Source organism: Escherichia sp. E4736 (assembly GCF_005781225.1).
Taxonomy (GTDB): domain Bacteria; phylum Pseudomonadota; class Gammaproteobacteria; order Enterobacterales; family Enterobacteriaceae; genus Escherichia.
In genome coordinates this window covers 1-50,963 of sequence record NZ_VATT01000033.1, presented here as the reverse complement: position 1 = coordinate 50,963, position 50,963 = coordinate 1, and the positions used below count along the sequence as shown (strand labels likewise).

Below are 50,963 nucleotides of genomic sequence, written 5' to 3'. Positions count from 1 at the left end.
AACCAGTGAAATTCCCGCAGGGCCGTATACCCCACCGGAATTGCCCGTCATCCCGGAACCCGATCCTGAGCCACCTGTAACACCTGAGCCCCCTGTAACACCAGAACCGCCTGTGACACCGGAGCCGCCTGTTACGCCATCTGTTCCACAACCAGAACGAAAACATCTGTATCGCCCGGAAATTGGTAGCTATCTGGCCAATATTCAGGCGGCAAATACGCTGTTTAATACCCGACTACATGACCGTCTGGGGGAAACACAATACACCGACCTGCTCACCGGCGAGCAGAAAGCGACCAGTTTGTGGATGCGTAACATTGGCGGGCATAACCGCTTTAAAGACCGTTCGGATGAACTGAATACCCAGAGCAACCGTTATGTTCTGCAACTTGGCGGCGATCTTGCACAATGGAGCAGTAACGCACTCGATCGCTGGCATCTCGGCCTGATGGCTGGCTATGCCAACAGCAAGAGTCACACGCATTCCAGCCTGACCGGGTACAACTCGCGTGGGCAAATCCACGGCTACAGCGTGGGTATGTATGGCACCTGGTACGCTAACGAAGCAGACAAAACCGGAACTTATGTTGACAGCTGGTTGCTCTATAACTGGTTTGATAACACCGTCTCCGGCGAGTATCTGCCCAGTGAAAAGTATCACTCTGACGGCATCACCGCCGCCATTGAAGCAGGTTATACCTTCCGTCTTGGTGAAAGCGCAGATGCGCGTACCAGCTACTGGTTGCAGCCAAAAATGCAACTGACGTGGATGGATGTGAAGGCAGACAACCATACGGAAGACAATGGCACGCTGGTTGAGGACAGCACCGAAGGCAACCTGCAAACGCGTCTGGGGGTGAAAGCGTATCTGCAAGGCCATAACCACATCGATGATAATAAAGACCGTTCCTTCCAGCCTTTCGTGGAAGCCAACTGGATTTATAACTCACGCAATTACAGCGTGAAGATGGATGGCATCAGCGATGCAATTACTGGCACGCGTAATATTGGCGAGTTAAAAATGGGGGTAGAAGGTCAGCTTACCCCGCGTCTGCAACTGTGGGGCAATGTCGCCCAGCAGTTGGGCGACAATGGTTACAGTGATACCCAGGGAATGCTGGGCATGAAATATCTCTTTTAATGCCACTTTGCCACCTGTCACGTACAGGTGGCACTCTTTTTCGAACCCTGGTCTTTATGATTCGCTCGCATTCAGTCATTTTTACTATAAATATGATGAAGTTAATTCAGCTTATTTATGGGTGAAATCACTATAGTTCCTTTACACACCGTGTATGAACACCTGCGTTGTGCAAGTTATTTTTCATCTGTGTAACGGAAGTTAGTTGCATTCATATATCCGACCTCTCTTACGCTACCGTCGTACCCGGCCATGATGTGTGATTAGGCTAATACCCTGAAGCTAATAGCCATCATTCTGGGTTGATTAATAAGTGGTTCAGCGTTCAGGAAAAAACCACAGGAAAAGAGAATATATTTGTATTTTTCTTAATGCGCGCTAAACTCGCCCTGCGGTTTAATAACTCTTGCCACAATTATCGATAGCGCTTATTAAATATTTTTCACAAAAATCTGAAATATCCAATCCACCCACAACTCAATGCAAAACTCACACAAACCCTGCTATTTTTCCGAACAAAAGAAAAGCTAAAACATATAAATATGATTTCTATAGATTTTCTTTATTTCATTTACGGAAACCTTCAGATAATTCATTATTATTTTATTTAAGGACAATAAGAAAATGCATTGACATCACTTACAAACCACAAACGCATAAAAAAACAATGAACACCAAGCACTTGAAAAAGATTCTAACTGGCGACATTACAGATATTATCATATAACTTGTATACATATACCTTACAAGGCTTCAGGAAGAAAATAGTGCAATAAAACACATCTCGCTATTTATATTTAAGGATGAAAGTGAGTGATATGAAGTTAACAAAACATGCTTTATCAGCCCTGGCTATAGCCATTTCAACAATATTATACACACCAGTATCTCTGGCCGTTAACCTTCCCGAAAATCATAATACCAGAGTTGTCGTCAATAATAATGAAGAATTAAAACTCATTGCCTCAGAGGGTTACAATCCCAAATGGGGGCAATTTGGTTTTTTGATTGTTGGCGAAAACTCTAATGGCTACACTCTCCTTGATAATATGCCAATTATTACCAGATACTCTACCATAGGTAATAATGCTGAAGGTTCCATCACTTTATTAAACCATACCAACTGGCAGCTTAATGTCATGATGGAGCTGGGTGTAAGGGATGGTTCCGGTACCGTATATGTGTTAGAAGGCAGTAAGATAAGTGGCCTGCAGGAACTAAGGATTGGTGATGCCAAAGGGATGATGTTTATTGATGGCGAAAACTCGTCAGTTACATCTAAAAATACTACTGTTGGCAATCTGGGGACAGGTAGCCTACATATTACGAATGGCGGAACACTCACATCCTTAGCTCAACTCAATATAGGATATGCTTATCCAGCCAATGGGATATCAGAAAATTTCACTAGTTATGGAGATGTTCTGGTTGACGGTAAAAATTCAATCTTGAATGCCCAATCTATTTCTCTTGGCGGATTTAGCCCTGATGTTCCGGTTACGACTACCGGCATCCTCACTGTTAGCAACAATGCAACCATTAATTCAAATTCGTCTATCCTGGTGACCGTTGCCCCTGGCGCAACAGGCATTATAAATATTGGTGGTGCGCAAGGTGAGGCTGAACAGCCTGCTGGTTCGATTAATACGCCATTTATTCATTTGGGAGCCGTAGATCCTTCCTCCACGTCGATAGTAAACTTTAATCACTCCAGTACCGATTTTCTGCTGGCCTCCGATATTCAGGGGAACGGCCAGATTAATCAAGTTGGCTCAGGAACGACAACATTATCTGGTTCCAATAGCTATGCTGGTGATACCAATATAACCAAAGGCAGTCTACGCGCAGGTAAAGAAAATACCTTCAGCTCCAACTCCGATTATATTGTCGACAGTGAAGGCCATCTCGATTTAAACACTTATTCGCAAACATTAAATACTCTGGCGCTGGCTGGAACAACAACGTTGTCTTCGTATGAACAGGGTCACGAGTTCACGCCGACCACACTGACCATTAACGGCAACTACACCGCCGATGATGGCCTGTTAGTCATGCATACTGTATTAGGCGATGATAATTCCGTAACGGATAAACTCATCATAAAAGGTGATACTTCCGGTAGCACCCGCATTATGGTCAACAATGCGGGCGGCCTGGGCGCGGAAACCCTGGAAGGGATAAAAATTGTCGAGGTTGACGGCCTGTCAGAGGGCGTTTTCAGTAAAGAGGGACGTATTGTTGCCGGTCCTTATGATTACAACGTGACAAAAAGCGACAACCAGAACTGGTTTTTAACCAGTGAAATTCCCGCAGGGCCGTATATCCCTCCGGTACTGCCCGTCATCCCGGAACCCGATCCAGAGCCACCTGTAACACCTGAGCCCCCTGTAACACCAGAACCGCCTGTGACACCGGAGCCACCTGTTACGCCATCTGTTCCACAACCAGAACGAAAACATCAGTATCGCCCGGAAATTGGTAGCTATCTGGCCAATATTCAGGCGGCAAATACGCTGTTTAATACCCGGCTGCATGACCGTCTGGGGGAAACACAATACACCGACCTGCTCACTGGCGAGCAGAAAGTAACCAGTTTGTGGATGCGTAACATTGGCGGGCATAACCGCTTTAAAGATCGTTCGGATGAACTGAATACCCAGAGCAACCGTTATGTTCTGCAACTGGGCGGCGATCTTGCGCAATGGAGCAGTAACGCACTCGATCGCTGGCATCTCGGCCTGATGGCTGGCTATGCCAACAGCAAGAGTCACACGCATTCCAGCCTGACCGGGTACAGCTCACGTGGGCAAATCCACGGCTACAGTGTGGGCGTGTATGGCACCTGGTACGCTAACGAAGCAGACAAAACAGGGATTTATGTTGACAGCTGGTTGCTCTATAACTGGTTTGATAACAGCGTCTCCGGCGAGTATCTGCCCAGTGAGAAATATCACTCTGACGGTATCACTGCTGCCGTTGAAGCGGGTTACACCTTCCGTCTCGGTGAAAGCGCTGATGCCCGCACCAGCTACTGGTTGCAGCCCAAAATGCAACTGACGTGGATGGATGTGAAGGCAGACAATCATACGGAAGACAATGGCACGCTGGTTGAGGACAGCACCGAAGGCAACCTGCAAACACGTCTGGGGGTGAAAGCGTATCTGCAAGGTCATCATGCTATTGATGATCATAAAGAGCGTTCTTTCCAGCCTTTCGTGGAAGCCAACTGGATTTATAACTCACGCAATTACAGCGTGAAAATGGATGGCATCAGCGATGCAATTACTGGCACGCGTAATATTGGCGAGTTAAAAATGGGGGTAGAAGGTCAGCTTACCCCGCGTCTGCAACTGTGGGGCAACGTCGCCCAGCAGTTGGGTGACAATGGTTACAGCGATACCCAGGGAATGCTGGGCATGAAATATCTCTTCTGATACCCCTTTGCCACCTGTCACAGTACGGGTGGCACTCTCTTAGATCGACAACCTTTGTGATCGCGCTCGCATTCAGTCATTTTTACTATAAATATGATGAAGTTAATTCAGCTTATTTATGGGTGAAATCACTATGGACCCTTTGCACGCCGTTTACCTGACCGTCGGATTGTTCGTCATCACCTTTTTTAATCCGGGGGCAAATCTCTTTGTCGTGGTACAAACCAGCCTGGCCTCAGGCCGTCGTGCAGGTGTACTCACCGGGCTTGGCGTGGCGCTTGGCGATGCCATCTATTCCGGGTTGGGATTGTTTGGGATGGCGACGCTCATTACCCAGTGTGAAGAGATTTTCTCACTCATTAAAATCGTCGGCGGCGCTTATCTTTTATGGTTTGCCTGGAACAGTATGCGCCGACAATCAACACCACAGATGAGCGCATTACAGCAGCCGCTTAATGCTCCCTGGTATGTATTTTTCCGCCGTGGACTCATTACCGATCTCTCTAATCCACAAACAGTTTTATTTTTTATCAGTATCTTCTCAGTGACGTTAAGCGCAGAAACGCCGACCTGGGCGCGGTTTATGGCCTGGGCGGGGATTGTGCTCGCATCTATTATCTGGCGTGTATTTCTTAGTCAGGCGTTTTCTTTACCCGCCGTGCGTCGTGCATACGGGCGTATGCAGCGCGTTGCCAGTCGGGTTATTGGTGCGATTATTGGTGTCTTTGCGCTACGGCTGATTTATGAAGGAGTGACACATCGGTGAGCTGATAATTGTAACCAACCCAATTGAGAAATTGGACCGCCATCGAGGCCTCGAACCCCGTACCATACAACAATCCTGGTTGTCGTCTGCTCTTCCTGATGAGCTAATGGCGGTTTTTTGATACGAACCTTACAGCATATTTCCTGTCAGGCCCTAGTGCGATGCATAAGATACAGAAACTGCCCTACGCGAACATGACGGAATTATGATTTTTTTCATATGAATGTCAACTCGTACATTCACAAAATATCTTTGTTGTTCATTAATAAAGCAATAGCAAATCCCTGTCGATTTACTCGCCCATGGCATTCCCTACGCCAGGGGAGTACCCGCCAGCACTGCTTCAAAATCTGCGGCGGTCAGATCGGTTGCCCCTTTGAGCATATCTCTCGCCAATGCCCGGCGTCGGTTCAGTAATTCATCCAGCGTTTCTTCAAAAGTCATTAACTGAGTATCACGCACCGTCGGATAATAGACGTAAACATCTTTCTGCTGCCCGATACGGTATGCCCGATCGGTCGCCTGATCTTCCTTCGCCGGATTCCAGCAACGGGTAAAGTGGATGACATGATTTGCTTTCTGGACATTGACGCCAAACCCAACCGCGATGGTGGATAAAATAATGATGTTAAAACCGGGCGTTGATTGAAATGCATCGATCAGACTCTGACGATTTTGATCGCTGCCAGATTTGGTGCTGGTATCACCATTAATAATAAAAGGCTTAAAGCCAAAATGCTGCACAATCAGATGTTGCAGTTCTCGTTGAATATCGCGCAGTTCCGTAAAAATAATCACTTTGTCATCAGATGACTGGCGAATGGCGTTTAATGTCTCCAGCAGCCATTTTACTTTCGGAGCATCGTTCCGTAAGCGCAAATCTGCACTTACGGAATAAGGCCATGCGCAAATAAGTTTCAGGCGATGCAGTAACCCCAGCATACCTGAGCCTCGTTGATCCAGCCCTTCGCTGATCTCCTGTTGGTTTCGCCAGCTTGCAACCGAGTGGGTATAGAGCTCCCGTTGCAATGGCAGCATATTCAACTGTTTACAGCGTTGATCTTCAATCTTTTCCGGCAGGTCTTTCGCCACTTCTTCTTTGGTGCGGCGCAGCGTCTGCGGTTCAATTAATTTACGTAGCGATTCGAGGACAGCATTATCATTCTGTTGCTCAATTGGGCGTAAATAATCTTTACCAAAATTGTTTAAAGCCCCCAACAACCCCGGTTGAACGAAGTCAAATAAACACCACAGATCAACAAGGGTATTTTCGACCGGAGTTCCGGTACATGCGACTTTAAATTGTGCCTGAATGGCTTTTGCCGATTGGGTAATTAATGCCGCCGGATTTTTAATTTTCTGCGCTTCGTCGCACACCATTATGGACCAGGGCTGGCGAGCCAGGGAAAATTCCTGATCGCGTAACGTCTCATAGGTGGTAAGAACAATATGCGCGTCCCCCACCCAGTCACTTTGTAGTAAGTTCTTAATCCCCTTACTTTTAAGCGCCTGGGGGATGCTCTCTTTCGCGCATTTCTTAGCCTTAAGTTCATTACCGTAGAGTTTTAAAATCGACACCTGCTCGCGCAGGAAGAAATTCCCAACCTCGCGCTCCCAGTTATCGAGTAGCGACACCGGAGCAACAATCAGCGAAGGAGGCGCATCCGGGAAACGTTCACGATGCCAGATGAGAAAAGTTAGAATCTGTAAGGTTTTACCCAGCCCCATATCGTCTGCGAGTAAACATCCCGCCGTCTCTATTGGCGACTTTAGATACAACTGCTGGAGCCACGCTACCCCTTTACGCTGGTGTTCACGTAGCTGAATGGACGTTTTGAGGATCATCGGCAGTTCGACTTCTGCCTGATGTGCGCCGAGCAAGGAATCCCGCCGTTGTTTAACATACAGCGCCTGCTCGATATTTTGTTCTATCAGCAGAACGGCACGACTGACCGGTTCACTACTTACGCCATCATTTATTTCACCGTCGATTTTCTTTTTCCATTTATCGTGGAAAATTTCTGCTTCTTCACGGGGCAAAAGGTTGTCGTTCCAGGGCATGGCGACTTCCGGCGCATCCGTGGCTTTTGCCTCTTCCAGCCGCTCTTCCAGTTCCTGAAAATGTTGATGATTATCGAGATCCCAGCCAGAGAACATGGCCTCGCACATCTCTTGCGCAAGGTTCTCCGGAAGCCATTTTTCACTTTCACTTTTGACCAGATAAGGCGAACTTATTTTTTCAAATTCACCGATCCCGATAACCCGGTCGCTGTATTTGTTCAGATCGAGGACGTGGGTAAAATTCATTCCCGCCGCCTGGTGCTGCCAGTTTTCAAGCAACGCCTGATAACCTTGCAGTTCTTCCTGGCTGAATCTGGAAAGCTCCAGATCGTAACCCTGCCAGACTCCGGCGGGCAGTTGTGCCGCTAACTTTTGCTCCAATTCAGAGAGCAACGCCGCCAGTTCACCTGGACGTTTAAAGATATAGGTTTCATCCGCCACAGATTGCTCAGTTCTGGGGCTGAGAAGAAGCGTTACCGCCGCAATTTGCCTGTTTTCATCAATCTGCGGCTCCAGACGGAAATCATAAAAGTAGATCCCGGCGTCCTGCAAATTCTGCTCATAAACGTCAGGATCGAGCACCTGGCTCGCCTCTTCACCAATCCAGGTGTAGGGGTTGCGAACAAATGAGAGCGCATCATCCCCCGCCACGCGACGTCCCGTAATAGCGTGCACGGAGGTCAAGACGTCTTTGACTTCAGGGGAAAGAATGACATGGTTTAAGACACCGTCGTCCCCTAAAACACGGTAACGATCCTGTACCTGTTGCGTACGGTCAAAACTCTGTAACCAGTTGGCAGGCTGCTCATCAAAAACAGGTTCAATTTCCAGTACCGGAGTATCCACCACCAGCGATTTTCGCAGTTTTAACTGCAACGATTCCGGCCTGATGACGATCGTTTTCGCGAGATAGTCATCCAGTTTTGCCCCTGCTTTTTTGGCCTGCCGCCGTATTTTGGCCCAACGGGTTTGGTTGACCGTTTCGCCCGGCGTCTGTCGCTGCTGCAATCTGAGTTGGTGTAGTGCGTCCAGAAGCTGCCAGTTCTCTTCACTTAACACAAAGGTGCCTTCCGCAGAGGAAAAGCTGGCTCCTGTGCTGGTTATCTCAACGGGGCGATAGTCATCAGGTAGGGTCCATTTATCAATGAAAACGCGAAAAGTGTCATCGCTAATGCTTCCTGTTGCAGCAAGATGAGCCGTCAGATTGCGCTGTGGGGGGAAAGCAAAAATCGCCAGACTGCTGGCATAGTCGTCATTTTTCCGGATGTGATAAAAATCATCCCAGCTAAGAAACCAGCAATCAGACCAGTGTGAAACATAATCTTCCTCATGAAGCTGTTCCAGGCATGAGGCGACAGGCCAGTTATCTTCGCTATCGGCAAGACTAAAGGGGAAAGCAAACCCCTCTTCTTTCATTACATACAGCGGCACAAATGAAGCAGGTAGTGAAGTATTCTCTTTAATAAATTTACCCAACAATTTTTTAAACACTATTTGCTCCAGTAAGTAAATTTACCCAGCACAGGTTTAAACCCAAGGCTGAGTAATTTTTGCGCCGCTTCATGGTCTGGTTCATTGAAATGAATATGGATTGCGCCCCCAAGCCCTCGTTTATCCATCACTTTGCAATCGACCGAACGAATAATCTCCCGGATTTGTTGTTCCCGGTCGGGGAGACCTTTTTTGGCTTTTAACGAGGAGGCGATGATTTTGATTTGCTCTTCCCGGTCTGACTTTACATCACTGACTTCACGTTCAGGTAACGATGCAGGCACTGACCGACTCATGGTCTTTGAGGCATTGAAACGGGAGATATCCAAAGTGACAGAAGACTGATTTATATCTTCCGCAACGTAATCAATACCCAGCTTACGAAGTTCTTCGTCATATCGGCTCATCCACCCCTCAATTCGGTTGAGTGAGTAGAGAAATACCGGCGATAAATGCGGTAAACGCAACCGGACTTTACGGCGGTTATTCCGCTTATCTTTCAGATCATAATCAATATCAAGAATGCCGGTTTCCGGATTAAAGGGCGCATTCCCCATATGGTAGGCATACATTGCCCCCACTTTCGAAAATTCGACAAACAGATAATCACCAATGCGCATAATCATGGCGTTGTTATCGCGTGAACCAGAACCTTGCAGGCGGCTTAATCGCCCTGCGTTTTTCGCCCTGAATTCAACATAATCGACATCTTTGGATCGCAGCGCATCTTCGCCCAGCACAATGCGCGTATAGCTCATTTGGTTGGCAAAACGTAGCCAGTAGAACAGGCGCGCATGGTCAACATCCCGATTACCTTTCAGCAATTCAAAGAACAGTTTCAGATCGTCTTTGGCGAACCAGCCTTGCACCATCAGTAATACGGGATTTTCAACGTGAACCTGCCAGCTTTTATTACGACTGGTTAACTGCGGATTTCCCCAATATTCCAGGGCCAATTGCTTGAGTTCGAAATGTGTTTGATGTTTAAAAGCCGACTGATAATAACGGGTCAGAGTGGCTGCCAGAATATTATCTTTAAACCACGTAAGCTGGCGGCTCAAGGCGATAATAGAATGAATTTTCTGCTGAAAATCATCGTCAGTCAGGCAAAAAATCTCATTGACCAGGTGGTTAACAATTTTGCGCCATAACCAGCTGGTTTGCGGAATTTGTGCGACTTTCTCCAGCACCGAAATATCCGTGATATCTCCACGCCCAAGCTGTTGTCCGAGAAGAAAACCTGCATTATCGGTAAAAATATCGCTATAGGTGTCAATGACCGACATCCAGGACATCTGACGCGGCGCACTCTCTTTTAGCTGTTGAAACCCGCGAGCAATCTGCGTGCGTAGCTGAAGCCACTGCGGATTCTTTTCCGGTGTATCGCTGGAATGACCAAAGTAGCTGGTACATAACGCCAGCCATTCGCGGCGTGTTAACCGCTGCTGCGCAATTTTTTGTTCAATTTCAGCGATAATCCTCGCGAAGTTTTTTGCATCATCAATCAATGCAATTTCAAACAGATCGCCTTCAGCCACGTCATTAAGACCAAAAAAAATCATCTTCCACTCGAAGGGCTTTGGCGTATCCCCCGCACGCAGCCGGGCAATGGCCTGTCGGCGTTTCTCCAGAGGGGGAACCATCTGCACCGCGCGAGCATCTACCTTCCTCTCTAGTTGCGCGATAACGCGCTGAAGATAGTGAAAAGCATGACTTACCGTCGGCTGCAAGTTCTGCTCCCGATAGGGCAGCAAACGGGTTTTCAGTTTTTCAATAGCGCAAGTCATTGCATGGCTCCCAACTGACAGGTTTCCTGACTAATGCCAGGAACAACATCCATGCTTTCGTCGTGCTTTTTGTCTTTCAGACCAAAGAATTGCATCCGCAGTTCTACGCGACGGCTGGCTTCTTTGCTCTCTTTCGCATTGTTAAACGAAACCCCACCCGCCAGAAATAATTTGCGGATCTGAACCTGTTGTTCCGAGGTTATTTTTTGCTGTAGCGCGCTTCTACTATCCAGCAGACTGCACATCACCCATTCCGAGCGTTGCAACGAAAGGTGCAGGTTATAGAGATAAGAACCGTCAGTATCCGTAAAACCTTCTATAACAATTTGCTTAAACCATTTTTTGCCTTCATCGCTATTTGCCGCTTCCAGCACTAACGGCACCACATCCTGTAGCGCCTGTAATCCTTCGGCGTTAAGCGCAAAGCGATTGTGCTCAAAACGCCCTGCTTCACCAAAGCTGATACGGTTGTCATGGCAGTCAACCTGAATCGTCTTGTTGAGATTCTTTGCCTGAAGCTCAAGTTTTTCACACAGGCGAGCAATATCATGCCCGCGCGATTTCTCCCCCGCTTCCGCCTGCTGGATCCGCTGCGTAACAGAGCTAAGTGACGCCACCATCACCACCAGAAACAGCACCATCATGGCGGTCATCAGGTCTGCATAGGAGATCCAGAAGGGTTTTTCCGCTTCATCGCTGCGCCGTTGCCTGCCATTAAATACCCGGTTAAACATCAGCCTGTTCCTTACGCGCGACGATGACGGAGTACTGTTTCCAGCGTATCCACGCTTTCACCAATAATCTCAACCGAAGAACTTAAGGCTCCCGCGGCTTTAGTCAGCTGCGTATCCATCTCCTGCAGTGAACGATTCAGGCCGTTTTCCACCCCGGTCGTAAAGGATTCAAAACTGGTTCCCATCACCTCGGCAATGTTATGCAGGAACTCCTGAGCCTCACGGTTATATTGTTGCAGGCGTTCCGAATACGCTTTCAGATCATCAACAAAACGGCTGCGGGATGATTGTTCATCATGGCTACGGTTAATCAGCGTTTCGAGTGCCGTTATGGCATTCGCCACGACTTCACGGGTATTACGATAATCGGCAATCAATGCCCCCAACTCCGCGCTGGCACTGGAAAGCGTGCGTCCCGCCTGTTGCGTGCCATTGAGCACCTCAGCAGTTAACTGATTAGCCTCAGCAACACGATCGCCCGCAGCTTCAAAGCGGTCGGCAGCCACGCGCATTTTATCGGCTCCTGTTTGTATCTCTTCCAGATGGCGCGTGGTGTTTTGCGCCATCTGTTGCAGCAGATCGCCAGAAGCAGATTGCTGTTCACGCAGCATCTGCATCAGCGACTCAACCTGACTTTCAAGCTGACCAATGATTCGCTGCGCTTCCTGTTGTAACGCACTCTGCGCCGATTGCTGTTGCTGACTGAGCGACTTCTGACCTTCTTCCAGTTGCCCAAACAGGTTGCCAAGTTGGCTACCCAGGTGATCGATACCGCTGGTCATTTTCTCTCGCAGGGCATCCTGACCGGAATGCATGGTTTGCTGTAACGACGCCATAAACTGTTGTTGTTGCTCAGCCGCCGCCTGCTCACGCGCTTCGCTACGTGCCAGAAGCTGCTGAGTTTCTTCATGCAGCACGCGTTGCCCCTGTTCCTGAGTCTGGCTCATCTGTTTTTGCCCAGACTCCAGTTGGCTGAATACACCCGCCAGGTTTTGCGTCAGCGTTTCGACACCTTTGCTCATATTGCCTATCAGCAAATTTTGCGCCTGGTTTTGCTGCTGATTAAGTTGCTGCTGACCATTTTCCAGTTGTGCAAAGAGCGTCGCCATATGGCTGCCAAGCGTATCCACGGAAGCCGCCATTTTCTCCATGGTTTCATTTTGCCCGTGCTGAACACTGGACTGGATAGCCTCAATAAACGCGCGCATCTGTTCCGCCATCGCTTTTTCACGCGCTTCGCTGTCGGCAAAGATTTTTTCCAGTTGTTGCGCCATCCGTTCGCCCGCGCCCTCACCTTCTGCGCCAATACGGGCAACGGATTCCTGCAAGCTGCGCAGCATCTCATTCATCCCAGCCTGCATCTCCTGCTGACCGCTTTTCATTTCGCTTAACAGTTGAGAGATCAGTTGCGCGCTGCCCTGACGTGAGTCATCCCCGGCCTGACGCATATCCTGCAACAACGTTGAGAAGCCGCTTTGCATAGACTGAATGGCTTCCACAGAACGCCCCATCATCTCCTGCATGGTGGTGAATTGCTGACCAAAGGTGTTATCCATTTTGCTCATAAAGGCGGTCAGGACGTTCTCCAGCATCGACTGCACACGATGGCTCTGATCGCCGGAGGCGGTTTGCACCACACCAGCAATTTTATCCAGCGGATTTTTCAGACTGGTTTCGATAGCACCACTGACCTGTTCAGCAAACTGTTGGCCTGACTCGCGGTATGTTGTTGATAATGTCTCTGCCAGCTTTTGATTTTCCCGCACATGGCTATCCACCAGGTTTTGCAGCATTTCACGCAGGTCAGTGACCAGACCATCCTTAAGTTGCCGCGCATGGGTGGTGTTTTCTTTAGTACTGGAAAGAAGTTGCGAAAGGTAATCTTCACCGACGCCGCCCTCAAAAAGCTGGTCAATGCTGGCGGTAAGAAGTTCCAGGTTTTTATAGCATTGCGCCAGTCGCCACTTTTCAAACATGGTGACCAGAATGGAGAACGTAATAGCAAACGCCGAACCTAAGAACGCATACAGAACGTCGCGTAAAAGGTTAGCGACGCTGGCGCTGACCTGCTCTGGCGTGCTGGGGTCAAAATGGTGCAAACCAATCATCAGTCCCGAAAAGGTGCCGATGATCCCAATTCCGGTCAGGATGCCAGGGAGATGTTTAAACGCTTCCGTATAGAGAGGAATTTCGACTAATAACGGTTCCGTAAACCATGCTGACGACGGAGCCGTTGAGCGGATGGCGCTAACTTTTTTTTGCCCGCTGTTTTCGTCAAACTCAAACTGACGATGTAGAGACTCTTTAAATTCGCGCCAGGGATGCGCAAAAAATTTATCAGAGAATAACGCGTCTAATTTTTCGAGTTGTTGTGCCGGTTTTTCATTGCCAAGTTGCCGAATTGCTTTCGCTTTTTGTTTAAAGCGCGCTGAAACCCTAAATGAAGGAATAGCGTAACGGACAATGAAACCCAACAACAAAACCCCAACCACAATAGCGACATAAATCGGCACATTTTCTGGATTAACAGAGGTTAACGTGTCGAGGAACGAAGTCAGCGAAAACATCTAAATACCTTGAGTGAAGGAAAAGAAATTTGCAGGGCAGAACATCACCAGCAAGGAAAAAAAAATCGCCCGCTCATTATAGGAAAAGTCTCGATTTTTACATCAATAAAACGTTATATATCTCACAAAAACATTGATCACACGCATACGTAAGAAATTTAAACTGCTTGGTGAAAATAATTCACAGAATTTATGCTTTATGGCACAAAGATTGGGGATTTTATTTTTTTCACCGCCAGACTTACGTATGAAACTTTTTCGTAGGGCGCGCTGCTTCTAATAACGTCCAGTCACTATTCAACGAGACAATTAAATGAGTGAGATTGACATTAAGGGCGACGAAACGCTGGTTGCTCTGCTACTGAACGCCGACAAAAACGATATCGATCTGCTGATTGATTACATTACCCCAGACGGAAAATTTAATTTTTCCCAGTCTGACCGCGTTAAAAAGGCCTTGCGCGATGGTAAAAATAGCGAAGCTGTTGATGAGGAAACATTGCGTTTGCTGATTCGCGAACTGCAACATTTTGGCGGTAACACCGTAATGAATCTGTTCCGACGCAATGGCGTTAGCTATAGCGAAATTGTTGACGATGTCGCCAGCCATCTGAAAATTAAAGTCGCGAAAAATGCCCCGGTAAAAGAAAAAGAATCACTGATTATCGATGCCGTTTTCGCGTCATCCTGGAACAAAATGTCAGATGACGATCGCCGTCAGCTTCTCCGTGATATGGGAATTAACACCAGTATTAGCCTGGATAAGTTGTCACGTATGGAGCTGCCACTTTTGCAACGTGCGGCAATGGTAGCAAGCGGTCTGGCGCAGATCGCCACGGGGAAGGCACTCCCGCTAATTGCGGGTCTGGGGATAGGTCGCGTGTTGGGCGTTCTCACCGGTCCTGTCGGGTTAGCCCTCACCGGTTTATATACCGCTTATGATATTTCCAACCCGGCGTTCCGAATCACCTTGCCCTGTGTAGTGCAAATTGCCTGGATTCGCTTAAAAAATTCCCGCCATCACCGTCTGAGCGAATCGGTATCATCAACGGCAATGTCAACCGCAAACTATGACAATCGCTGGGTGTTTGAAAATGAAAAGTCGCAGCACGTTTTAACTGTATCGTCTATCGCTTTAAATGAAATTACCCACCCCGACACTCTGGTACGGCATGACATTACTGAAATTTCACGGTTAGGCCCACTCTTACAGACGCTTCCTTCGCTCGCCACCGCCGCCCATATCGCCAGTCATCACTATATGGAAGTCATTATTGATGGCGCACTGGCGAAAGTGAAAGATAGCTCGGGATATCGTGGCTTCAGTCTCGGGGAAAAAGGAATTAAAGCGCACGCAGTTTTGCTGAACCCTGACAAACTGAATCAATTAGTCAACGCCAGCATATTACTGAATGTCGCTTCGGCGATACTGGCACAAAAACATCTGGCAGATATCAGCAATAAACTGACGCAGATAATTGAAAGTATTCGGGAGATTTCTGCGTTCCAGAACAATGCCCGCAAATCTGAAATTGTCGGCGCTATTCAGTATTTACAGCAAATCACGCCTGTCGTCATTGAGGGGCAATCTTCGCCAGAAATACGGCAAATACTTGAAGCTATCGAAAAGGATTTTTCAACACTCCAGGATCATCTGCTGACGGATATTGCCTTTGCTGGCGAGAAGGTAGCCTCTATAAATGACGGCAGTTTTTTCAGTAGCGCAACCATCACCAGTAAAATTCAGGCGCAACAAAAAATTATTGAAGAACGGACGATGGAGTGGGATTTAGCGATGAGAGTACGCGGGCAAGCATTACATCTGGTCAGCCATAGTGAGGGTCAGACGATGCTGGTAGAACGCCGTCAGCAGGCTATAGAACATCATTATGCGCAGTTCGATACGGTTATCAGCAAGGTAGAAAAACAATTACAGTCACGAATTGATAGCATCGGCGCCGTAGCGGAACAGGCGAATACCACCAGCGCCAATAAAGTCATTTTGCGAAAATGGAGCAGTAACCGCTTAATGCCGCAAAAAGTCGCAATTAAGGAAGCCCGCATGGCGTTCGACCAATTCCAGCAAAATATGCTGGACAAGCCGTTGCAGACCAGCCGCATGTTGGTGGAAATGAAAGACGGTAAACCGGTGAAGTGTTATGCGTTGCCGGATGCTTAAGGCAGCTCGTAAGGTTTACTGTGTGGTTAGCGGTGCCACACACAATGTCTCCGGCTCAGGAGAATCAAGGCCAACAACCCCATATCCAAGCAGCCCCACTCCCTGGGGCTTAAATCTCTTACTATTCACCGTTGCAGACATATCAAATGCGTATCAACCTGCCACACTCCCCCACACCAGTTGTCCTTTATGGAACGTTGCCGTTCTCGGCGAAATACGCGCCACCGCCTCGGCGGAACAGGAGGCGTCCACCAGCACAAAGCTGGCGTCATCCTGCGCTTTTGGCCACACACGCTCGCCTTTTTCATTCAGCGGCAATACGTCTCCAGTGGCTAAAAACAGCGAACGGGAGAGGTTCTGTTCGTTAGGACGAATATAGAGCTGCGCGTAGAGATTGGCTTTTTCCAGCATGTCGCCCAGGCCGTAAGGCGACCAGTGGTCGATAACACTGTCGGTGCCGGTCATCACTTTTACACCTTTGTCGTGTAGCTGTTTGAGCGGCATATGCAACGTGCCAATCGGCACCGTCGAGGCGATAGAAATTTGCTGCGCCACCATCCGGTTCGCCAGTTCATCTACCTGCTGCTCGTTGAGCGTTGCCAGCGCAAAGGCATGGCTGATGGTCAGTTTGCCTTTCAGCTGTGGCGTTTTCTCCACCGTTTCAACCATATAATTGATGGCTGCCACGCCTGCCGGAGTGGTTTCGTGCAGGTGAATATCGACGCCTTTGTCGTAGTCCAGCGCAATCTGGAACATGGTGTCGAGAGATTTTTCCATCGCGCCATCAACACTGGTTGGGTCCAGCCCACCGACGTAATGCGCCCCTGCCTGCATCGCTTCGCGCATTAAGGGTTCCGATTTTGACAGCAGCAAACCGTGCTGCGGGAAGGCGACAATTTCACACTCGAAGCCCGCCTGACGTCGCGCCAGCACCGCCTGCAAATTTTGCAGATTTTTCAGGCCGGAAACCGGTTCGATATTGCAGTGGCTGCGGGCAATGGTAGTGCCTTTCGACTGCAATAAATCGATCAGTTTTTCCGCCCGTTCCTGAGTGTACGGTTGCAGCTCCGGCAGCATTTTCTGCTCGAGTTTGATCATGTCCTGGATGGTGGTGCCTGCCGGGCGATTAAGCGAGCGCCACGGCCCGCCGTAAAAGGTTTTGTCGAGATGAATATGCATGTCGCGGGTGGTGGGCAGCATCAGCTTACCGCCAGCGTCATAGTGCGGCAGCGTGGCGTCCGGATGCTGCTTGTTCTCGCGCAGGGCAACAATTTTGCCGTCCTGAATCTCTACGGTCTGGCGTGCCGTGCGGGTCTGCACCGCCACACCGTTTTCGTAGTCAAAACCGGTTTCCAGCAGCACGTTGTCGAGATAGTAGTGCGGGTCAGTGATTTTCATGGTGTTGTTCGCTTCGCAGTTTGTAGTGCCAGGAACCGCCGCATGGGCGAGCGGCACAGACGTACCAAACAGCGCAGCGGCGGTGACCATCTTACCGCTCTGGCTCAGAAACTCACGGCGGCTATTGCTTTCTTTCATCTTACGTCCTTACGTTTTAATAATATGGGTGCCCGTTTCGCCACGCAGCGCCGCAGGCAGGCATTCCGGCGTGGTGATAATCACTTCTTTGCCGCCCTGTTCCAGGAATGTCAGGCTGGCGATGATTTTTGGCAACATGCTGCCGGGCGGGAAATGCCCTTCCTGCATATAGCGGGTCATGGTGGCAATATCTACGCGATCCAGCGCCTGCTGCTGCGGCTTGCCAAAGTGAATACACACTTTTTCCACGCCGGTGGTGATCACCAGAATGTCGGCGTGAATTTCGCGAGCCAGTAGCGCGGTAGAGAGATCTTTGTCGATAACCGCGTCCACGCTTTGGTAATCCCCTGCTTCGCTGCGCACCACCGGAATTCCGCCGCCGCCCGCGCCAATTACCACAAAGCCTTGTTGGATCAGCGCCTTAATGGCAGGTGCTTCGACAATACGTTTCGGTTCCGGCGAGGCGACAACGCGGCGATAGCCGCGTCCGGCATCTTCAACAAAACGCCAGTCAGGGTTTGCCTTTTGTAGTTCGTCACGCTGGCTTTCACTGAAGAATGCACCGATGGGCTTGGTGGGATGAGCAAAACCCGGATCGTTTTTATCCACTTCCACCTGAGTCACCACGGTGACGGCTTTTTTCTCGCCGTGACGCGCCAGTCGGTTGTTCAGCGCCTGTTGGATCAGATAGCCAATGCCGCCTTGCGTATCCGCCACACAGTTCGCCAGCGGCGTTAAGGGCAGCCCTTCGCGCTCGTGGGCAATCTCCGCACGGCGTAAATCCAGCCCGACCTGCGGCCCGTTACCGTGGGTCAGCACAATGTCGTAATCGGAAGCCAGCATTTCCAGCACCGTATCGGCGACGGCTTTCACCGCCTCCGCCTGATGCTCAATCGACTGGCTGGCGTTATCTTTGATAATGCTGTTGCCACCAATGGCAACGACCACAAGTTCTTTCATGTTGTTATGTCCGCTACAGAGGGTGATGAGGTTATGACCAACGCCAGACTGCCTGATGCGCTACGCTTATCAGGCCTACAAATTCTCGTGCCATCCGTAGGCTGGATAAGGCGTTCACGCCGCATCCGGCAGTGGTGACAAATGCCTGATGCGCTACGCTTATCAGGCCTACAAATTCTCGTGCCATCCGTAGGCCGGATAAGGCGTTCACGCCGCATCCGGCAGTGGTGACAAATGCCTGATGCGACGCTCACGCGTCTTATCAGGCCTACAATTCTTGTGCCATCCGTAGGCCGGATAAGGCGTTCACGCCGCATCCGGCAGAAGCAACGCGCACTTTACAGTTCAGACGCCGTAACGTTCGCACCAGCCAAGAATGGCTTTCTCGAAGCAGGCGAATGGTGGATGCACAATGCCCGCGCCAATCATGCCGACGCCCGCATCTTTATGGGCGATGGCGGTGTTGATCACCGGCAGAATGCCACTGCTACCCACGCGGGTGATGTCGATTGCCGACGGCACGCCCATAAAACCGAGCAGCGGAATGGTGACGTTGGGGTTTTCGCCAAGGGTGATTTCGCGCATCTGACGGGAGAAATCGATAGCCTCTTCCACCGTACCGCCCACCAGCGCGACGATTGCGGGCGCGGTCGCCATAGCAAATCCGCCAATGCCGTAGGTTTCAGTGATGGCGCTGTCGCCGATATCCAGCCCCGAATCTTCCGGCTTATAACCGGCAAACATCGGGCCGATCACCTGCTGCGCTGGGCCGGTAAACCATTGCCCCGGTAATCCGCTGACCCGCAGGCCAAACTCGACGCCGTTACGCGCCATGGTGGTCACCACGGTGCTGTATTCGATGCCGTGCGCCGCATCCATCGCCGCTTTACACATCGCCATCCACGTCGGGCCGGAGAAGTAGTCGCTGCTGGCAACAAACTCAAACACTTCACGCTGTTGTTCCACGGAATAACCTGCCTGAATAATCCCCGGCGTCAGCGCCTGAATCAGTAGCGTCGTCCCGGCGTTATTGCGGTTATGACACTCATCGCCCATATGCAGCGCTTGCGCCAACATTAAGCGCAGATCGATCTCGCCGATAATTTTCATGGCGTCGCGCAGCATTGGCCCCTGCACATCGCGCATCCAGTTGAGGCGGTCAATCACGCTCTGGTCGTTAGCGCCCATGCGCAATATCTTCGCCATCTGCTCGCTCATGTTGGTGTAAGCGATGTTGCCGTAGGTTTTGTTTTTTACGATGTGCATAAACATCGAGGCCGAGGTGACGCCCGCCATCGATCCCACGCAGTCATGCTCGTGGCACGGCGAGAAGGTGATCTCCCCGGAAGCCGCCAGTTCAGCCGCCTCGTCGAGATCTTTCGCCAGCCCTTCGAACACCAGCGCTCCGGTGACCGCGCCTTTCATCGCGCCGCACATTTTTTCCCAGGTAACCGGCGGCCCGGCGTGAAGAATGGTTTTCGGCGTCATGCCCGGTACCACGTTAATCGCCTGATCAAAACCTATCAGCACCGGATGCGACTGGATAATGCGCTCCAGCGCCTGCTGGTTAGCGGCGGCGATTTTGTCCGCCAGCGGTGAATCGGCAATGTTGTCCAGCGCCTGCACCACCTGCATATTGCCCTGCCCCGGCGGCGTCCAGTCGAGTTGGGTCACTTCTACATGCTGCTTTTTCAGGTCATCGCTAAACATGGCGATACCGACGTTAATAACGTTCAACGGTTGGCTAAACAGTGACTGGCTCATCAGGCTTCCTCCCCTTTGCAGATAAATTCACGCGCCAGCAATCCGGTATTGGTGCTGCTGCTGGCCAGAATCACTCCGGCATCAAGCAGCATCTGGCTTTGTTGTTCTAATGATGGCGTATCGAGATCGGTGCCCAGCACATAAGCGAGAATGATCAACTCACGGCCTTCGGCAGCGGCGATCGCTTTCGCTTCTTTGATCGCCTCGATGGTGGAGCCAACCGGATCTTCATGCGATCCAAATCCGAGCACAAAATCCATCACGATCACCGCCACTTCTGGATCGCGCGCTTCTTCGATCAAGCGGCTGATGCGGTTGGTGGGGTCAATCATTGGATGCGGCTTGCCGTTGGTGAAGTCGTCATCGCCAAAGTCGAGGAAGGTGTGTTTGATGCTGCGGTTGATATCTTTCAGGCGGAATTCAGGATCTGGCTGAATGTTGCTGTAGACATCGCCGTGTTTTTCCATCACCGCGAACATGGTTTCGTCACACAGCGTGCCGCCGCAGAACAGGCCACGAATGTATTTCTGCTGCGGTTGCAGACGCGCACGCACATCCGCAATCAACGGCTGGTTCAGGGTATGCAGGTCGAGATGTTCCTGTTTCACGCCGGAGAGCATCACTGCTTTCAGCGCCGCTTCTTTGCTGCCGCGGGCAAACTGGAGTCCCTGCTCGTCAACCGGCGTTTCGCCACGACCGAGGAAGCAGACCACTACCGACTTGCGGCAGGCGCGCGCACGTTCCAGCACTTTGCGGGCCACCGCAGGCGCTGGCGGTTTGGAGATAAGCACAATGATTTCAGTTTGCGGATCGTTTTCCAGCATCCCGATAGCGTCGAGCATCATCAGGCCGCCGATTTTCTCGCTCAGGTCGCGCCCGCCAGTGCCAATCAGTTGCGAAACGCCGCCGCCAAATTCATGGATACGGACGCTCAGTTCCTGGCTGCCGGTGCCGGATGCGCCAACAATACCGATGTTGCCGCGACGCACGGCGTTACCAAAACAGAGAGCCGCGCCGTTGATAATCGCCGTGCCGCAGTCTGGCCCCATCATCAGCAGCCCTTTTTCGTGGGCCAGCTGCTTGAGTGCCAGTTCATCTTCAACCGAGACATTATCGGAAAACAGCATCACGTTAAGGTCGTTTTGCAGCGCCTGACGCGCTTCGCGCGCAGCAAACAGGCCGTTGACCGAAATCACTGCCAGGTTACTTTCCGGGATATGCTTTTTGGCGCTGGCAATCGTGGCGTAACGCGCCTCGTGCGAGCCACTTTGCGCTTTGGTGTTGAACAGCTCTTCAATCTCCACCAGCAACTGCTCGTTGTCCGCGCCCGCTTTGCCGTTGATGACAATCATCAGGTCGCCGTTTTTCGCCTGTTCCAGCTCCGGCGTCAGCAGCCCTAAATTTTTCAGTACGCCTTTGTTCATTTCGGTCGCCATCGCCACAAATGCCTGCTCGACGCCGTCGAGTTTATTTGCACGCGTGGAGATAGACATCAGCGAGACAGAATCAAAATAGGTATTCGGTTTAATGACTATTTTAACTGACATAATTCCCTCCGTAGGTTTGGCTCAGCGCACAACCATCGGCCATGCCATACAGCATGTCGCAGCCGGAACTGGAGCCAATATGTTTAATTTTTTCTATTGCCTGAGTTGCGTTCCCAGGGATGTCATAAATAATGTCGTGTATAAAACGATGAATATTTTCCCGGCAGCGTTGTTGTAATGCGGCTTCCAGCGTTATGGCACTTAATAACGTGGTATTATTTTTGCCGCGTTGCAGACCGAGATAAAATTCCTCTTTGTATTTTTCCGCCGGATGCCCGGATATAAATAAAATAAGCGCCAGCCCTGTTAAATAATCGTCGGCTGATGGCGTAAGGCCAATCCCTAAGCCCATCATACTGGCGACCGCTGAGGCGATATTTTGTTTATCGTTTACTGCCTGAATAACTGCCCGTCGTTTAATATGTAATTCTTTATTTAATGCCTGATAAAACGGATTATCGCCGTGATAATTAAACAGGGTTTCATTTTCCCCCAGGTGCTGATGAATAATGTCGTGCCACTGTTGCCAGGCGATAAGGTGAAAATTCAGAGCGGTCATTTGCAAGGTTGGGGACAGCCAACGCTGACATCGACTCATCTCTATATGAAGATGTTGACCAACCGTAATGCCTTGATCGTCAAACTGAACCTTATCACCATGCCGGAACAGACCATCAAAGTGAGTGAGTGCCAACCGACAACTGTTTGGCGCATTGTCGTACTCTTCACAAAGCAGCGTCAGCAACTGCTGGCGAGCCGGGAGTGCGATATTTACCGCTCTGGCAAAGACCTGTTCAACCTGTCCTTGCCCCCGCTGCGCCAGAAAATCCGCATCCGCAGTTAGCGCCCACACACACCGTCTTTCTGGTGTGTCGATAGCCAGCCTCCTGGTTTATGCGCCTGCGGCAATCAGCAACTGCGCAATCTCTTCAAAACCCCGTTCCCGCGCCAGTTCCAGCGGCGTTTTGCCGTATTTATCCGTCATGTGCGGGCTGGCACCGTGTTCCAGCAATAGCTGGACAATCGCCTGCTGTTTAATCCCGCCATCGTTAAGCACAATCGCTTCCAGTAGCGGCGTCCAGCCAACATGGTTGGTCTGGTTAACGTTAATCTCCGTATGCGCCAAAAGTTCTTTCACAATACTTAAATGGCCTTTTTCACAGGCAGGCGTCAGGCCGACACCACCGAAACGGGTGACGCAATTAAGGTCTGGTTTAGCCGGTAAAATAATTCGTAGCAGCGTTAAATCACCGTTCAGGCAGCTCATTAAAAAAGGATTTAAACATGTCAGGTCTTGTTTATTAATATCCGCCCCGGCATCAATTAATGCCTGAACGCAAGCATATTGCTGATATAAACTTGCCAGCGTAATTGCCGTTTTCCCCTGGCGATCGCAGGTATTAATATCGACACCCAGCGCAAGACAGGTTTTTACTTTATCGATATCGCCCTGTTGTGCAGCCAATAAATAGTCGGCAGGTAGATTTTTTATAGTCATTCACATTCCCCTGGTTTTTGTGGCTGTTTTCGATGAATTGAGAATAGCAACGATAATCTGATAAAAGAACCCGCTTAAATTTAATTCGCCGTATTTCGCCTTTTTGTTGAATGATGTTCAACAATCTTTTCGCAGTGTGCGGTAGTGCAATATTTGTTTCTTTGACCCGATACCCTTTCACTCAATCAGGTTTTATTTCTCTATAGTCTGCACATGTAAGCGCAGCTTTCGTCCATGTCTAACCAGAGGGGAACAAGATGAACGGACTCACTGCAACGGGTATAACCGTCGGTGTTTGTGCAGGGCTTTGGCAGTTAGTGTCTTCACATGTTGGGCTTTCTCAGGGATGGGAATTATTAGGTACGATAGGGTTCGTCGCCTTTTGCAGTTTTTATGCCGCAGGCGGCGGTAAATCGGGGTTTATCAGAAGTCTGGCGGTTAATTATTCCGGGATGGTGTGGGCGTTTTTCGCCGCGCTGGCTGCCGGTTGGCTGGCCTCGGTGAGTGGGCTGTCCGCGTTCTGGGCGAGCGTGATTACGACTGTACCCTTCTCGGCGGTGGTGGTCTGGCAAGGGCGTTTCTGGTTACTGTCATTTATTCCCGGTGGCTTTCTCGGCATGACGCTGTTTTTTGCCTGCGGGATGAACTGGACGGTAACGTTACTGGGTTTTCTGGCGGGTAACTGCGTGGGGATAATTTCAGAATATGGCGGACAAAAATTAAGCGAAGCGACGACTAAACGCGACGGGTATTAAAAGTTATTCAAAAATGATTATCTATCTTTAACCGATACCTCTACAGTCATAGCTGGAGAAATTCATAGTAGATAATGGCGGGAATGGTTTAATGAACTCAATTTTTACCGAAGAGAATCTGTTGGCATTTACTACCGCTGCGCGTTTTGGCAGCTTCAGTAAAGCGGCAGAAGAGTTGGGTTTAACCACTTCCGCCATTAGCTACACCATCAAGCGTATGGAGGCGGGGCTGGATGTGGTGCTGTTCACTCGTAACACCCGCAGCATTGAGTTAACCGAGTCCGGGCGTTATTTTTTCCGCAAAGCTACCGACCTGCTGAATGATTTTCACGCCATCAAACGCAGTATCGATACTATTTCTCAGGGCATAGAAGCGCGCGTGCGCATTTGTATTAATCAGCTACTTTATACGCCAAAACACACCGCACGCTTATTACAGGTGCTGAAAAAGCAGTTTCCTACCTGCCAGATTACCGTGACGACCGAAGTGTATAACGGCGTCTGGGATGCGATTATCAATAATCAGGCGAATATCGCCATCGGCGCGCCCGACACGCTGCTGGACGGTGGCGGTATTGATTACACTGAAATTGGCGCGATTCGCTGGGCTTTTGCCATTGCCCCGGATCACCCACTGGCCTTTATGCCAGAACCGATCGCTGAAAGTCAGTTGCGTCTTTACCCTAATATTATGGTGGAGGACACCGCGCATACGATTAATAAAAAAGTAGGTTGGTTGCTGCATGGGCAGGAGTCGATTCTGGTGCCAGATTTCAATACCAAATGTCAGTGCCAGATTTTAGGTGAAGGGATTGGTTTTTTGCCGGATTACATGGTCCGTGAGGCGATGACGCAATCCCTGCTGGTTACCCGACAAATCCATAATCCGCGCCAGGATTCGCGCATGTTACTGGCGACTCAGCATTCTGCTACGGGTCAGGTGACGCAGTGGATTAAAAAACAATTTGCGCCAAATGGCATATTAACGGGGATCTATCAGGATTTACTGCATCGGGAGAATTGATACCACTCAACCTCCCGATGCGTTGTGAATAGCGGTTTAGATCAACCACCGACTTTCATTACCCATTCAGAGATAAATTTATTACCAGGAACTGGCGGGGAGTACAAATAGCCCTGCAAAAAGTGAACGCCTTTACCGATCATTAAGTCCGCCTGTTCCTGAGTTTCCACCCCTTCAGCCACGATACTCAGACCAGGTTTACGCGCCAGTTCGACAATGTTGTCGACAATATGACCGGAGATTTCGTCCACGCTCGCCATTTGCACAAATGACTTATCGATCTTAATAAAATCGACCGGGAACGCCTGCAAGTAACGATAGGTCGCATAACCCGTACCAAAATCATCCAGCGCAAAGGTAATGTTGTGCTGATGAAGGCTATCAAATATCGCTCTGGCTTCTGGCGTTACCGGAATAGGGTTACGTTCCGTCAGCTCAAGAACCAGCTTGATTTTATCGTTACCTAATTTCTTAACCAGGTTCAGACACTCTTTTTCAAATCCCGCAGCCAAGAAACAGCCCGCCGAGACGTTGATACCAATATGGAAATTGTCCGGCAGCAAATGTTTTACCGGCATCAGAATATCCGCAGTCTGTTTCATCAACTGGCGGGTCATTATAACGATAAGACCAGATGACTCCGCCAGAGGAATAAATTGATCCGGCGGGATGATTCCCGTTTGCGGATGTTCCCAACGAACAAGCACTTCACAACCTGTCAGTACCCCTGTCTGAGCACAAAATACCGGTTGGATCCACGGTTTGAATTCATGGTTTTCCAGCGCCAGACTGATGGCTTCAGGTGTGACAATATGGTGACAACGGTTGTCAGGAAGATAAATTTTATTTTTATTTCCCGTAGCAGTGGTTACCTGCGGGTGATACTGAAAAAAGATATCCCGCCAGAAGGTAATATCACTCTGGATGCCTAATTTCTCATACAACTGCTTCTTTTGATGTGAAATTGTCTTTGCACTGCGATTTCTGTACTGTGAGATTTCTGTAACCGACATCCCCTCCATTAGCAGCTTGAGTAAAAGCCGTTCTTTTTCGGACACAATACCAGGCAACGTCAAATTAACCGTTGCGCCGAACTCTTCCAAAAAAACACTCAAATCATGCGAAGCCATTGAACACACCTTGATTAAATCTTGTGCGCCAGCTTAATCTGCTTGTCTTCACTCTGGCAGGAAAAGCTGACTGCAAGAAAATGACACAGAGAGCCGAATTGGTACCCATTCGGCTCTCTCCTTTTACTTATTATTCAGATCAGAATTGCCACTTAACGCCAATCATTGCAGAGGTGTCATTATATCCCTTATCAGCAACCTGAACGCCCACATTTCCCCAGACATTCAGGTTGGCATTTAGCTGTCCTTCAACACCCGTCTTTATCTCGGCAATATTTCGGGCGCCATCCTGAGTGACTGACACGCCATCCATGCTGGTGCTGAAATCCTTACTGTTATGCAACCAGTTCACTTCCACAAATGGCTGGAACTCGCGGGATTTACCGTCGTCCATTTTATGATGACTCTTCAGCCAGGTTTTTACACCAAGTCGAGTCTGAATGTTGCCGTCACCGCTGCTATCAACGAGAGTCCCATTGCTTTCGCGGTGCTTATCGGCTTTGACTCCCATCCAGGTAACCTGTGCTTGCGGCTGAACATACCATTCATTACGCGTTCCCTGACTGCCATTAAATTCAGCTAATTTGTGTTTGTATCCAGCTTCCAGTGAAGCGGTAAATCCTTTTGATTTATAGGATTCACTTTGTAAATCATCACCTTTCACTGTGTTATCAAACCAGCTGTACTGCGCCCAACTGTCGAGATACGCGCCATTATGCGATTCGTCATCAGCATACCAGGTGGCATACAGGCCAGTGCTATATCCATTCACACTCGCTTTTGAACGATAACCGGTTCGCGAGGAAATGGTTTTGCTGTCGCTGTTGCCATATCCCGCCATGACCCCAACATGCCAGCGGTCGCTGCCGTTTTGGCTCCACTGCGCGATATCGCCTCCCAGTTGCAGAACATAGCGATTGCTTTGGGTTTTCAGCTGGCCGCTGCCATCGCGCCATTTATTATGACCACCTTCATGGCGCATCCACATAGTGGTTTGTTTCTGCTCACCCGTCACCATGTCGGTATAGTACGTATTACCCAGACGCTCATGCAGACGCGTAGTGAACATGGTATTCGCTGCTGCAAGGTTCGCGATGTAGCTACCCGCCTCCGGTCGCAGGTCATTATCCACATTCAGATCCGGACCCGGCGTAGGTGTCGGGTTAGGGGTCGGCTCTGGATTCGGGTTTGGCTCTGGATTCGGCATCGGCTCTGGCTCCGGCTGCGGTTCAGCTGAATCACCACCACTGGTCAGATACCAGTTACCGCTGTTTGCCCCCTTACCACGCGCGAGAGTGTAGTCATATGCGCCCGCAACGATACGTCCCGCCTGAACAAATTCCCCCTCAGACTTACCATCAACATGGATAAGTTCAATACCGTTAAGCGTTTTAGCGCCTGTACCGCCAGCGTTATTCACCGTAACGGAAGTCGTGCCGCTGGTATCGCCCTCAACAACCAGTTTATCCGTCACTGAATCATCGCCATTCAGTGCCGTATTCATCACCAGTCGGCCGTTATCACTATGGTAGTTCCCCTTCACCACTAACGCGTTGCCCGCTTGCTGTCCAGACTCTCCGGTCATCAACGTACCGTTGTTGGTCAGGTTGCCGCCCAGGGTGTAATTCACAGGCACAGCCGCTCTTTTTTCAGCGCTATTATTCAATACCAGGGTGCCGTTGTTCTCAACATTTGCGCTACCCAATCCCTGTGCATGACTTACCAGAACATTAGCCGAGCTAGCAATATTCATATTAGCCGTCAGGTTGCTGTTATCGCCCGCAAGGTCCAGCGTGCCGTCCTGAATATTCAGCTCCCCGTTACCCGTTAACGAACCGGCTGAAGTCCCCCCGTTGGCAAGAGTCAGGCTCCCGCCGTTTAAGTTCAGCAGCGAATCGGCGCTCCCATTGAGCGTATCCACGGTCTGGCTGTGACCATTCATATCCAGTTCAGTCTCTGCCGCCAGACGCAGTTCACGGGTATTACCCAACACGTTATCGTTATTCAACAAGAGCGTCCCGCAGCGCAGATCGGTAATACCGGTATAGTCGTTGTCTTTGTTAGAAAGCGATACGGTCTGACCTTTCTGGCTGCTGAATGCCAGGTCACCACTGCCGGTAATCTTTGCGCTGAGATCGGCGGCATTGTCACTTTTACCGTTAGCGCTCAGCACCAGGGCATCGCTGTCGGTCGCCTGCAAATCAAGCTGCGTCAGGCCATAGCCGATATACAGGCCATCATTGTTTACCCCACTCGTCAGACGATAGTCGTAAGTGCCGACGGCCGCTGTTTGTCCATTCTGCTGAATATCACGTTGGGCGCTGCTGGAGAGAATTTGCCCATTTTTATCCTGCAATTGCAGGTTGCCCGCATCCCCCAGAACTTCCGCACCTTGCGCATCAACCAGCTTAATGGCGCTGTTACCATCATCAACTTCAGTAAGCGATAACGCGGAGTCAATATCACGAGATACTGAGCGGACAACGTCACTGTCAGAAACCTGAATCACACCCTCGCCGCGCAGATCCAGCGTTTTACTAACGTTGACCGTCCCTTCTGTCATCTGTGCACCTGCTGTCAGGGCACCAAAATCAACGGTTCCGCCGGAGAATCCCAAAGTGCTAATGGAGTGAGCGCCCTTACCCACTGTTACCAGGCTTCCCTGACCCGCAGTGATCCCGCCTTTCTGCAGAAACTCAGCATTCTTTTCCAGGTTAAATGTCGTGTTCTGGAACGCCAGTGAACCCTGGAACCAGTCTGTATAAGCAAACTCATCGAAGGAGAATTCGTGATTCCCCATGTTTATTTCAACAATGCCTCTACCTTCAAGATCGTTATCAAATACCCAATCTTTGTTGGCATTAATTTGCAATTTGCCATCAACATCCAGCTCTGCACGGCCGATGTTCTTGTCTTCAGAAATAACCGCGACAGCACCAGAAGCAACATCAATATATCCGTAGAATGTATTGTTATTGCCGGTCAACTCCACCGTCCCGCCGTCGATACTTATTGTACCGTTGCCATAGATCTTATTGGCAAAGGTCATGCTATCGTCAGCCTTCAGGTGTAATTTCCCGCGGTTGGTGATTTCTGCAGTGCCTATATTTTGGGTAATCCCCAAAGCCCCGTTTTTCTCAATCGTTACTTTGCCGCTAAAGGCGGAATTATCACCGGTTAAGTAAGTCGTACCATTGAGTGCATTGATATAGCCCAGGCCCTCGCTGCCACTGACAATATCCGCGGAAATAGTCGCGTTTTTATCCGTGTGGTTTAAGGTGATTTTCTTTTCGGATGTCTTTGCCCACACAAACTCAATTTTTTCGGCATCAATAATCCCTGCAGCCTTCGCATCATTCCCTTGCCGGGCACCTAACGCCAACTCAGAGTTAGTGCTTAAACTAATTGTCGGCGCAGAAATTTTACCACCTTCCGAAACAGCAAGTGTTGTATCGGAGACTTGATCATAATAGCCCAGGCTAATTTGCTTAGTGGCGTTAACTTCACCGCCGTTATTAACTGACAGGTACTGATTACCACCGTAACTGCCGTAAACGCCCATAAAAAAGGTTTGGGAATTTACCTGGCTGCCTTCACCACTGACATTTCCCTGCAAATAGGTCAGACGGCTGGTGCCCTTAACATGGATTTTGCCGCCGTTGGAGACGTTAAAATAGCCTCTATCGTGGGTAATATTAGAGTAAGACTCATATAAATCATCAGCATATAACTCACTGCCAGCATTGGAGACGTTCAGAAACCCCGTCCCTTTTAACAAAAAGTTAAGCGAGCCATTGATATGCACCTTCCCTCCGGTGATATCCAGTCCACCACCAGAAGCGAGAGTCAGACGTGGACGAGAAGAGTCTGTCGCATCGATTACCAGATTGGCATTGTCGGTCACTGAAATACGGTAATCAATAGTTTGGTTATCTTTACCGAATACAGCTGTGTGATCTTCACTTACAGTAACATCTTTAGACATTGCCAGAGATGAATATAAACTTATCGCGCTAATTAAAACAGCCCGGGACTTTTTTCCTTTTATTTTGCTTCCCAGTTCAGAGCAGACGCTCCAACAGTTACGGGACCTGTTCCACTTTAGCCGATATATTTTATTCATCACAATCTCCAGCAATACATCCAAATAAAACCAAGATTGCATAAACAGCAACGCATAAAATGCCATCCCGGTTGCTGCTCATGGCATATATAAATTCAAAAAAATCGCATAACATTGATAACCACATACCTGGGTATGCAGTTCAGAGAGTAATAATAGATTAACTTACTACCGGACACCTATTTCAAATTAACAATCTTAACTTTACCCTTACATTAGCACCCAGTCTCAAACATATGCGCATTATATGTATCTGAAAGCTCAAATCAACTCAAAATATAAACAAGAAGCAGGCATTACACCCATAATATATAACCAACGAAAGTGATAACTCTAATTAGGTATTTAAATATAAGAATTGTCTTATTAAGAAATATATATGCGCATAAGGCTGAATCCATTCAGCTTTCATTCATATAAAATCGTTAATTAATAGAATATAAGATTTACAAGTGACTAAGAGGAATTACAAGATATGAAATTACAACTATATATAATATATGCATAAAATTCTACAGTGGGTCAATAATTCCCGTACCATATGCAGAGATGGCGCAGTTTTATGCACGTCCTGGAACATCACACTATTTCCTGTGTGTCGATTGTCAGACCGATGAACAGCTCAACGAACTTGTGCGTAATTGCACCGAAACCGCCTTTCCCCCGTGCGATGCGTACAGAACAGACTACGACGAGACGGCGGGCCGTATACGAACTGGAGGGCCTGCGCGTGGTGGATGCATCAATTATGATTGGCGAAAAGCACGGCTGCGTATTTTGTGGCGAATGGAATGCCGCCGAGAGCTAAAAATTCAGTCGCGACTTGATTTGATTGTAGGCTTTGCAATGTTGAGAGTTACCGTATTGATATGGGACCGAATCCTACTATAAAAACGAGAGGTAACTCTCATGTTACTCCCTCTCAGCAATCCTCAATAATCAAGTATACCGCTTTCACCGGGCCATGAACCCCGACGACTTTGATAAGCTCAATATCCGCCGTTGAACTAGGACCGCTAATGATGTTAATGCAGGACGGCATACGTTCACCGGACTGCGCTTTCTGATGCAATTTTTCTGCGAGTTGCGCCACACGTGGCAGGATGGTGCTTTTGCGCAGGATAAAAATTGAGGACTCAGGGAGCAAACTCAACGAGCGCCCACGCTCAGCAGCGGAAAAAAGCACCACGCCTCCCGATTCGGTTAAGCCATATTCAGCATACACTACGCCAACTTTAGCCTGCTCTGCCTGCGAGATATTCTCGGCACCTTTCAGCGGATCCCACACGACGGCATTGCATTCCTGCTGTAAACGTTCACTGATCCCCAGTTCTTCCAGTCGCCTGTCGCCACTAACCACAACCGACTGATCTCCCAGCTCTTTACACAGGCGTAATGCAGCATCCGCGGCCTGCGCCTCGCTGATCAGTTCACAACGCGTCAACATGACATCACTGGCAAACTGGATAAACGCGTCACAGCGCTGTTGCTGGTTAAGTTCAGTAAGACGCTCGTTTGCATAGTTGTTAAGCGGTACATCTTCTGTTTGCGGTTCGAGTCGCAACGGACGCCCCAGTGCCTGAGCGATGTTTTGCAAGAATTCGCTTCGATTATCCATTCTTTTTCTCCTGCGCCTGATGTTTCTTAAACCAACTACGGAAACTCTCGCCGTCAGCTTCAGGAAGATCGCGGGCTTCCATCCAGTCGCTAATCGCACCGATCTTGAGTGGTGTTTTGCCGCCACTGATAAACCAGCTTGCCGCATGAGCGCCTGCCATCATTCCGACTTTCCACAATCTCGGATGACTATTGGCATAAGCGAACATTTTAATCGCCCGTTGCTCTGCTTTTGCGGTGATCCCTTTTTCAGCCATCACTCGACGATGGCGCAAAATCAGTTTTGACAGAGGAATACGCACCGGACACACGCTGTCACAGGCCGTGCATAAAGAGCAGGCGTAGGGTAAATCTTTAAAATCTTTATAGCCGCCAAGTAGCGGAGAAATCACCGCGCCGATTGGCCCTGGGTAAATAGATCCGTATCCGTGACCTCCAATGTGGCGATATGCCGGACAAGTATTCATGCAGGCCCCGCAGCGAATACAGCGCAGCACATCCCGAAATTCAGAGGCCAGCACTTCAGAACGCCCGTTATCAACAATAACCAGATGAAACTCTTCTGGCCCGTCCACATGCCCCGCTTCGCGCGGCCCTGTCAGCCAGGTGTTGTATCCCGTCAAACGTGCGCCAACGGCACTACGCGCCAGCATGGTGATCAATACATCAACCTCGGCAAACGTGGGGGCAATACGCTCCATCCCCATCACCGCGATGTGCGTTTTAGGTAGCGTGGTACACATTCGCGCATTGCCTTCATTGGTCACCAGGCATACCGAACCTGTTTCTGCTACCGCGAAATTACAGCCGGTTATACCGATTTCGGCACTGAGGAAATCTTCACGGATCTTTTGACGAATGAATAAGGTCATCGCTTCAGGCGTCTCCGGGCCATCATAGCCCAGACGTTCGTGTAGCACCCGGCGGATCTGGTGGCGATCTTTATGGATAGCCGGAACCACAACATGAGATGGCGGATCTTGATCCAACTGAAGAATGTATTCACCCAGATCGGTTTCAATCACCTGAATGCCAGCATCCTGCAACACATGATTGACGCCAATCTCTTCGGTCACCATCGATTTAGATTTCACCACCTTCCGGGCATGTTTGCGTTGGGCGACCTGTAAAATGTAGCGGGTAGCGTCTTCTTTGGTTTTTGCAAAATAGACGTGACCGCCGTTTTGCGACACTTTTTCGGAGAGCTGGTACAGATAAGCGTCAAGATTACTCAGAACATGATCACGTATCTGGCTGGCACGATCGCGCCACTCCTCCCAGTGACCTAATTCATCGACCATTTTTTGCCGATTTGCCCCAATACGCTGCTGCGCGTTTGCCACCGCTTTGCGCATGATCGGATCTTCAATTTGCTGACGGATGCGTGTCTTGAATTCTGTATTACTGGTTTTGATCGACATCTTTATACCCTCAGCGGCTCATCAGCACTTCAGCAATATGCATCACTTTGACTTTCTGCCCTTCCCGTTGTAATCGCCCACTTATATTCAGCAAGCAACTAATGTCGGCACCAATTAAATACTCAGGACAGACCTCCATCAGGTGTGAAACCTTTTCTTTCACCATCTCGCCGGAAATTTCGGCCATTTTGACCGAGAACGTACCGCCAAACCCGCAGCAAGTATCCTGTTCGGCAAAGGGCAACAGCTCCAGTCCGCGTACATTTTTTAGCAGCGTAAGTGGTTCATCCTTCACGCCCAACTTACGGGCCAGACTACAGGATGGATGGTATACCGCCCTCCCTTGCAAGCTGGCGCCTACATCAACGACCCCAAGTGTATTGACAATAAAAGAAGTGAGATCCTGCATACGCGCGGCGACCTTTTCTGCACGTGATGCCCATTCTGGTTCGTCAGCCAGATATGTTGGGTAACTTTTTACGGCGTAAGTGCAGGAACCGGCGGGAGAAATAATGGGATCGTCGTTATCTTCAAGTGCAGCGATCAGATTTTTCATTCCTGGGATCGCTTCTTTGATATAACCACTATTGATCGCAGGCTGACCGCAGCATCCCTGTTTCTCAGGAAAATTTACGCGACAGCCGAGTTTTTCCAGGAGCAGCACGGAGTCACGTGCCATCCTTGATTTCAGGGCATCACCGATACAGGTAACAAAGAAATTTACATTCACAACCAATACTCCATTGCGTCATTTCTATTTATGCCTGATCGCAACCACTCCTTCCGGGTTATCAGACATCAATAAAAATGGCGGCTTTTTTATTGGGTAGCAGAATACAAATTCAAACTGATTTGTATGACAAATCAATAATCCATCATTGGATACCTGGATGCAATAGCTAATTTTATTTCTTTCGGCGTCGCTCACATTTTTATAATGATCGCCACTAACAACATGGAATCATGCATTCGATATAATAACGTCATGAATCCAATCGAATTTATCTTAAACACCCATTTAGAGATACTCATTTGGTATCTGTTAAAACAGTCCACCAAATGAGTATAAATGAAATTATTAACAATAATTACACAAGCATTAATAACTGTAATTTTATCTTACTGAAGCGATTCAGTGTGTATTTTTTATTTTCATAAAGAGAGCCCGCCTTCGGAAAATATATAATAACATCTGCTATAGGTCATATTTTCAGAGTGCGGGTCAGGTAGTATCTGAAAACTCTAATTAGTTATGTATTTTTACGCCAAGACAGCCACGAACAAACTCAGGATTAAAATGTTTTACGGATTCGCCAACATACCCCAGATCAAGTGAGCTTATTTGCGCCATTTCTTTCTCTGTCAGTGAAAAATCCCAGATAGCGAAGTTCTCTTCAATACGATGCTGATGAGTCGATTTTGGAATAACAACCACTCCCCGTTGAATATTCCAGCGTAGAATTACCTGAGAAATCGATTTTTGGTGAGCATTTGCAATACCCTGAAGCAGGCTGTTTTCAAATGGTTTATGTCTTCCACCGCCTAATGGTGCCCATGCTTCAGGCTGCACGTTGTAGTATTTCATGGTTGCCAGCGCTTCTGGTTGAGCAAAATAGGGATGCAACTCAACCTGGTTGACCATTGGCTTAATTCTGACTGTTTCACAAAAATTGGCCAGAACATGAGGATAGAAATTGGAAACCCCAATCGCTTTCAGTTTGCCCTCTTCATAAGCCTCTTCCAGTGCACGCCATGCACTGAAATAATCGCGCATTGCCTGGTGCAATAAATAGAGATCAAAGTATTCAAGTCCCGATTTTTTTAATGACGCTTCAATACCTGCTTTTGCCGTATCCTGATCAACCATGTCCTGCACCCACAATTTAGAAGTAATAAATAACTCCTCGCGGGTACAGAAACCTTCCGAAATGGCTTCACGAATAGCCTCGCCGACGGCGTCTTCATTACCATATACCGCTGCAGTGTCGATTAGCCGATAACCGGTTCGGATAGCATTCAACACTGATTGTTTACACACTTCTTTATCGGTAACCTGAAAAACACCAAATCCCATCATCGGCATTTTCAGATTGTTGCTTAATACGGAAAATTCCACTAGCAGTCCCTCCATTACATATGAATCATTAGTCTACGTTAAAACATGACCGCAGATTAGTATGTGGATTTTGATATCACTTATGTAAAAATTTCATTAATAATAGGGGACTGTAATCTCTCTATTATGGGAAAAATGAAGCAGACACGATGAGATTGATGACAAGCACAAAATTGCCTGATGCGCTATGATTATCATGCCTACCAGAGAATCGCAATTTATTGAATTTGCGCTATTTTGTAGGCGGGATAAGTTCCGGCATACACAACAAGCATTAGCCAACAATCTGAGATACTGTCAGTCGCCTGGCCTCGGACCTTTCTGTTTTTGATACACTAATAGCCTTTGTCATACGAAAAATGTACGAAATGGCGAAGGGTAAATGGAGAATGTTATGATCAGGCAGAAGATTTTGCAGCAACTCCTGGAGTGGATTGAGTGCAATCTCGGTAACCCTATCTCAATCGAAGATATCGCACAGAAATCTGGCTACAGTAGACGCAATATCCAGCTCCTGTTCAGAAACTTCATGCATGTGCCGCTGGGAGAATACATTCGCAAACGAAGACTTTGCCGGGCAGCTATTCTTGTCCGACTCACAGCGAAATCTATGCTTGATATTGCACTATCTTTGCATTTTGATTCACAGCAGTCATTCAGTCGCGAATTTAAAAAGTTGTTCGGATGCTCTCCCCGAGAATACCGGCTCCGTGATTATTGGGATCTGGAAAATATCTTCCCTCCATTTTTAGCACGCCAACATACAAAAACTGATTGCACATTAATTCATTTCCCTGAAACACGTATTTTTGGCAATTCATTTAAGTATGATACTGAAATATCGAATAAATCACCGGATGAAGAAGTCAAATTGCGACGTCATCATTTAGCCAGGTGTATGAAGGATTTTAAGACGGATATCTATTTCGTCTCAACGTTTAAACCATCAACAAAGTCGGTCGATTTACTCACAGTTGAAACCTTTGCTGGTACGGTATGTGAATATGCTGACATGCCGAAAGAGTGGACAACGACCCGAGGACTTTATGCCTCTTTCCGTTATGAAGGAAATTGGGAACATTACTCTGACTGGGTTCGGAACATCTATCTGATAGAGTTGCCTGCCAGGGGGTTAGCCAGAGTGAACGGCAGCGATATTGAGCGATTTTATTACAATGAAGATTTCGTAGAAAAGGATGGCAATGATGTTGTTTGCGAAATTTTTATCCCCGTTCGTCCGGTTTAGTTTGTCGCTATGTCTTATTGAGTTTTATCCTGGCCTGCTACTGTTTAATCAGTATCAGGCCAGGTATTCAGTGAATAATGGCGTTGAACATGTCAACACCATTATTTTTTATTAGATCGTAACGTTCATACTATTCAAATTATGGCATCTCCTCCTCGCCCTTTTCAGTATTTGCAGCCACGGCGTTAATTGTCACCTTCACAGGCTTCATTTCGTACCCGCCATACGTCAGTGCGTTGAATGTGAACGTATAGAGACCCGGCTTCTTGGTACTAAATGTACGCGTAATTTTCCCGCTCGAGAAATGGTCGGCCTTCGACGGCGAGAACTCATAATCCGCCTCTGTCACCCCTTCCGGAGCCTCAATGTCGACCCACATAGTTCCTCCTACGGGGTTTTTTGCCGAGAACAGGGTAACCGTCATTGTTGCGGTCTGTACCCCATCCGCCACCAGAGAATCTACATTAGATGATGCGGCGAGTACCGCGTTTTTATCATCCGCGACGAATTTAGATTCGGCAGTTTTCGTCGATACCTGACCGTCGGCCTGACTCACTTTCGCCGTGAGTGTATATTTCGCTGCGACAGTGGTCGTGGCGGTGAAAATAGCCTGCCCTTGCTCATTAGTTTTCGCCGTCCCGTTAGGATCCAGAGCTAAATTTGCCGGGCTGGCAGTCAGCGTCACCTCGCTATCTTTCAACAGATTGTTATTGGCATCAGTCACCGTAACTTTATACGTCTGTTTGGCATTGCCGTCCGCCAGTGCATAGTTGCCAATCACCTCAATACCGGAGACGGTTGCGGTCGCCTTATCGGCCACAAACGTTATAGTCTGCGCATCCGAAGGCTGGTCATTTCCTGCCGACGCCGTGATCTCATAGGTTCCGGCAGTCACGGAAACCACTTTCAGTACCGCTTTACCCTCCTTGTCGGCGTTCACCATGATATTACCGTCTGCAAGCGGTTTGACGCCCCGAGGCAGATTAAAGACGACCACAGCGCCAGGAAGAATGTTGCCGTATTGATCCTTAACCGTTGCCGTCAGCGTAAAGGCATCTTTGTCGTTTGCCACTTTTTCCGCGGCGGTGTCAACCTCCAGGGTCGCCTGACCGGTACTGAAATCCGCCTTGAATTTCACCGTAACCGTCTTCTTAGCACCATTCACCGAAGCCGCGATGCTGTGTTCCCCGGCAACCGTTGACATCAGCTCAATGTCGGCTTTACCTGCCGCATCGGTTGTTACCGTATTCCCCGTCTTGCTGGTCACTCCTTCCGGCAGAGTCAGCGTCACATTTTGTCCCTGCAACGGGTTGCCATAGTTGTCCACAACGGTCAGGGTTACCTGGTTAGTCGACTGTCCATTAGCCACTTGGTTATCAACCTTCACCGTCATATCACTGATCACTGCCTTAGATGCGTCACCTGCAACATTCAGCACCAGTGGCTGAGCAACGGCATTTTGGCCGTTCACTCGCGGCATCACAGACAACTGACCCGCGGCAGAGCCCAGAGTTAAGGTCGCCACATAGACCCCATTACTTGTTTCTGTCCAGTCTCCTGTTGAAGGTCTCACTGACCCCGTGCTGGCGGCACCACTAAACTGCGGTGCATCTGGCTTCAGCCCGGTGACAAGGTTCCCGTACGCATCCTTCGCGGTGAAGGTGAGTTCCGTCGTCGCTTTGACGGTCGGAGCATCATTATCCGCAACAAGCGTAGAGTTCGCTGATGACATATCCCCGGCGACGACAGTCAACCGCGCAGCATCGGTGGCTGCTGGCTGGCCGTTGAATAGCGGCATGACAAGAAGCTCACCAGTCTTTCCGCCTGCGGTCAGCGTAGCGACATAGGAACCATCGCCTTGCTCGGTCCAGTTGGATACCGTCGCCCCTGCAGATGCAACACCTGTCAGGGTTGCCGACAGGGAAAGGCCGCTGATAGCGTTGCCATGCGCATCTTTTGCAATAAGCGTCACGGTTGTGCTTTCTCCTGCTTTTACGTGATCTTTTGCCACAGAGACTGTCGACTGGCCTGAAGATAACGCATCAGCCACCACGGTCACTTTAGCCGCACTAGCTGCCGCGTCCTGTCCATTGAGCTTCGGCATAACCACTAATTCACCCGCCGTAGTGCCGAGAGAAATCTGCGCGGTCCAAGTCCCGTCGCCATTATCCGTCCAGCCTGATGCCTTAGAACCCGTAGCGGCTGCGCCCGATAATGACGGTGCATCCGGATTGAGGCCAGTTACAGAGTTGCCATTGGCATCTTTTGCCGCCCAGATTGCCGTAAGCGTACCGCCAACCACCGGTTTTTCTGGATTCAGGGTGATAGTCGAATGTGCTGCATCAAGCGGCCCGGCGACAAACTTCAGCGTTTGTTGCAATGAGCCCAACTGATACTGCTCGCTAAAGGCACGCACAACAACGTTTCCGGCACGGGTCGAAGAAACCGTAGCGCTGTAAACGCCTGGTTTTATCTCCGAAACGGCGCCAATGGTGACACCACTGCTATCCTGCGGAACAAATCGCAAGCGGCTGGCCTCTCCCGTCACCGGGTTGCCATCAGTATCCACCGCAGTCAGCATCAGCGTGTGGGATTGCTGACCATCGGCAACCACGTCTCCTGAAGATTCATTCACGCTCAGAGTAGACTTCGACACATCCATCATCGTGGCGCGCAATTCTGCAGTGACGGTTTTGCTCATGCCATCAACGCTAACCGTAATCGTTGCCTCACCTGATTGCGTTCCGGTAGTAAAGACAGACTGGTACACCCCAGCTTCAGTTTCGGTGAACTCACTCAGTGTTGGCTGTGCCTGTGATTTAGTGGCCTTCAGGGTACGAGTCACAATATTTCCAGCTGGCTTGAACGTCAGCTCAGACTTGATCTGATCTTTCATACCCGTGACTGGCTGCCCCTCTGCATCGCGCAGAGAAAGCACCAGTGGCTTTTGCTCACTACCGTTAGCAAGCATTTGGATACGGCTCTGACCGTCAAGCGTTAACGCCGTGCGCTCGGCACTCATACCTGCTCCGGTAATGACCACCTCTGTCTGCACGCGTTTTGAGGCATTGCCTTTGTTATCGTAGGCAACCGCAGAAATCGCATAATAATTGTTTTTGCCTGCCTGATAAGCCGGGAGCGTCACTTGCCACTGATTACCCTGCCCGGTAATTTTTCCGCCTGCGGCCAGCAAAGATGGCGCTTCCCATTGAACATTTTTCAGACCGTGAGTTGCTTTGCTCACCACAAGCCCCAAGGAAACCGTCTGCCCGCCCTTACCTTCAATGCGCTCAGGCAGAGCAATACGGATCACTTCAGATTTGCGATACTCAAGAACGATATTGTTATTACGCTCAACCAGGTCATAGCGGCTGCCTGCCAGTACCCGACGCTCGCGAATGCTATCCGTATCGAGTTGTTTCGCCAAAGGTTCGCCAATTCGGTAGTTAACTTCCAGGCCAAAGCGAGTGTCATTCTCACCGCTCTTGCCCTGCTTATGCCCGGCGCTCAGTGTCAGAAGAGGCACTGGCGTATAGGTCACCTCGGCAGAAATAGCATGCGGGTCTTTCTGGCGCTTATCTTTACCAAACAGCCCGACTTCATCGCCATAATACTGTTCATACATCAGGCTTGCGCCAAGCTGCGGCCAGGCAGGTAAATAGCCCTCTGCGCGGATATCCCAACCATTCGCCGGGCGTTCCTGATAATCCTCAATATCCGGCGATTTTTTCCAGCCAGAAGCGCGGATATAACCATTGGCGCTCAGTTTCAGATAATCGCGCCAGTATTCCGCACCAACACCAATGCGGGTATGACTACGGGATAAATCATGGTCGATAAAGGTGTTCACCCCCGCCATCCAGTCATTTCCTGAAAAATGACGCCAGCCAAAACCAATATTTGACTGAGTACGATCGTCTGTACGATGTATTGCTCCTTGAGTGAACAACATATTTGTCGGTGTATCATAAATCGGATAAAGCATTTCCAGCGAAGAATCCTTCAGCGAGAAATCTTTATCGACATTCAGTTTAACGCGCGCTGTACCATATTTCCCGAGCCACTCCTGGATTTCCTGGGTAGCTTTAGTGGTGGCCATCCCGGTAATAAAATTACGTGTCGCATCGCTATCTGGCTGACTACTCAAAAATGTCCCGGCATTTGCGGCAAACGACGCGACATTTTTCTCCACATTATTATCAGCAGTTACCGTGGTATTTTCCATGCTCAACCGTGGCTGAACCGCATTCTGCGCACGTGCCGCCATTACCGGCGTAAAGGTGACTGCGAGTGGAAAAAGAACTTGAACAGAGATATTTGCCCACGCCACGCAGCGGGCCAGAACTGAATAACGAAATCGTGGTTGTTTATGACCTGTTTTATAACGTGACATTGAGATAATTTCCTGATGAACGAATTAACGAACATAGGCAGACACAAATAATGGCGTCCGCTTGTCAGAAAAACCGGGGATTTCCCGGTTTCCTTTTCCGCAGAAAAGGAAATACCTTTATGTAAGAAAGTACACCGCCACCTAATATATCCAGTGCCTGTAGCCACTCATCAGGTGGTTGGGCGCGGGATTATATTTTTATTTATGGGTGAAAATTTAGCTTTTTGTGCAAGTCATTAAATAGATATCTAAGTTATATTTCCTAGTCTGCGGACAGTGAATAATTCATTATTCAGAGTGAATAATAATGACCTGCCTTTAATTTATCACGATTGGCAATACGTCGAAGTAGGTATATACGCCAGGATAAACCAATATATTTTTTATGGATATTCATTTTCCTTCATCAGACTGTAAATTCCGGGGATATCGAACTTGCACGACTCATCTCAACACTCAAACAGATTTATGAATTTCGTTCATAACCCCTGACAGATCCTGCCGTCTAATCGAGCTCTTCCCTTTACGTTATGCTTCTCATGAACGATAACGGAAGGATAACACCATGCAAAAAGTAAAACTGAACAACGGTATTGAAATGCCCCTGCTGGGCTTTGGTGTATTTCAGATGACCGATGCCGCCGAATGCGAAAGAGCGGTCATTGACGCTATTAACACCGGTTATCGACTGATTGACACCGCCGCCTCCTATCAAAATGAAACCCAGGTCGGGAACGCACTGAAACAAAGCGGTATCGCCCGTAACGAACTCTTTGTCACCACCAAACTCTGGTTGCAGGATACCAGTTATGAAGGAGCCAAAGCCCAGTTCGAACGCTCTCTGAATCGGTTGCAACTTGATTATGTTGACCTGTATTTGATTCACCAGCCATACGGTGATGTCCACGGTGCCTGGCGCGCCATGGAAGAACTGCAACAGGCAGGCAAGATCCGCGCTATTGGCGTCAGTAACTTCCATCCTGACCGACTGGCTGACCTTATCGCCTTTAATAAAGTCGTTCCGGCGGTAAACCAGATTGAAGTTAACCCCTTCAACCAGCAATTACAGGCCGTTCCGTGGATGCAAAGTCGTGGCATTCAGCCAGAAGCCTGGGCACCGTTTGCGGAAGGGAAAAATGGTCTGTTCCAGCATCCGGTATTGACGGCAATTGGCGCGAAGTATGGCAAAAGCGTGGGCCAGGTTGTTCTGCGCTGGATCTACCAACGAGGCATTGTTTCACTGGCAAAATCAGTGCGAAAAGAACGCATGGAAGAGAACATCAACATTCTCGATTTTGAACTCAGCCCTGAAGATATGCTGCAAATTACCGCCCTGGATACCACAACCAGCGCGTTCTTCTCTCACCGCGATCCCGCAATGGTGGAATGGCTGACTGGCCGCAAACTTGATGTTTAAGCCGCGATAAAAGAGGTATTCATTCAATGCAAAAACGTTATCTGGGTAAATCCGGACTCGAAGTCTCCGCCCTTGGGCTCGGTTGCATGGGCTTAAGCCACGGCTACGGCCCGGCGACCGATACCCGTCAGGCTATCGAACTTATTCGTGCTGCGGTTGAACGTGGCGTCACCTTCTTCGATACCGCCGAAGTGTATGGTCCGTATCTGAATGAAGAAGTGGTCGGCGAAGCCTTAAAACCGTTTCGTGACCGTGTGGTGATTGCCACTAAATTCGGTTTTACCTTCGGCGATGATAATAAGCAGCAGATTTTAAACAGCCGCCCAGAGCATATCCGTGAAGCCGTTGAAGGCTCATTACGCCGTCTTAAGACTGATGTCATTGACCTTCTGTATCAACACCGTGTTGATCCGGATGTTCCTATTGAAGATGTTGCAGGAACGGTGAAAGACCTAATTGCAGAAGGTAAGGTCAAACATTTCGGCCTGTCTGAAGCGGGAGCACAAACCATTCGTCGTGCACATGCGGTACAACCTGTCACCGCCCTGCAAAGCGAATATTCCATGTGGTGGCGTGAGCCTGAACAGGAAATTCTGCCGTTGCTGGAGGAACTGGGGATTGGTTTTGTACCCTTCAGCCCACTAGGTAAAGGTTTCCTGACGGGGTCGATTAAGCCAGGAACCACTTTCGGCAAGGATGATTATCGTAGCACCGTACCGCGTTTCGCGGCACAAGCTATTGAAGCCAATGAAAAACTGGTCACCTTGTTAGGTGAACTGGCCGCGGAGAAAGGGGTAACATCTGCACAAATCGCACTGGCATGGCTGTTAGCACAAAAGCCATGGATTGTACCCATCCCTGGCACCACTAAACTGCACCGGCTGGAAGAAAACCTGGGTGCTGTCGACATTGTTCTTTCGCGCAATGATACGCAGCAGATAACCGAGGCACTGGAAACAATTAAAATCGTCGGTGAACGTTACTCGCCTGAGCACCAGGCACGCGTAGGCCGTTAATGCCAAAACGGGTCCACAACAAAATGTGGCCCCGTTACTCTGGATACGATCAACAGCGCAAAAGCTGGCGGATGCTGCTTGTGGCTGGGGTAGTAAAGGTAATATCCGGGAAAAGTTGGCCCCCCTCCTGCAACACCTGAATAAGCTTGCCTGACTTTATATACTTCTGAACCATATCTTCAGAGAAAGCGATCCCAAACCCTGATAACGCGGCATCAATTCTTACTGGCAATGGGCTACACGTCAGTTGCCCCTCAACCTTGACGCGAAGTGGTTTCCCTTCTCGCTCGAACTCCCAGTGGTAAAGCCCACCGGCGGTTGGCAAACGCATATTGATGCAGCGATGATTTTGTAGCTCGTGAGGCGTTTCAGGTAAGGCGTTAGCGGCAAAATACTCCGGTGCCCCCACCACGGCCATCCGCATCTCTGGTCCAATCCGCACTGCAATCATATCCTTATCCACACTTTTCAAAGCGCACTCATGAAGGGCGTTCATAGATACAATTATTTTAGCCACATTACTGACAATTATGATAATTGATAATCTGTATGTATCGAAAATAAAGATTAATTATCATGAGGTTTACTATGAAAATACTCGTTGCAGGAGCAACAGGATGCATCGGTATTCATGTAGTAAATACCGCTATTGCAATGGGTCATCAGCCCGTGGCTCTGGTCAGTACCCTGAGCAACGACGCCGCTAAAAATAAAACATTCGAACTGGTCGCAGAACGAGGAGAAGCGCAGCAGGATCTGCCCCCTCTGTTTGCAAACCTGCAGAGTGATAATCCTCAAAAAAACGATGGGGTTTTCGATATAGACAATATGCCTCTGCGTGAAGAACCTGAATGTATTATTAATGACCTGAATCTGCACACCAAGGTTAACTAATTTTAAAATATGACAATTTTATCATATAGCGGTCAGTATTATGACAGCTTTAATCTGTACAATTATCAGGAAAGAGACGTTCTCTCCTATATTAATTCATTTTCAAACATATAACTTAGATTAGGTATTAGTTATGAAAACACTACTTGTTACTACATTAGTCATGGGCTTTATTTCGGTGAATGTTGCATTTGCAGCGCAAGAAATTAATCATACAGATGGCAAAGAAAAGATTGGTGTAATCTCAGCCAGCAATGCCTTGACGCTTGATGAGTTATCGAATGCGCTTTCTCGTAAGGCTGATGAGCAAGGAGCAACGTCGTTCAAAATCCTGTCTACCACGGGGAATAACAAACTGCACGGAGTTGCTGAAATCTATAAGTAAATAGTAAATGATGTGCCATGGACTGTTTATCATGGGCATCGGTTCCATGGCTTGTCCTTACGACGAAAATGCAGTCTCAGCAGATTGTAAACACGGTACATTTCTAATGTGTGAATAGCACAATTATGCGGGGATCATACAAGGAGAGCAGCGTAATCCTCAGGGCCAATCTCAGCGTAGACTATGGATCACTTGTGTGCGATTAGTAATAATTGATGTAATACATCTTTCCAAATTTGTGATACAGTTCAAAAAATTGGTTGACCAAACTCGTTATCTATATAAGAGGCGCTTATGAGGTGCGCTCTTTTTTAAAGCGAGGAAATACCAATGAAAGAGAATAAGATACAAGAAATCAGTAATAAGCTGATTAATATTGTTGTTTTGGTTGCAGTTGTAGAATATGCTTATTTATTCCTCCATTACTATTAATTACATCTAAAAACAATTCCCTTAGGTGATATTTAAAATATGTATCCTCCACCTACTTTGTAAGAGTTATGTCAGTGGGGAAGGATATTCGTACGGTTTCGAAGGGAAGTTTAAAGAAACCGTATTTGTGCCGCACTAAAAGAGATTGCGCATTGAGTCAGCATTTTAGTTACCCAATGCGCATGTTGGTTCACCAAATTGTTACTTTGGCTGCGTGATAAATAATCAGCCGGTAAAGCAAGGCTCACCCACATTCTCAATGCGTTCATACCAATCAGCGGGTAGTGACATAAATCAGCAGTTCGGCTACTGAATAGTGCCGTCACCAACGATAACCAACAACATCTCTCACTTCCGGCACGTTCAGTTAGCTGCGGGAATCCCACATATCCAGACTGTCAGATTGTGAAGCGAAAAGGACGGCTATATGTCATTTGCAAATCTAATCCCCGCTTTAAGGCTGTTCAGAGGCGCAAGAAAAAGTGTTAACTCTGAGTTTGAAGGTTCAACGACACCTGGCTGGCTGCATAATCATGCCTGATTAACGCTGGTGTATTCAGTGCGCCAGCATTAACTTTCCTGCAAACGTATCTTCTTACTCATTAATGGCTTGCTACCTGCTGATGCTGTGTATGAGCCGCATCAACCGCTTTTTGATACCATTTTTTAGCCAGTTGTGGATTTTTCTCTACGCCCAATCCCAAAGAATAAATATCACCTAAAGCCACAAAACTGGGAGCAGTGATATGATCCATTCTGCTGATATGTTTAAGATAAAGGTTTATCGCTTTTTGATAATCGCGTTTTACGCCATAACCTTGTTCATAAAGTTTAGCCAGACGATACTGCGCCATAATATCATTATTTTTATCGCCTTTCTTATAATATTTCGCCGCTTTATTATAATCCTGAGGAACGCCTAATCCTCTTTCATAAATAATCCCAAGATAACGTGCAGCTTTCATTTCTCCCGCCTGGTCAGCTTGCTCAAAAAGGCTTAAGGCTTTTGCATAATCAAACGGTACGCCATATCCATTAAGATATAAAATCCCTAAATCCAGTTTCGCGCGGGGGTTTCCGCTGGCTGCTGATTTCGTCAACCATTTAAAAGACTCAGTATAATTCACCGTTTGATTGTAGTTTCCATTCAGGTATGCTTCCCCCAATCTGGCTTGCGCTTCTGCATCTCCCTGAGCAGAGCGCGTGATTATTTCATCAAAATTCATTTTTGGTGGAGTATCTGCATATACAGATGCAGAAAAAAATAGAATTACAAATAATAACGCCTTCATTCTGTCTCTCGGTAAAAATGACTGCCAACACGATACCTGATGACAGTCTGGCCTACACTTTATTGTTTGCGTTGGTTAAATAACCATTCACGAACTGGTTCTATGCTGTAAGCAATACGCCATGTGTTACGATGCCCGCTGGCACCTTCTCGCGAAGAGTATTCATCAAATACACTGTCTTTTATAAAAATGGTATAACGGATATTACTTTGTTCTTCAAACAATGTGTCGGCAGCAAATCGATATTGTTCAGGGTCCCATTGACCATTCCATGCTGCACGAGAAACTTTTCCCCCAAACTGCTCAAGACGTTCAGTAATCGCGTTGAAGCTGGGAAAAGCCCCTGCATCATCTTCTGAGGCCATAAACCACAATTTGTTTTTAGCTATTGGAGCAACCTGTTCCGCATCCCATTTTCCTGCAACCAGGTAACTCGCTGTGAAAAAGTCAGGATATTTGATATTCATTGCGATGGCCAGCATACATCCCCCTGACTGACCAGTAACATAAATACGTTCAGGATCTATTTTATATTCTTTCATCAAAGACTGAACAAGATTTATTGTTGTATCAAGCAACGTAGATGTACGCCAGTCATCATCAGCAATGATTTCATTATACTGAGGAGCTAAAACATAGCAGGGACGTTTCAGTTGTTCTTCCGGTTCTGCCCAAATTACTGCGCCTAGCCCCTGAAACAGAGTCGTTGTTATTTGTGCACTGGTAGCCCCTGCATCATGCATAAAAAGAACCAATGGCAATACTTTATTTTGTTCTTCAGGAATAAAGAAATTATATTCTAGTATTTTTCCACTTTCATTGTCTTTATATTTACCTTGTCTAAAACTATCGACCACCAGATTTGAAACGGCGTTAGTTTCCAGCGTGGTATTTTGTGTAATCACAGTTGCAGATGCATCTTTATATCTAATAGTTTGGTTTAGTTTTTCTCCTGCAACCCAGGAGGGTTTACCTTGCCCTTGTTTGGGAACTGCTTTTTGTATTGTTGGGTCCGTTATAGTTTCTTGCCATTCATTTTGTGGTTTGCTGTGGTCCAGTTCAAGAATCGCGTACTTACCTGATTTTGCCTCAACCAAAGCTGTTGACTGACTGATAAACACTTTATTGATATGATAATTTTTTACGCTAAACTCTGTTGACGAAAGTTCTTCCTTATTTATAGGCTTTTCAAATTCTACAGCTATCGCAATAAGTCGAACTCCGTCACCAAAAACTTGTGTAATAGCTGTAGCCTTTATTGCCTTGTTGTTTGTGTTTGCGAATACAATGCGAGGCATTGAAACAACTAAAGCACCCGCAATACTTTTAATTAAAAACTCTCTGCGCGTCGGCATAAATGCCCTCTTTACTTTTGATAAAAATTAAATGAATATCAGCATGATACCAGGACTATATTTTTTCAACTTTATCATTCGTGCTTGTATTTAACTTATCTTCAGTGCTAACTCTGTACCTCGTTTTATCGGCAATGTTATAGAAATAAAACCATTCTGCGGATCACGAACATAAGATAAAAAATCCGGTTCTGCGTTATCATTTAATATATATCCTCCTACTCGTAACTGTGGCGCAACGATCTCAGTAACCTTACGAGCGAGGCTTGGGCCATCCGCAAGAGGGAAACCATCAATAAGAATAAAATCGACAGGACCACCGAGATCTTTCAGCGTTTCTCTCGCATCACCGACACAAATATCAACAAAAGACGTAAGACCTGCCTCTGCCAGATTTCGAGACGCGACTTCAGCTTTTTCCCGTACCATTTCAGAACCAATCACCAGTCCGCCACCATTATCTTTCATCGCAGCAGCAAAATAGAGCGCTGACATACCTACAGAAGTTGCAAAGTCCACAACGCGAGTGGCTTTCATTGCCCGGCACAGTAAGTAGATAAGTTCCCCCTGTTCTGGGGCTATGGAAAAGCCATAACTGGAAAATCTTTCAGGATCAAGTGCCGGAGCTTCGCGAAACAGTTCCGGCGGGGGATGTTTGCGTTCATTATTCATGCGTTCCAGAACACGTATAACCTGGGGATCACGAATGGGGCAGATACTATTATTTAATCGACTCATAAATAAGGACCTGTATTTTATGAAGTGATGTTACCTGGTTGTTTTCATACACCATGTTATGATCATTGCTTATGTTGTTGGTATAGTGATACCATTTTTGGTACTGGTCAAGTACCAAAAATGAATGCAGGAGTAAATATTTTGATGAACAAGAGCGAAGTGAGGACGCCGGTGCGACGGGGAAGACCTAAAAGTGCGGGGCTTGATGAGCGTAAGAAAGCGATAGTTATTGGCGCGTATAGTGCCTTCATTGAGCTTGGTTTTGCCCAAACCTCAACCACAGAAATTGCTCGTCGGGCAAAAGTATCAAAAAGAACAATTTATGAGGTATTCAGTAATAAGAAGGAAATTTTTTCTGAAGTAATTAAAGAATATAAAGCCCTGTTCCTCGATCTCCCAAGACCGGAAAACGAGATGCTCCCCATTAATGAAACTCTGTTTCGTATATTCCGATTAGATATAAGTCAAGAAGAAGCTAAAGAGAGAGAAGCACTCTTAAAATTAATGACACGTGAATCAATTCTCTTTCCAGAGCTTTCAGACTATTTATATGCCACTAAAACGCTTCGCTCAAGAGAACTGTTAATCGAATGGCTGGATATTCAGCAAGCTCAAGGGCGTATTGCTGTTAAAAATACGGGTAATTGCGCTGGAATGCTAATGGATATTGTTTTTGGCGCATTGCTTCCTCGTCGATGGGTTTTGGATGTTAACGAAGATCAGACATTAACACCTGAAGGTCGTCAGCAACAACTTGAGGAAATAAAAGAGCGTATCGAAACTGTTATACAAGGGATTGAAGTGGTCAACAAAAACTAGCCACGATTATGGGGATACTTACACAACATCATAATCCCCAAAATTGAGTCCATTCCGTTTAGGGAGATATACAAAAATGATAGCAAGCGCATGCCTGGTATGACTAAAATACGCCATGAATCTGAATCGTTTTTGCTATTTGCTCCTCCTTTTAACGGCTGCCAGCAGTGTGTTACTGGCGGAGCCGTTTGCTGCGTGGGTTACATGCGTAAACCTGCTCACCCTGGTAATTTATGGTACTGATAAGCTGGCTGCACGTAGAGGCTGGCGCAGAGTGCCAGAAGCAACTCTGCTGGTGTTTGGCTTTGTCGGAGGTTGGGTTGGTGCAATTATTGGTCAACAGGTCTTTCGACATAAAACACAGAAACAGCCATTCAGAACCTACTTCGCAATCAGCGTCGTATTGAACGTGATGATCCTGTCAGTTGTGATATATGAATTGTATCAACCATAAAACCCGGTATCCGCTCCGGGAGTTACAGGCAGTAGCTCCATGCTATTTCACCGGCGCTTTACTCATGCACTTATTTGGATCCTTACGACCAGGAAACACTAGAGGATAATTTCCTGTCATTATCTGAAGCGTTTTGAGTATTGTAATTGCCTGAATTGAAAGCGGAACAATATGTGGTCGCCTCATTTTCATCCGTTGCGCAGGGATCTCCCATATCGCTTTATCGAGGTTGAATTCGCTCCAGAGCGCCGCTCTCCACTCTCCGGTTCGAACACCTGTAATAATCAACAATCTCGCCCCCAAAACAACCAGCGGACTACCTGTGTAACCAGATAACGCATTAAAGAAAATACGGTTGATAATGGAAGATAAGGAACGGGCAGTGAACTGTAGTATGTGCGGGGTCAATTGACTTAGATAGACTTGGGAAGAGTTTGAAATGGTGCCGATAATAGGAGTAAAACACTCGATTAATCTCGTGTTAATGCCATCACCTACGACCATTACTAATTGATTGAATCTGATAGAAAAATTATCATTTTCTATGCGTTACAATCAATTTTCACATTACAAACGCTCCGACACTTTAGCCGGGGAGTTTATGAGATACAAGCCCAATCAATACTTAATCTGTGATTCTTACGGTAACTACTATTTACGGATCACGCTGCCTGTGTATATGCAGCCCTTTTTTGAAGGAAAAAGGACGTTTGTCAGAAGTCTACACACAAGTAATCTTCGTGTTGCACGTAGAAAGCGTGATCAGATTGCAGATGAATACCATTGTCTACGGGAGAGTGTCGCTCCTGTAAACAGCACTGATGTAGCCCCCAGAAACACCGGACAGTAGCTGTATCTCCAGATAAGAGAT

Annotated in this window: 34 protein-coding genes and 6 pseudogenes; 17 read left to right on the top strand and 23 right to left on the bottom strand. The window is 48.0% G+C overall.

Annotated features, from left to right (window positions below):
- The 3 genes from FEK46_RS18620 to FEK46_RS18610 all read left to right on the top strand — a co-directional run.
- Positions 1-1,141, top strand: a 1,141-nt coding sequence (locus FEK46_RS18620; protein WP_138194793.1) for an autotransporter outer membrane beta-barrel domain-containing protein, incomplete at its 5' end; no start/stop codon positions are given.
- Between the two features lie 818 nt (positions 1,142-1,959).
- Positions 1,960-4,575 (top strand): autotransporter outer membrane beta-barrel domain-containing protein, encoded by a 2,616-nt coding sequence (locus FEK46_RS18615; RefSeq protein WP_167852928.1) that lies wholly within the window; start codon positions 1,960-1,962, stop codon positions 4,573-4,575.
- Between the two features lie 133 nt (positions 4,576-4,708).
- Entirely contained in the window at positions 4,709-5,341 is a 633-nt protein-coding gene (locus FEK46_RS18610; protein ID WP_130218317.1) for a LysE family transporter, read from the top strand.
- A 312-nt stretch (positions 5,342-5,653) separates the two neighbouring features.
- Here the strand turns inward: FEK46_RS18610 and zorD are convergent, their stop codons facing one another.
- From zorD to zorA1, 4 genes are read right to left on the bottom strand one after another with little or no spacing between them, the layout of a single operon-like run.
- On the bottom strand, positions 5,654-8,893 hold the full coding sequence (zorD, locus tag FEK46_RS18605; protein WP_130209802.1) for a type I Zorya anti-phage system protein ZorD: 3,240 nt from the start codon (positions 8,891-8,893) through the stop codon (positions 5,654-5,656).
- On the bottom strand, positions 8,893-10,680 hold the full coding sequence (gene zorC, locus FEK46_RS18600) for a type I Zorya anti-phage system protein ZorC (RefSeq protein ID WP_135560040.1): 1,788 nt from the start codon (positions 10,678-10,680) through the stop codon (positions 8,893-8,895). The genes zorD and zorC overlap by 1 nt, the downstream gene beginning before the upstream one ends.
- Positions 10,677-11,414, bottom strand: coding sequence for a type I Zorya anti-phage system protein ZorB1 (gene zorB1 / locus FEK46_RS18595; protein ID WP_130209798.1), 738 nt, complete (start codon positions 11,412-11,414; stop codon positions 10,677-10,679). Before zorB1 ends, zorC begins: the two co-directional genes overlap by 4 nt.
- A gap of 11 nt (positions 11,415-11,425) precedes the next feature.
- Positions 11,426-13,981: a type I Zorya anti-phage system protein ZorA1 gene (gene zorA1 / locus FEK46_RS18590; protein ID WP_135560041.1), complete on the bottom strand. Its 2,556-nt coding sequence runs from the start codon at positions 13,979-13,981 to the stop codon at positions 11,426-11,428.
- 313 nt (positions 13,982-14,294) lie between these two features.
- Here zorA1 and FEK46_RS18585 point away from each other — a divergent pair, with 313 nt between their 5' ends.
- Positions 14,295-16,160 carry a YaaW family protein gene (locus tag FEK46_RS18585; RefSeq protein WP_130209794.1) on the top strand — a complete coding sequence of 622 codons (1,866 nt, stop codon included), beginning with the start codon at positions 14,295-14,297 and terminating at the stop codon, positions 16,158-16,160.
- A 153-nt stretch (positions 16,161-16,313) separates the two neighbouring features.
- Here FEK46_RS18585 and FEK46_RS18580 read toward each other — a convergent pair whose 3' ends face one another.
- The 7 genes and pseudogenes from FEK46_RS18580 to FEK46_RS18555 all read right to left on the bottom strand — a co-directional run bounded on the left by FEK46_RS18580 (position 16,314) and on the right by FEK46_RS18555 (position 23,465).
- Entirely contained in the window at positions 16,314-17,696 is a 1,383-nt protein-coding gene (locus FEK46_RS18580) for an amidohydrolase family protein (protein ID WP_135560042.1), read from the bottom strand.
- 9 nt (positions 17,697-17,705) lie between these two features.
- Positions 17,706-18,656 (bottom strand): carbamate kinase family protein, encoded by a 951-nt coding sequence (locus tag FEK46_RS18575; RefSeq protein ID WP_000661631.1) that lies wholly within the window; start codon positions 18,654-18,656, stop codon positions 17,706-17,708.
- A gap of 49 nt (positions 18,657-18,705) precedes the next feature.
- Positions 18,706-18,966: pseudogene (locus FEK46_RS23955) on the bottom strand (hypothetical protein); the annotation flags it as partial.
- A gap of 35 nt (positions 18,967-19,001) precedes the next feature.
- The gene (locus FEK46_RS18570) at positions 19,002-20,420 is read right to left on the bottom strand and encodes a DUF1116 domain-containing protein (protein ID WP_000083461.1); all 1,419 of its coding nucleotides are present in this window, start codon (positions 20,418-20,420) and stop codon (positions 19,002-19,004) included.
- Positions 20,420-21,967 (bottom strand): acyl-CoA synthetase FdrA, encoded by a 1,548-nt coding sequence (gene fdrA, locus FEK46_RS18565; protein ID WP_131161599.1) that lies wholly within the window; start codon positions 21,965-21,967, stop codon positions 20,420-20,422. Before fdrA ends, FEK46_RS18570 begins: the two co-directional genes overlap by 1 nt.
- Complete coding sequence (locus FEK46_RS18560; protein WP_130261247.1) at positions 21,957-22,820, bottom strand: DUF2877 domain-containing protein; 864 nt, start codon at positions 22,818-22,820, stop codon at positions 21,957-21,959. Before FEK46_RS18560 ends, fdrA begins: the two co-directional genes overlap by 11 nt.
- Before the next feature lie 39 nt (positions 22,821-22,859).
- Positions 22,860-23,465 (bottom strand): ankyrin repeat domain-containing protein, encoded by a 606-nt coding sequence (locus tag FEK46_RS18555; protein ID WP_130209782.1) that lies wholly within the window; start codon positions 23,463-23,465, stop codon positions 22,860-22,862.
- Positions 23,466-23,722: 257 nt separating this feature from the next.
- On the opposite strand from FEK46_RS18555, the gene FEK46_RS18550 reads away from it, so the two are divergent.
- The gene (locus FEK46_RS18550) at positions 23,723-24,220 is read left to right on the top strand and encodes a DUF1097 domain-containing protein (RefSeq protein WP_135560044.1); all 498 of its coding nucleotides are present in this window, start codon (positions 23,723-23,725) and stop codon (positions 24,218-24,220) included.
- Between the two features lie 91 nt (positions 24,221-24,311).
- Positions 24,312-25,244 carry a LysR substrate-binding domain-containing protein gene (locus FEK46_RS18545; protein WP_135494354.1) on the top strand — a complete coding sequence of 311 codons (933 nt, stop codon included), beginning with the start codon at positions 24,312-24,314 and terminating at the stop codon, positions 25,242-25,244.
- A 41-nt stretch (positions 25,245-25,285) separates the two neighbouring features.
- On the opposite strand, the gene FEK46_RS18540 is transcribed toward FEK46_RS18545, so the two are convergent.
- Positions 25,286-26,374 carry an EAL domain-containing protein gene (locus tag FEK46_RS18540; RefSeq protein WP_135490848.1) on the bottom strand — a complete coding sequence of 363 codons (1,089 nt, stop codon included), beginning with the start codon at positions 26,372-26,374 and terminating at the stop codon, positions 25,286-25,288.
- A 139-nt stretch (positions 26,375-26,513) separates the two neighbouring features.
- Complete coding sequence (locus FEK46_RS18535; protein WP_135560045.1) at positions 26,514-30,497, bottom strand: autotransporter outer membrane beta-barrel domain-containing protein; 3,984 nt, start codon at positions 30,495-30,497, stop codon at positions 26,514-26,516.
- 597 nt (positions 30,498-31,094) lie between these two features.
- Between FEK46_RS18535 and FEK46_RS18530 the strand changes: the two are divergent.
- A pseudogene (locus tag FEK46_RS18530) lies at positions 31,095-31,324 on the top strand (choline dehydrogenase); the annotation flags it as partial.
- A 95-nt stretch (positions 31,325-31,419) separates the two neighbouring features.
- Here FEK46_RS18530 and FEK46_RS18525 read toward each other — a convergent pair.
- The 4 genes from FEK46_RS18525 to FEK46_RS18510 form a co-directional block, all read right to left on the bottom strand.
- On the bottom strand, positions 31,420-32,115 hold the full coding sequence (locus FEK46_RS18525) for a lactate utilization protein C (protein WP_135492012.1): 696 nt from the start codon (positions 32,113-32,115) through the stop codon (positions 31,420-31,422).
- The gene (locus tag FEK46_RS18520) at positions 32,108-33,535 is read right to left on the bottom strand and encodes a LutB/LldF family L-lactate oxidation iron-sulfur protein (RefSeq protein WP_135560046.1); all 1,428 of its coding nucleotides are present in this window, start codon (positions 33,533-33,535) and stop codon (positions 32,108-32,110) included. Before FEK46_RS18520 ends, FEK46_RS18525 begins: the two co-directional genes overlap by 8 nt.
- Positions 33,536-33,545: 10 nt before the next feature.
- On the bottom strand, positions 33,546-34,265 hold the full coding sequence (locus FEK46_RS18515; RefSeq protein ID WP_130218352.1) for a (Fe-S)-binding protein: 720 nt from the start codon (positions 34,263-34,265) through the stop codon (positions 33,546-33,548).
- Between the two features lie 516 nt (positions 34,266-34,781).
- Positions 34,782-35,651 (bottom strand): aldo/keto reductase, encoded by an 870-nt coding sequence (locus tag FEK46_RS18510; RefSeq protein ID WP_135408119.1) that lies wholly within the window; start codon positions 35,649-35,651, stop codon positions 34,782-34,784.
- Between the two features lie 394 nt (positions 35,652-36,045).
- Here FEK46_RS18510 and FEK46_RS18505 point away from each other — a divergent pair, with 394 nt between their 5' ends.
- Entirely contained in the window at positions 36,046-36,897 is an 852-nt protein-coding gene (locus FEK46_RS18505; protein ID WP_135560047.1) for a helix-turn-helix domain-containing protein, read from the top strand.
- A 139-nt stretch (positions 36,898-37,036) separates the two neighbouring features.
- Here the strand turns inward: FEK46_RS18505 and fdeC are convergent, their stop codons facing one another.
- Entirely contained in the window at positions 37,037-41,290 is a 4,254-nt protein-coding gene (gene fdeC / locus FEK46_RS18500) for an inverse autotransporter adhesin FdeC (protein WP_135560048.1), read from the bottom strand.
- Positions 41,291-41,855: 565 nt separating this feature from the next.
- Here fdeC and FEK46_RS18495 point away from each other — a divergent pair.
- Together FEK46_RS18495 and FEK46_RS18490 are read left to right on the top strand one after the other, a co-directional pair.
- Positions 41,856-42,707: an aldo/keto reductase gene (locus FEK46_RS18495; protein ID WP_135560049.1), complete on the top strand. Its 852-nt coding sequence runs from the start codon at positions 41,856-41,858 to the stop codon at positions 42,705-42,707.
- Between the two features lie 26 nt (positions 42,708-42,733).
- Positions 42,734-43,723 carry an aldo/keto reductase gene (locus tag FEK46_RS18490; RefSeq protein ID WP_130218362.1) on the top strand — a complete coding sequence of 330 codons (990 nt, stop codon included), beginning with the start codon at positions 42,734-42,736 and terminating at the stop codon, positions 43,721-43,723.
- On the opposite strand, the pseudogene FEK46_RS18485 reads toward FEK46_RS18490, so the two are convergent.
- Positions 43,720-44,192: pseudogene (locus FEK46_RS18485) on the bottom strand (LysR substrate-binding domain-containing protein); the annotation flags it as partial. The gene FEK46_RS18490 and the pseudogene FEK46_RS18485 overlap by 4 nt on opposite strands.
- Before the next feature lie 119 nt (positions 44,193-44,311).
- Between FEK46_RS18485 and FEK46_RS18480 the strand changes: the two are divergent.
- From FEK46_RS18480 to rpmJ, 4 genes and pseudogenes are all read left to right on the top strand, one after another.
- Positions 44,312-44,617 (top strand): hypothetical protein, encoded by a 306-nt coding sequence (locus FEK46_RS18480; RefSeq protein WP_130210794.1) that lies wholly within the window; start codon positions 44,312-44,314, stop codon positions 44,615-44,617.
- Positions 44,618-44,750: 133 nt separating this feature from the next.
- A complete protein-coding gene (locus FEK46_RS18475; RefSeq protein ID WP_130210792.1) occupies positions 44,751-45,002 on the top strand; it encodes a DUF1471 domain-containing protein in 252 nt (83 codons plus the stop codon).
- 330 nt (positions 45,003-45,332) lie between these two features.
- On the top strand, positions 45,333-45,434 hold the full coding sequence (gene ykgR / locus FEK46_RS18470; RefSeq protein WP_064530486.1) for a small membrane protein YkgR: 102 nt from the start codon (positions 45,333-45,335) through the stop codon (positions 45,432-45,434).
- 387 nt (positions 45,435-45,821) lie between these two features.
- Positions 45,822-45,923 (top strand): annotated as a pseudogene (gene rpmJ / locus FEK46_RS18465) (50S ribosomal protein L36); the annotation flags it as partial.
- A gap of 113 nt (positions 45,924-46,036) precedes the next feature.
- Here rpmJ and FEK46_RS18460 read toward each other — a convergent pair.
- The 3 genes from FEK46_RS18460 to FEK46_RS18450 form a co-directional block, all read right to left on the bottom strand.
- The gene (locus FEK46_RS18460; protein WP_135560050.1) at positions 46,037-46,726 is read right to left on the bottom strand and encodes a tetratricopeptide repeat protein; all 690 of its coding nucleotides are present in this window, start codon (positions 46,724-46,726) and stop codon (positions 46,037-46,039) included.
- Between the two features lie 59 nt (positions 46,727-46,785).
- A complete protein-coding gene (locus FEK46_RS18455) occupies positions 46,786-48,081 on the bottom strand; it encodes a PHB depolymerase family esterase (RefSeq protein WP_135560051.1) in 1,296 nt (431 codons plus the stop codon).
- Between the two features lie 90 nt (positions 48,082-48,171).
- A complete protein-coding gene (locus FEK46_RS18450; protein WP_240731133.1) occupies positions 48,172-48,753 on the bottom strand; it encodes a class I SAM-dependent methyltransferase in 582 nt (193 codons plus the stop codon).
- A 210-nt stretch (positions 48,754-48,963) separates the two neighbouring features.
- Here FEK46_RS18450 and FEK46_RS18445 point away from each other — a divergent pair, with 210 nt between their 5' ends.
- Together FEK46_RS18445 and FEK46_RS18440 are read left to right on the top strand one after the other, a co-directional pair.
- Positions 48,964-49,638 (top strand): TetR/AcrR family transcriptional regulator, encoded by a 675-nt coding sequence (locus FEK46_RS18445; RefSeq protein ID WP_130210784.1) that lies wholly within the window; start codon positions 48,964-48,966, stop codon positions 49,636-49,638.
- A 115-nt stretch (positions 49,639-49,753) separates the two neighbouring features.
- On the top strand, positions 49,754-50,092 hold the full coding sequence (locus tag FEK46_RS18440) for a DUF1294 domain-containing protein (protein WP_130210782.1): 339 nt from the start codon (positions 49,754-49,756) through the stop codon (positions 50,090-50,092).
- Between the two features lie 48 nt (positions 50,093-50,140).
- Here FEK46_RS18440 and FEK46_RS18435 read toward each other — a convergent pair.
- A pseudogene (locus FEK46_RS18435) lies at positions 50,141-50,513 on the bottom strand (tyrosine-type recombinase/integrase); the annotation flags it as partial.
- 180 nt (positions 50,514-50,693) lie between these two features.
- Between FEK46_RS18435 and FEK46_RS18430 the strand changes: the two are divergent.
- Positions 50,694-50,912 (top strand): annotated as a pseudogene (locus tag FEK46_RS18430) (DUF6538 domain-containing protein); the annotation flags it as partial.
- Between the last annotated feature and the right edge of the window lie 51 nt (positions 50,913-50,963).

Bases quoted from the DNA above. Each gene is read 5' to 3' on its own strand.
- FEK46_RS18615 (WP_167852928.1), top strand. From the start codon at position 1,960: ATGAAGTTAACAAAACATGCTTTATCAGCCCTGGCTATAGCCATTTCA.
- FEK46_RS18610 (WP_130218317.1), top strand. From the start codon at position 4,709: ATGGACCCTTTGCACGCCGTTTACCTGACCGTCGGATTGTTCGTCATC.
- zorC (WP_135560040.1), bottom strand. From the start codon at position 10,680: ATGACTTGCGCTATTGAAAAACTGAAAACCCGTTTGCTGCCCTATCGG.
- zorB1 (WP_130209798.1), bottom strand. From the start codon at position 11,414: ATGTTTAACCGGGTATTTAATGGCAGGCAACGGCGCAGCGATGAAGCG.
- zorA1 (WP_135560041.1), bottom strand. From the start codon at position 13,981: ATGTTTTCGCTGACTTCGTTCCTCGACACGTTAACCTCTGTTAATCCA.
- FEK46_RS18585 (WP_130209794.1), top strand. From the start codon at position 14,295: ATGAGTGAGATTGACATTAAGGGCGACGAAACGCTGGTTGCTCTGCTA.
- FEK46_RS18580 (WP_135560042.1), bottom strand. From the start codon at position 17,696: ATGAAAGAAAGCAATAGCCGCCGTGAGTTTCTGAGCCAGAGCGGTAAG.
- FEK46_RS18575 (WP_000661631.1), bottom strand. From the start codon at position 18,656: ATGAAAGAACTTGTGGTCGTTGCCATTGGTGGCAACAGCATTATCAAA.
- FEK46_RS18570 (WP_000083461.1), bottom strand. From the start codon at position 20,420: ATGAGCCAGTCACTGTTTAGCCAACCGTTGAACGTTATTAACGTCGGT.
- fdrA (WP_131161599.1), bottom strand. From the start codon at position 21,967: ATGTCAGTTAAAATAGTCATTAAACCGAATACCTATTTTGATTCTGTC.
- FEK46_RS18555 (WP_130209782.1), bottom strand. From the start codon at position 23,465: ATGACTATAAAAAATCTACCTGCCGACTATTTATTGGCTGCACAACAG.
- FEK46_RS18550 (WP_135560044.1), top strand. From the start codon at position 23,723: ATGAACGGACTCACTGCAACGGGTATAACCGTCGGTGTTTGTGCAGGG.
- FEK46_RS18545 (WP_135494354.1), top strand. From the start codon at position 24,312: ATGAACTCAATTTTTACCGAAGAGAATCTGTTGGCATTTACTACCGCT.
- FEK46_RS18540 (WP_135490848.1), bottom strand. From the start codon at position 26,374: ATGGCTTCGCATGATTTGAGTGTTTTTTTGGAAGAGTTCGGCGCAACG.
- FEK46_RS18535 (WP_135560045.1), bottom strand. From the start codon at position 30,497: ATGAATAAAATATATCGGCTAAAGTGGAACAGGTCCCGTAACTGTTGG.
- FEK46_RS18525 (WP_135492012.1), bottom strand. From the start codon at position 32,115: ATGGATAATCGAAGCGAATTCTTGCAAAACATCGCTCAGGCACTGGGG.
- FEK46_RS18520 (WP_135560046.1), bottom strand. From the start codon at position 33,535: ATGTCGATCAAAACCAGTAATACAGAATTCAAGACACGCATCCGTCAG.
- FEK46_RS18505 (WP_135560047.1), top strand. From the start codon at position 36,046: ATGATCAGGCAGAAGATTTTGCAGCAACTCCTGGAGTGGATTGAGTGC.
- fdeC (WP_135560048.1), bottom strand. From the start codon at position 41,290: ATGTCACGTTATAAAACAGGTCATAAACAACCACGATTTCGTTATTCA.
- FEK46_RS18495 (WP_135560049.1), top strand. From the start codon at position 41,856: ATGCAAAAAGTAAAACTGAACAACGGTATTGAAATGCCCCTGCTGGGC.
- FEK46_RS18490 (WP_130218362.1), top strand. From the start codon at position 42,734: ATGCAAAAACGTTATCTGGGTAAATCCGGACTCGAAGTCTCCGCCCTT.
- FEK46_RS18480 (WP_130210794.1), top strand. From the start codon at position 44,312: ATGAAAATACTCGTTGCAGGAGCAACAGGATGCATCGGTATTCATGTA.
- FEK46_RS18475 (WP_130210792.1), top strand. From the start codon at position 44,751: ATGAAAACACTACTTGTTACTACATTAGTCATGGGCTTTATTTCGGTG.
- ykgR (WP_064530486.1), top strand. From the start codon at position 45,333: ATGAAAGAGAATAAGATACAAGAAATCAGTAATAAGCTGATTAATATT.
- FEK46_RS18460 (WP_135560050.1), bottom strand. From the start codon at position 46,726: ATGAAGGCGTTATTATTTGTAATTCTATTTTTTTCTGCATCTGTATAT.
- FEK46_RS18455 (WP_135560051.1), bottom strand. From the start codon at position 48,081: ATGCCGACGCGCAGAGAGTTTTTAATTAAAAGTATTGCGGGTGCTTTA.
- FEK46_RS18450 (WP_240731133.1), bottom strand. From the start codon at position 48,753: ATGAATAATGAACGCAAACATCCCCCGCCGGAACTGTTTCGCGAAGCT.
- FEK46_RS18445 (WP_130210784.1), top strand. From the start codon at position 48,964: ATGAACAAGAGCGAAGTGAGGACGCCGGTGCGACGGGGAAGACCTAAA.
- FEK46_RS18440 (WP_130210782.1), top strand. From the start codon at position 49,754: ATGAATCTGAATCGTTTTTGCTATTTGCTCCTCCTTTTAACGGCTGCC.